This window comes from Lyngbya aestuarii BL J (assembly GCF_000478195.2).
In the GTDB taxonomy this organism is placed as follows: domain Bacteria; phylum Cyanobacteriota; class Cyanobacteriia; order Cyanobacteriales; family Microcoleaceae; genus Capilliphycus; species Capilliphycus aestuarii.
Genome location: NZ_AUZM01000039.1, coordinates 1 through 57,671 on the forward strand (window position 1 = coordinate 1; position 57,671 = coordinate 57,671).

Consider the following 57,671-nt stretch of genomic DNA (forward strand, 5'->3'; position numbering starts at 1 on the left):
TCCGTGTCGTTGGTTGTAAATGAAAGTTCTCCGTTAAAAGTATTTGCGGTATTTGTATCAAGTTGAACATCAAAAGTTCCTTGAGAACCCGCAGCAATAACGGTTGGGAAAGTTCCCGCTAAAGTTAACCCGGTGGGAAGCGTTAACTCCGAAAGAGTTAAGTCAGCAGTTCCGTTATTTTCGATAGTGAAGGTTTTGCTAACTACGCTTCCAACCGTCGAAGTTCCGAAGTCAAAAGAACTGTTATCTATTATATTAGTCGCATTTTGAATAACTTCTATTTCGGGAGTGGGAAACAGATATTCATAAGACCCAATATCAACGGTTGCTACACCGTTATTATCTCCATCTAACGGACGAGTTTGACCGAGTTGGTCTGTGGTTGGTGCATTTGTATTTGTTCCCCCGTCAATTGCTGAACTTCCAGCGAGTAAAGGATGAACCCATATTCCATTAATTTCTTGTAATGCACCTAATTGAGGGTCAGAAACTATAATATTTGGTGTGACAAATTCTGATTTTGGATGAGTTGTTAACCCTGGAAATTGTAAGTTATTTCCACCATCAATGAGTTGACGACTGCTATGATGAGTAAAGTCATTACCGTTAGCAAAATTATCCACAAAAATCGTATTACTAACGGTAATTGGAATAAGATTATCCGGGTCCCAACTAAAAATTCCGCCGCCTATTCCTTGTGATGTATTATTAACAATAGTGGTGTTAGTAATATTAGTAGGAGACTGAATAGTCATTGCACCTCCATAAGCCTCTCCCGTCGGATGTTCGGCTTTGTTTCCTGAAAATGTGCTATTAATAATGTTAGATTGAGTTGATCTAACATCAATCCAAACACCACCTCCACTAATGGCTAAATTGTTATCAAAGGTGGTATTTTTAATTGTGGCTAAAGCAACATTTCCTGTTCTGAGTCCACCACCATTACCTATTCCTCGACTATCGGCGATCACAGTATTTTGAGAGAAACGACTATTTTCAATCAAAATTTCGTCATTATCATAACCAAATAAAAATGCACCGCCACCACTTCCTGCGCCAATATTTCCCTGAAAATAACTATTTTGAATTAAAGCCGTACCCCCTGTTTGAGTTCCGTCTGGATAGGTAACTTTTAAACCATCAGTATAAATTGCTCCTCCATAACCCATTGTGTTGGGGCCAATCGGCCCTCCTGCTGTAGTATCATTATTAATAAATTGAGAATTTTTGACGGTTAACCAACTGGCTAAACTGTTAATTCCACCGCCATTAATGCCTTTATTGTTCTCAAAAATACTGTCTTCTACAATTAGTTCTACATCTCGAACATGAATAGCTCCTGCTCCCTGTTCACTTAAACTGAGAGTTCCGTCATTATTAATAAAGCGACTATTTATAACAACAGCTTTGCTAAAGTGATAAACGGTTAACGCACCGCCTTCTCCGGCTGTATTATTTTCAAATTCAACATTTTCAATGGTAATATTTGTCCGTTTTTCTGCAAAAATACCACCGCCTCTATCTCCTAAAAGTTCGTTCGGGTCATTTGCATAACCATCAGCGATTTTGATATTTTTCAGGGTAAATGTGGTGTCAGGCTGTTGATGAAAAACTCGGGAGGTATTATTTCCACTTAGAGTTAAACCTGTAGCATTTCCACCATCAATGATAAGATTTTTATTGATTTCTAATTCACCACTGGTTAAGGTAATTTTTTGGTTAGCTAAACTAGAGTCAAACTGAATAAAATCTCCAGGTTGAGCGAGAGAAATTGCTTCCCTTAATGAACCTACTCCACTATTATTCGTATTGCTAACAGTTAAAACTGCGGCTAATAAAATTCCCTCGTAAGCAATTAAATTCTGAGGATTAATTGGTAAATTTGCGTGAATTTCTCCGGTTTTATAGTCTAAATTCCAGCTTCCGCCCTGTAGATTATTTCCAACAATATCTGTTGATGCGGCAATATTAACGCCAGTCAGTTGGCTGATTTTTTGAACAAATACTGAACCTATACCTGCTGCAACTTGACATCCGTAAAGTAGAATATTGGCGGTTTTAGACAGATAAATTTGCCAATCTTTTAACTGATTTTGATACCGAGTAATAGTTTCAAGTTTGAGTTCGGTGTTACCGAGTAATAAGCAACCGGGATAACCGTGAGATAGAATATGTATAGCATCAATTTCTGTCTGATACTGAATTTGATGGGTTTTTAGTGTTTCAGTAATTTGCAGAATACCGTCTTCCTGAGAGTCGAGAATAATAACAGTTGCATTTTTATTGACTCCAGCTACTAAGTCGTGATAAGAATCTAAGCTAGCATCGATAAAAACCAGTGTTGCAGACTGAAAATTGTCACAGTTATCGGCAACTTTATCAACACAAAATGAAGGGAACATTGTTGATACTCCAAGAGGGTTTGTATTGGTAGATACGTCCCTGGAGTGATCAATTCAGGCTAAAAATTTAGCCATTGTTTATATTTATCGTCTTACAAAAAAATACAAATAAGCCTATTCCACTCTAGATAAAGAGCAGTAAATAGTAAGGTTAGATAAACCTCATTTCTAAACGTAAGTTTGTAGAGATAGACAGAATATCTACTTTGGTTTGCAATTTAATTTAGAGCAAATGATCATCATTCAAAAGTCTCCAAGAGTAAAATTGAAGGTAGATACACCCTTGGAAACCCTGAAAATTAAGTTCTAAAGTTTGATCACCCTGAGCAGTAATTAAGAAATAAGTAGGTTGACACTTTCAGCCAGCCACGATTAGAAAGTGTCAAGCCTACACGACTCAATGATCTACCGATTGAGTGCATCGTCAACACCTAAATTCAGTTTAGGTTGTCTTTTTGAGTCCTATCTCTATTAATAACCGATACCGGGGATAAATGTCCTCAGAAGATTTACGGATTTTGTATGTTTATTTAAAACGAATGTTTCCGCAAAAATCCGCATATCTCCCCGTAATTCACCTTTAAAACAATAAAAATTAGTCTATAGCCTTTGCCTTTCTGAGCAGTTTGGCGATCGCTTTATCACCTTGAAATTCTGCCAACATCAAAGCCGTACATCCACCTTGATTTTTCAGATTGACCTCAGCACCCGCCTCAATTAAAGCCTGTACAGCCTCTAAATGCCCTCGGTGAGCCGCCCACATCAACGCCGTTGCTCCCACCTCATCTTGCTGGTTAACCTGCGCTCCTGAAGCCACAAACTCCTGCAAAACTTGAGTATATCCGCGTTCTGCTGCTTTCATCAACGCTGTTTTTCCCCCCTCAGCCGGAACATTCACATCCGCACCCGCCTTTAATAACACCTTCACTGTATCGAGATCATTGTGCAGCGTCGCCAGGGTCAGAGCAGTTTCCCCTAAAATTTTAGTCGTCAGGAGAGGGGAGAGATTTTCAGGGGAAAGCCGCTGTAAAAGAGAACCACAAATGGAGCGATAACCCTGTAATAACGCCACCATCACAGGCGTATCCCCGAGTTTATTGGCAACCGTCATATCCGCTCCTCGACTCACGAGAAGCTCAACCATCGGGGCATATTCTTCGACTACTGCTAAATGTAAAGCCGTTTCTCCATCTTGATCGCAAGCTGCAACATCAGCACCCGCATCTAAAAGTTGAGAAGCGATCGCCACATTTCCCGAAGCAGCGGCAGCCATCAGCGCTGTAAATCCCTCGTCTGTACTGGTGTTGACCTCTGCACCCAACTGAATTAAAGTTTTGACAATTTCGAGATGATTCAAGTCTACGGCTTGCATCAGGGGAGTTTCACCGCGATCGTTCGGGAGGTTCAGATCAATCCCGACACTGGCGATTATTTGAATGAGTTGCAGATTTTGTTGCTGTATCGCTTCGGTTAACACAGCAGAAATAAATTCTGGACTCCCGAGTCTGCTTTCGAGTAAAGCTTTAATTCCCTGCCAATGTTGGCCTGATAACGCCAGAGAAAAAGCTGTTTGGTGTTGATGATCCCGCAGATGAACATCAGCACCGGCATTTAAGAGCAACTGGATCACGTTTACATTTCCCTTTAAGCAAGCCACCATCAACGCTGTACTTCCCGTCGGGTTCGTCCCATTGACATTCGCCCCACGAGCTAACAATAACTCCATAGTGTCGAGTTTGCCATGAGCAACAGCCAACATCAAAGCCGTTAAGCCATAGCGTTTGCTGGTGTAGTTAACAGATGCTCCTTTGTCTAATAAAATCTGTACGATATTGGTATAACCCTGACGAGCCGCAAGCATCAAAACCGTAACACCATCTTGATCTTTAGCATTGGCGTTGACCCCTTTGGCGAGTAAGGCGCGAGTATGAATCAGGTTTCCCGTCTTAACGGCTCGAATTAATGTACTGTCTTGTGTTGTAGAACCCATGAATGTCTCTCATCCCACTCGTCGTTAAAGACCGACTGCACAAATACTCCCCTAAAAGGAGAGTTACGCAATTTAATATACACCTTGCATATTCCCAGGAACCCTCAAAAACCGTCAATCCCCTTAACACTGGTGACTGGTCACGGCAAAGACTGTTATGCTAACTTTTATGAAGTTTCTTAACCCAACCAGATAACACTATGGAGTTACCCATTCCCGAGTCTGTCAAACCTTGGCTTAACTTTTTTCATCCCGTTTTAATGTTTATTTTGCTCGCCCTGACCGTTTATGCGCTGTATCTGGGGATTCAAATTCGCCGCACCCGCAGTGCCGAAGGTGAGGTCAAAAAAGAATTAATCAAAGGTAAATTTAATCTCAAACACCATCAGGCTGGCTCTCTGTTGCTAGCATTCATGGTGTCCGGTACGATTGGAGGAATGGCAGTTACCTATATCAACAATCAGAAATTATTCGTCGGCCCTCATCTACTCGCAGGGCTAGGAATGACAGGTATGATTGCCATTTCAGCCTCTCTCACGCCCTGGATGCAAAAAGGATTTGATTGGGCTAGATATACTCATATTGCTCTCAATGTCACCTTACTTGCTTTATTTAGCTGGCAGGCTCTAACTGGAATTGAAATTCTGCAACGGATTATCAGCAAAATGTAGACTTTGATTTTTGACTGAAACTGCGGCGAATCTTCAGTAAGAGGCAAAGAGGGAAAGGAACACCGAAGAACAATCTACGTTTCAAGAGCCTTTTACCTTTTGCCTTCTTCTGTGTGATTGTCACTTGCTCTCAACCTACGCCTTTTTTACGCTTTCCTTGAGTTAGAAAGGGAATATTCTCAGTTGTATGAAAATCCATCTGGGTTTTGTAACTTAAGCGTCGGGAAACCTGCTTAACAACTTGAGCAAGAACTCCATCGCCTGTTTTTTGAATAATCGACTCAGACATTGCTCGAACAAATTTGGGAAACTTCACCCCAACATACAAATCTAGCGTCCATTGCGCCCCAGTAATTGCGGATGGACGTTGATTCGGCTTAATTTTCTGTTCTCGACAAAATTCATCAATCGGCAATTCCACTAATTTCATTGTGGCTTGAAAATCAATTTCATATCCTGGAGGAGTATAGCCCGGAACGGGAACACTGCGAATCCGATAGATTCCCTGTTCATCAGGAGGAAGTAACTCTAAACCAATCCGAGCCTCAACCTGATAGCCAAAGGAGCCAAAACGACCAATGAGTAAATCATAAGCATTCTCTCCGATGGGCTGAGTTTGCATGGGTTCCGCACAGCGACAAAACCAACCCCGATGATTGCTGAGATATTCCGCAACCGTGTCTGGGTCGGCATACATTTCCATACAATCTTCAAAGCGGGTGTAAAACCATGTCGGTTCAACTTGCTCTAATCCTACTCTGTCAGAGTGTTCAGCTTGAGGAAAACTCAAAAATTCCTCAGAGATCGCGTGAGATTGTAGGTTAATCGAATTTTGGTGCATTGTGGGTTCTCCTGCCATTTAATCTGCCTAACTCTAGGATGCCTCTTGTTAACGTCTGATCGCTACTATGAATATACTGAACTTTTGAAATTGACCCTGATACAGTTTAACTTCTATACTCAGCATATTCATCTACCGAACAGGATAACGAATGATGAAAGCATTTGTAGCGGGTGCAACAGGTCAAACAGGTCGCCGAATTGTCAGACAACTGGTGGAACAAAATGTTCCCGTGCGAGCCTTAGTTCGTGACCTAGAAACGGCTCAAAAAATTCTTCCGAGTGAGGCTGAATTGGTTACAGGAGACGTTCTTCAGCCTCAAAGTTTAAAAGCGGCGATCGCAGACAGTACGGTGTTATTGTGTGCCACAGGAGCTAGCCCGAGCTTTGATCCGACCGGGCCGTATAAAATAGATTATGAAGGTACGAGAAATCTCGTAGACGTGGCCAAACAACAGGGCATAGAACATTTTGTTTTGGTTTCTTCGTTGTGTGTCTCGCAGTTGTTTCACCCGCTTAATCTATTCTGGTTGATTCTGGTTTGGAAAAAGCAAGCTGAAGACTACATCCGTCAAAGTGGTTTAACCTACACCATTGTTCGTCCGGGGGGTCTTAAGAACGAAGACAACGAAGATGCGATTGTGATGAAGTCCGCCGATACCCTGTTTGACGGGAGTATTCCCCGGACTAAGGTGGCTGAGGTTTGTGTTGAAGCGTTGTCTATCCCGACGGCTCGTAATAAAATTGTTGAGATTATTGCCAAGCCGGAAGGAACTCAACCTTCTTTTGAGCAGTTGTTCGCTAGTGTCGTTTAAAACTTCATGAGTCGAACAAGAAGAACAAAAAACCGAGTTCAACCGCAGAATCTTCCGTCGGGAACTCCTATGAACCCTCAAAATTTTTCGTCTGCTTCCCAAAAGAGGACAGCCCTAGCTTTGAGAGAACGTCGTCAAAGACGGACGGTCGGCCGAGGTCGTGTTTTCCAACGCTTGATTTTGATGAGTCTGGTCTTGGCGGGAATTGTCGTTTATTGGCCGGAAGCTCAGTTAGACGAATATGTAGGGGATCAGCTTGATATTGTTCTCGAAGAAATCAATCGAGATATTGATCGCAGGTGGCCGCCTTTGGTCATGGAAGGCGGTGATCCCTTTGTGCGTGCCTTGATGCGAACGATCTCCGCCAGTGAGTCCAATTCCTCTAAGCCCTATCATGTCCTCTACGGTGGGCGTCATATTTCTGATCTGAGTCATCATCCTGACCGTTGTGTAACCATTGTTGCCGGCCCGAACAAAGGACGCTGTACAACGGCCGCAGGTCGCTATCAACTCCTGACTAACACTTGGGAACGAATCGCCGGTCACTATCATCCTGAACCGAATCAGTCTTGGTTTCGTCAATCTTACAATTTTGACGCTCAATATCAAGATATTGTGATTTACCGTTGGTTAACCGATGTTGAATTTTGGGAGATGGATATTGCTCAAGATTTGCGAGAGGGTCAACTCAGTGAGGTCTTACGTTCTCTCTCCGATACTTGGACCAGTTTGGGTTATGGGATTGAAGATAATGTGATGACTCCCTATTTACCTAAAATTTATGAGGAAATTTTGCAGCGAGAATTGGATGCTGTTAATGCTCCGCCGGAGTCAAATCCCTATTCTTCTTCGTCTTCAAAATTAGATTGATTTGCAGTCAGTTCCCGTCAATCTCTCTCAATAACCGGAGGTTAATTGATAAACTGATTATCAATAAATTGACCTCCTCGAATGGATTGACGCAACCACTGAAGCTGAATTTCGGCTTGCTCTAATTCACTGAGTTTCCAATCTAGATTGGATGCTCTCAATTTTGTCGTGATTTCATACAAACACAGGGCTACACTCACGGAAATATTAAAACTTTCACTAAATCCAACCATCGGAATTCTGACTAAATAATCGGCTTGGGACACAGCATCATCGGATAAACCATTTAACTCGGTTCCAAACATTAACCCTAACTTTTCTTCGACTGATATCTGTTCGATAGTTATTTCTTCTTCGTGAGGTGTTGTCGCAACAATTTTATAGCCCTGACTTTTCAGTTTTTCTAAACAGATTTTGGTATTGTTAATCTTGGGTTCATTGTAGCGAGATATCGTTAACCATCGATGTGAACCTAAACTCACCTCGCGGTTGAGATCAAAATCATTCCGGTTTTCAATAATATGAACATCCTGAACTCCAAAACTATCACAGTTTCTCAAACACGCACTGGCATTGTGAGGCTGATAAATATCTTCTAAAATCACAGTCAATTGTCGGGTTCGCTGCTGTACAACAGTCTCAATTTTTTGGTGACGTGTCTCGGTGACAAACTGACTTAAATGGGTAATTAAATCTTGTTTTTCTTGAATTGACATCTGAGCAAAAAGAATAGTATTTGTCTTAATTATAAAAGCTGAGATTAGACTTTTCTAGTCTGATTTTGAAGCTAAATAATCCGCCCAACGAGTCGTTTCGGGTAAACGATATTTTGATGTACATTGTAAGACCAAATTAATCGCCGTTTCTAAGCTAATTCGATGACCAGGAGAGACATACAATGGCTTCACATGGGTTCGCGATCGCACTACAGCCCCGATCACTTCTCCGCCATCAATTAAAGGCTTCCAACTGCCCTTTTCTGCGGCTAATTCTTGATGGGTGCCGATAAATCTTGATTTGGCTGCGCCAATTGTGGGAAGATCAATTAATACTCCTAAATGACAAGCTAAACCAAAACGTTGAGGATGAGCAATTCCTTGACCATCACAGATGATTATATCAGGAATTATCGTGAGTTTTTCTAATGCCTCTAAAATCACTGGAACTTCCCGAAAGGATAAAAAACCGGGAATATAAGGAAAGGTCGTCTGACGTTGAGAAATCGCTTGTTCTTGCAGTTGTAAATCGGGAAAACTCAACACCGCTACAGCCGCCTGAGAAATGGTATAATTGTCTAAAAATCCGACATCAACTCCGGCGACATATTGAATCGATTCGAGTTGATCGGTTGTCACAACCAGAGATTTTAATTGTTCTTGAATAGGGATTGCTTCTTCTGCGGTTTCTGGCCAAGTTTGAGGATGTTGAATCTTCATTTTTTCATTCTCAAGTGTTTTTCAACTCATATTGTACTTTTTTTGATTACCTTGAGTAAAACGAAGGGTCTGATAGATTCTTCACTCCATTCAAAATGACAAATATTTTGGCAAACTGTCACCCTGGTTTATAATATTTTAAAGCATTGTGTTGAGAGTTAATGATGAATTTATTTTATCAAAACAAACTGAGGCTGTTAACCGGGGGAATATTGGCGTTGTGTATTCCTTTATTTAGGTTAGATGTCGCTTTTGCTAATCTGATAACAGAAACCGTTCAACGCTTAGAAACTCGTGGATTAACGATAGAAGAAATTCACGGAGAATCTGTTACCCTGAACGGAAAATCTGCCCAAGTTGGAGAGATTTTAAAAGTGGGTGATCAAATTAATACAGGTCAAAATACTGTTGTTAATTTACGAGTCGATAGTTATATAGGGTTGGTTGAAGTTGCCGAAAATACAACCGTTGAAGTTAAAACGCTTGCGGGAGAAGTGGGAATTAATCCCAATCAAATCACAGTTTTATCGGTAACAGCAGGACAAGTCAGATTATCTGTTTCTCGGTTTGTCAGTTCGCCTTTTTGGAGTGAAACAATTCCTGAAAATCAACGTCAAACTTCAGTGACTAATTCTCCCTTTAGAATCGAAACACCAACGACAATTATCGGAGTTCGAGGAACAACTTTTGGTGTCAATGTTTCCCCCGATGGAAAAACAGCAATTCACACCATTGAAGGAACAGTTGGAGTTGTCAACGCTGGGGAAGAAGTCAGACTAGAAAAGGGTCAGGTTGCTATCGTTAACTCCGCCGAAAAACCGACACCAATTGACAATATTCCCCCGATATCTCAACTGCGGGTGAGAAGTTTAACAAGATTGGGTTTAGAAACGGTACAATTACGAGGAACAGTCGATCCGATGGATTTAGTGTATATTAATAACCAACCAATTCAGACGGATGCTGAGGGCAATTTTGACTTTATCGGACGTTTACCCGTGAGTCAGCGTTTACAAGTGACAGTGCGAGGGCCATCGGTACGAGAACGATTTTATGTCATTGCCGTTCCTTAGTGCTAAATTATTATTTATGTGTTTTGTAAGGGAAGATAGAAACGATGGCAATTTTACAATTAGAAGACGGAACAACTTACACTGAACTTGAGGAAATTTCTCGCCGATTAGAACCGTTGAATGTGCGGTTAAATTATTGGAAAGTTGGAGAAGATCCAGAGTTGAAAGCTTTGTTAAATCAATCCGCTTTAGATAACGAAGAAAAAGAACAAGTGCTTCTGGAATTAGATCATTATTTTGAACATTTAAAACAAACGGATGGTTATCAATCTCGAGATTTAATTGCGTTACATCCTGATATTCCCAATCTTGATTCATTAATGGCAAAATTTGAAAGTTGTCACACTCACGCCGATGATGAAGTTCGTTATATTATTGAAGGGGAAGGGGTTTTTGGGTTTGTTTGTCCCGATGGTTCACAAATGGAGTTAACCATTCAACCTGAAGAATATATTAATGTTCCAGCCGGAAGCGAACATTGGTTTCATTTAACCGATAAAAAACGCATTAAAGCCGTGCGTTACTTTATCACTACAGAGGGTTGGGTTCCTGAATATACGGAAACAAAAATTCGCATAGATTCTCAAAAAAACTCGTTATTAATCGGTTAAAATAATATCCTCCTTTCTCTCCAAGATTGGAGGAGTATTTGTTGATTTTATGTTAAGATAAAGAATGACAATAGAAGTAGATTATCGCTTTCCTGCGGGTGTTGATGCTGAACGTCAAGCAAAAGTGATTGCTATCGGACAAACGGCCGGAACTTGGGATGCAAGGTTTAGTCACCGAGAGGAAATTATGCGATCGCATTTGGGGGAAGTGATCGCGATTAAAACCGAGGAAAATGGGGACAGTATTGCCACAGTTTCCTTTCCGGAAATTAACGTTGAAAATGATATTGCTAGCCTGCTGACGATGATTTTTGGGAAGTATTCAATGGCGGGTGTGGGTAAGGTTGTCGGCTTGCGTTTGGATGAAAATTATGGCAAGTTTCCTCAATTTGGAATCAAGGGAATTAGAAAACTATTGAATGTCTTTGATCGCCCCTTAATTATGGCAATTTATAAGCCAGCTTTGGGGTTATCAGCAACTGATCATGCTAATATTTTAGAACAGGTGGCTTTTGCCGGGTTGGATATCATTAAAGATGATGAAATTATGGCAGATTTGGATGTCGCCCCGACGTTGAAACGGTTAGAAGCTTGTTATCCGGTTTTAGAACGAGTCAAACAAGAAACCGGGCGAACCGTTTTGTATGCAGTGAATGTTACAGGTTCAGCCGAACAGTTAATCAAAAAAGCTAAAACTTTAGTTCAAAATGGGGCAAATGCTCTATTATTAAATGTGCTAACTTATGGGTTTTCAGTGTTGGAAGCTTTAGCCGCAGATCCAGATATTAATGTGCCGATTTTTGCTCATCCAGCTTTGGCGGGGGCGATGTGTGCTTCAGCAGATACGGGGTTAGCTTATTCGGTGGTTTTAGGAACATTAATGGCGCATGGTGGGGCGGATGCGGTGCTTTATCCGGCGCATTATGGAAGTTTACCATTTGATGCGGTAGAAGAAGGTAGAATTAGAGATATTTTGCGATCGCGAAATGTTTTTCCGGTGCCTTCTGCGGGAATTCATCCGGGTATTGTTCCCCAAGCATTAAGAGATTATGGGAATGATGTAATTTTAAATGCAGGAACCGGAATTATGGATCATCCAGAGAATCCTGCGGCGGGTGTAAAAGCGTTTTTTGAAGCGTTAGAACGGTGTGAAAATCAAGATTCTTTTGAATTAGAAAAAGTCCCAACCGGGGCGTTGCGTCAAGCGCTGGAAAAATGGGGAAATAAATAAGGGAAAAACAGAGATGAATAGCGATCCACGTCAAGATTTAATCACCGCTTCTCGCCAATTTTATCAACTGGGTTGGATGGCGGGAACTGCCGGAAATTTGTCCGCTAGAGTCGATGATGGCAGTTTTTGGATTACCGCAAGTGGCAAACAAAAAGGTAAGTTAACCGAAGAGGATTTTGTGCGCGTTTCTCTGCAAGGAGAAGTGATGGAAAATCCAAATTTAGGCAACCGTCCATCGGCGGAAACGAGTATTCATCAAGCGGTTTATTCGCTGTTTCCCGATACAAAAGCTTGTTATCATGTTCATTCTGTAGAAGCCAAACTTGTGACGAACTTTACCGAAGGCGATCACTTAAATTTACCTCCGATAGAAATGTTAAAAGGGTTGGGGGTTTGGGAGGAACATCCGAAAGTGGTGATGCCTGTATTTAAGAATCATTTAGATGTCTCTAAAATAGCAAAAGAAATTAGCACTCGCTTTCAACAATCAAAACCCAATGTTCCGGCGTTATTGATTAAAAATCATGGGGTTACGGTTTGGGCAAATTCGGCCTTTGATGCGGAAAATTATATCGAGTTGACTGAATATATCTTCCGTTATATTGTGGCAGCGCGTCAAGTTGGAGTTTCCCACTAATCTCAATTTGCTCCTAAAATAAACTGCTCTAGCCCTGAAACCTGACTAAAGCAGCGCAACTATCTCAATGGAATTCAATGCTACTCACCCTGTTGTCAAAGATTTAACAATAGATTGTGAGCCGTCTATATAGTAGCACCTAGTTTGAGATCTGGCTATCTCTTTAGACAAATCTAAGAAATGATGTTTGATTAGAGTTTATTCGGGTTTATTCCTGACTCTCGCAATTGAGCGTCTAATTCCTCAGTTTTTGAAATAATTACAACTATTAATTTAGTTAACTACCATTGTAAGGTATATCCCGCGAGCGCGATTCTTAAACAAGTTGGACAGCGTTTAGTTTCTTAAGAAGATACTTTTTGCTCTTTGAAAATGAATGCAAAAGTTACTTAGCAAAAAAAAGCAAAAAATCTTAAAAGATAGTTAATCAAACCCCAGTGATCAGTAATTTAGGATTTTATTTGCCATACCCAGTTTTTTAAAGTAATCTAAGCCTAAAAAGAGGGAATAAACGTCTTTAATTTTTTCGGGTTCCATTTGGGTTACCTGATCACTATCTAAGCTTGACATGACATCCAGCCAATGGTTGAGAGTGTTTAAATTAACACGTTCTCCAATTAACAAAATCTAAATTTCATTACGACAGGTAAATGATCAGAAGCGATAACATCTGTAATAACCTGCCATTTTATCGCTTGAATTCGATTTGAATTGTAGAAAATATAATCAATAGTTTGACGGGGTTTATCAGAAGGATAAGTCGCATTTTCGGGATAATTTAGCGTTTCTGGGGGAAAAGCAGACTCAATTCCCGGTGTATTGAGAAATAGATTAACAGTCGGTTCTAGATTCATTTCTGAAGGCGGTTCGCTGTTAAATTCACCAATTAAAAGAACTGGATATTTGTCAGCAAAACTGAGAAAGAGTTCTAAGACAAATCGAGATTGTTTTAGGCGAGTAGGTTGATCAAATGCTTCTAAATGAACATTAATTAAAATCAGAGTATGGTTCCCAATTTTAACCCGGCTAACCTGGGCGAGTCTATCCAAATAAAACGGCTTTTCATAAAACGGCTTATTAGCAACTCGTTCTAATACAATGCGTTCATTTAACTCAATCGGATATCGACTCAAAACTGCTTGTCCTGACAACATTTTACCAAAATGTGTAGAAATAGGAAAGAGGGGAAACGGAACATAATTATTATCCCAATTAATCGCCGTTGCTTGTACCGGAAACTGTAACGCAGTTGCTAAGGCTTGAACTTGATTAACATCATAGGAACGTTGAGAAGCAAAATCTACTTCTTGCAAGGCAATAAAATCAGCATTGAACGGTTTTAAAGCTGTAATTGCTAGTTCTAAGTTTTCATCGAATAACACTTTTTTTCGTTTGACTGCGTGATTATTCGTTAAACCGGAAAGATAACCAATATTATAAGTAATGACGGTGTAGGTTTCTTTTGGTTTGCGTTGCAGTGGGAGGTCAGACGTTAAAATTTTAGCATATTTTGCTTGGGAATAACTCGGTGAACTTGCCCATAAATAGAACGAAAAAAGACTAATATAAAAACCGGAAAAAATCAGCAACAACAGCGTCATTAAATCCACCAGTGTTGTGAAGGGCAATTCATGGAAATGGTTATAAAGTTGGAGTATCACTTGAGGTAAATTGAGTAAAAAATAATCGTAAAATCGATAATCCGAGAACAATTAAAAACAAAATTAACCCAATCGTACAAGCATAACCAATTTCTAAATTTTGAAATGCTTGTTCATAGAGATAATAGACAATTGTTTTAGAACTATTTAGCGGGCCACCCTGAGTCATAATATAGACTTCTTCAAATACTTTTGTGGCTGAAATCGCCGAAATAACCGCCACTAACACAATATAAGGACGCATCAAGGGAAGGGTAATATCCCAGTGTTTTCGCCAACCCTCAGACCCCTCTAAACTCGCTGCTTCATATAATTCTGCGGGAATAGATTGTAATCCAGCTAAATAAATAACCATATAATATCCTAACCCTTTCCAAATCGTGACCGCCATCACACTAAATAAGGCTAAATTGGGACTGGTTAACCAGGGAATTGTGGGTAATTTTGAATCCGGGAGAACAAAAGATAAACTATATTGGAGGAGTTGATTGAGTAAACCTGTTTCTGAATATAACCATTTCCATGCTAATCCCGCTACAACCATTGAAATCACAACGGGAACATAATAAGCAGTTCTAAACCAACGAATTCCCCAAATTTTTTGATTGACTAAAATCGCCAATCCTAACGGAAAAATCGCTAAAATTGGTACAACAAAAATAATATAAATAAATGTATTTTGTAACGTTTTCCAAAAAACTTCATCACTCCACAACCGTTGAAAGTTTTTAAACCCTATCCATTGCGGAGGTTGCAACAAATCATAACTAAATAAACTCAAATAAAACGCTTGTAATGCAGGCCAAAATACAGTTAAGCCCAAAACAAACAGGGCGGGAAATAAAAACAAATATGGCGTAAATCTTGGGTCTATTTTTAGCTTCATCGATTTCGATAAAAACAATCTTGAACTATAACATAAAAATGTACAAACGTAAATTCATATTCTTTAAAAAGAATCCAGAAAAAACACTAAAACACAAAAAACTAAATTTCTAAGTGTCTTAGTGTCCTATCCTCTCGTCTTCTCTCTACTGAAACTTAATGTTGATCATCAGGTTTAACACTCGAAAATAAACCCATCCAATCCCCCGGTTTCTGACCATTTTGTTCGGCTTTGACCTCAAACGTAACGTTACAAGCTTGAGATTCATTTAATGCTTGAATACAAAGTTCAGCAATATCCTCTCGACTGACCTGACCTTTGATTGTATCCCCTTGTTCAAAGGTTAATGCTTTACCTCCCGCTTCTTCTGTTAACGCACAAGGTCGAATAATTGTGTAAGGAATTCCACTGGAACGAATCACATCTTCTCCTTTGAGTTTCCAGGTTAAAATTCCCCCTAATTGATCATTCATACGCACTGCTGGCGGTTCTTCTTCTAGGTTTAATCCGGGTTTTCCGGGGCGAGTGACTCCGGCTGAACTAATCTGAATAAACCGAGGAGATTTTTCACCCCCATAGGCTTTAATCGTTTCAATTTGCAGTTGAAAATTTCCGGGGGAAAACTTAGGATTGAGTGCTTTATCATATTCAAATTTACTCAGCATTAATTGAATAGAATAAACCGTACTGGGATCAAAGGGATCACCGTCTTTAACGGTTTTTGCCCGAAATACCGGAATTAATTGATCAAACGGAATCCGAATCGTTACCGGAATATTATATACCGTATCAAACGAGTAACAGTAAGCAATACTATCCCATTTGGGATCATTCCGCAGAATAAATTTATAGCGCTTTCCATCTCCTTTAATCCGCATCTCAATTCCTTGATAACCCGACAAATTCAGGGGCGGATCAAAATTGCGAGTTCGTACCGAAGCAAATCCCCCAGAATTCGCCGTTGAAACATTTCCAGTAAATAAAGCCGTATTCTCAATTAAGCGAATCGAACTTTCACTCACACCCCCCATAACCACATCATCCAATGCACCCCAAGTTTCTTTTAAATCTTCGGTTGGTTTGCTAAAATCGAAGATGAGTTTTTCACCACTATTTTTGAGGTAAGGAAAGGCAGCATTGATTAAATTTTGCATTCCTTCATATTCAACCTTTTCCGGTACATCTACCACTTCCGGCATATAAAATTTAATGCCTTGGTAGTATTTTTCTCGGGTGGGAGTATCCCCTTCAACGGGTTGAACTTTGGTTCCCGTACAACAAATAATCGCCGTTACATCTTTCATTACTGCGGGAGTTAATGTTTCGGGAATGGTAATGTCAGCTTCGATCATTTCTACCGTATTTCCGAGAATTGTTTTCGCTTTTTTTGCATCTCGAACTAACGCCCGAACATTTATCCCCCGTTGCTGTAACCGCTTCACCACTCGTTTTCCCACGCCTCCAGTCGCGCCTGCAACTAATACAACTTCTGGCTTGGGTTTAGGTTTGTTTTTCTTGTTACCGAATAGCTCCTGAATCCAGCTTATACTTCCTATAAAGGGAACCACACCAAAGTAACCTAAGGTTTTTAAAAGCCGTCCTGCATCCCAATTTGCTTTTGTTTGTTCTGACATTTGGATTACCCTGCCTCTTGTGTTAATTCTACTGTCTTCCATATTAAGATACGTTACAAACTGACGGTTGAGAGATGGCCGGTGGTGATCCAGTCAAGATGGTCATTTCTGGGAACCTTCGCCCTTCTCATACCTGAGACTGAGTTACGCCAGGAGACTGTCACAGATTCCAAGTATTTGTGTTACGGTAAATCGGTGTAGATCTCACAGGAGTCCTATGGAAACAATAGATTGGGAAAATGTGATTGTCGGTGGACTAGCGATTGTCATTTTTATTGGCGGAATGTTGATGATGTTAACCAATATTTGGACAAGTGGTTTAAACAAAGACAAATAAGCCGAAGTGTTTACTTCATTTAGTCGGAACTCAATCTAAATATCTGTAAGTAACATCTGTAAACTCTTTCAGCGAGAACCACAAAATGCTAGATTTGAATACAATTGCAGAGTTTTCTCGTGCGAATTGTGGGACAATTTGTGCGTTTCTAGTTCCGGCTAATGTGCTGGCGACGTTGCAAACTCTCATTTTTACGGGCGCGAAATATTCTCCCGTTAGATTACGATTAATGGTGGGATTTGCGAGTTTTTATGCCGTGTTAATGATATTACACGTCTACACTTGGTTTAATGTTGGGATCGTAATGATGCCCACCTATATTTTGCTCTCTTTAGGTAGCCTTTGTTTGGCGATGAATGCTTGGGCAATCGTTCATCCAAGCAGTCTATTGAGTCTGATTGAGATTGTAATGGTTACTGTAACCAATTGGCGTAAACGGTGGTTTCAAAAATCATTTGATCCACAATCGCTGAAGGGTTAAAATCAAAGCAATTAACACAGCCACCGATAAATTTTTGCTCAAAATTTTAACAGAAAAGGTGGCTTAATTTTTAATCATTTTTCATCTAAATTGAGTCTGGATTTTCCAAAATACAGATTCTAAGCGCTACCGTCACCAACGGACACCTATCAAAGATGCAGAAAGTCTTATGATTTTAGATACAGTGATTCGTGTAAGATATAAAGTCGCCAAGCTACTTACCACGGTCTGAAATTGTGAAGCTGTTTGTTTATCACACTCCCGAACTTACCCCCACGGATATGCCTGAATGCGCCATTGTCGTCGATGTGCTGCGGGCAACAACCACTATCGCCACTGCACTCAACGCCGGGGCTGAAGCGGTGCAAGTTTTTAGCGATGTTCAAGAATTGATGGAAGTCAGCGAAAAATGGCCGGCTGACAAACGAGTAAGAATTGGGGAACGAGGCGGGAATAAGGTTGAAGGCTGCGACTTGGGCAATTCTCCCCTGAATGTCACCTCTGATATTGTCGAGGGAAAACGGTTATTTATGACGACTACCAACGGAACTCGGGCTTTACAACGGGTTCAAACTGCGCCTGTGGTGATTACTTCTGCTTTGGTGAATCGACGGGCTGTAGTCGAATATTTGATTACGAAAAAGCCGGAAACGGTTTGGATTGTGGGTTCAGGTTGGCAAGGAAGCTATTCTCTAGAGGATACCGTTTGTGCGGGGGCTATTGCCGAGAGTTTTGTCACGGAAATGGGTTATCCTTTAGCCGATGTTGCCGGGAATGATGAAGTTTATGGGGCGATTTCACTGTATTTGCAATGGCAATCTCAACTCTATCAACTGATGAACTGTGCGAGTCACGGTCAACGTTTAGTCGGATTAAAATGCTATGATGACTTGAAATATTGCGCTCAAACCGATACCCTAGATGTTCTACCGATTCAAAGTGAACCCGGGGTTTTGGTAAAGTCGGATCTCCAAACGAAAAAGTTGCAATATTGGATGAACGATTCAAAAACCCAAAGTTGATTATTCAAAGTTGATAGATGTGAACAGCCCCCTAAACGTAATCACAGATTCCATTTTTGCACTCCCCAAACCCAAAAACGATCAACTTGATCAATTTGCTACTCGCATTCATCAAGAACATCAACTTTGCATTCAATCTCCCAAAACTTCCCTCATTCATGCTTGCAATGCAGGAGCGCTGTTACTCAAAGCTCAACCTTTTGTTTCTACTCAAACCTGGGAAAATTGGTTAAAAACTCAGTGTAATCTCACGTTACAAACCGCTCAAATGTATATGCGGATGGCGGGGAAATATCCTCAAGTTCAAGACAATATTGAACGTTCAATTTTATCTCCTCAAAACCCGAGTCAAGCTGATTCACCTCGCTTTTTAACCGAGTCTAAGACTGAATCTCAAGTCGTTGTCAAACCAACTTCATCACCCACTCAACCTCAGTCTAAACCTTCTCCAGAGCAGCTAAAACAGCAACCTAGCCCTGTTTCTTCCCCCAAGGAATCGGTGATCGAATCTATTATTGATGTTGATTTTACCCCGATTTCTGGGAATTCTGAATCTAATTCTGAACCCAATTCTATAGGCGATTTAGTTCGATTTTGTCTTTCTGGAACAGTCGTTCCTAAAGCTCGTCCTCGCGTAACTTCCAATGGAACGTATATGCCCAATCGTTATCGAGAATGGCGAAATCGGGCAGAAATTGAACTCTATCGTCAAATGTCTCAGTTTCACTCAACTCATAAATTCCCCTTGCAAAAAGCCGCAGTCGCCCTTCGTTTCTTTGGCAATCATCGCACTAATTCTGACTTAGATAATATGGCGGGAGCCTGTTTAGATGCCCTAACCTTAAATGGGGCGGGAGTGTTAATGGATGATCGCTTAAGTTGTCTTCCTCGGTTAACCGTTGAATATGTTTCGGGAACCAAAGAAACAGGAGTTTGGATAGAAATTCAGCCCCTTTAATTGTATTTATTTTTATTTTTTGGGATAACATTCCTAGGGTGAACAAGATTGTCTAACCATTTAGAGATTTGTTCGGCTTTATTTAACACGATAAAATGTCCCCCGCCTTCACTCCAAAAGTCAGATTTGAGGAAACGAACCGGGAAAATGCGATCATTCAACCCATGAATATGATATAATTTATCTGGGATAGTCTCGTTTTTCCACATCACAACTTTGTCAATCGCCCACTTAATAAAACCCGCATCCGTATCTTGCAAAATTGCTCTGAGTAACCGACGTTCATCAATCGTTTCTAAACTAAATAACCAAAATAATATCCAATACACCGCCCAAAGTAAGCTTTTAAATGGAAAAATGCGATGAATGGGAAATTGTCTAAAAAATTTAAAATAAGGCGGAATTTCTGACTGATTTGTTGTACTCGAAATCAGGATAACTTTCTCGACTTCAATCTGTTTAGCAATTTCTACCGCAACAATTCCCCCAAAAGAAAGCCCAACCACAATCGGATGATCAGATTTAATTTGAGTGGTTAAACGTTTGGCATAATCTTCTAGAGATTCTCCTTTTTCTGGATCTAACCAATCAATATAAACAGGCTGATATCCTTCAATTTGTAATCGTTTGAACACTCGTCTATCCGCACCCAACCCGCTAATAAAATAGATATCTTTTAACGTTTTTTGAAATTGTTCGACGTTTTCTTTTGGTTTGATTTCGGGAGAGTTTACCATCCTTTTTTGCTCTAAAACAATAATCCACTTTTAATCTGAACTCAGTTCTTTTTAAACTCATCTATAAAAAGACAGAGATCAAAAACTTGGATTGACTTCGCTCTAGATTATAACAAATTTGCTCTGAACCTGTTATCATGCGTTGATTGTGTTCAGAGATTTGAGCATTTCAGATGATGCAACTTTCTATTTTAACAAACTTTCAAGGTGAATTTGCCGCTTTACTTGCCGCTTTTTTTTGGTCGCTGTCTTCAGTGGTTTACAGTCAAGTTGGACAGAAAATTCCGGCGATTGGATTAAACTTAATTAAAGGTATAATTGCGATCGCTTTATTACTGTTAACAGTTGTTTTGCGAGGGAGTCTATTTCCTGATATCGAATTAACGATTATTGGATTATTGCTACTCAGTGGTATCATTGGAATAGCAATCGGAGATAGTGCTTATTTTACCACCTTAAAATGTTTGGGGCCAAGACGAGCCTTATTAATAGAAACCCTAGCCCCGCCCCTGACGGCAATATTAGCGTTTATTTTTCTGCAAGAACGACTTTCGCTTTCGGCTTGGTTGGGGATTATTTTAACGGTTTTGGGAGTCGCTTGGGTGATCACAGAACGAGTTGGAGAAGGGGTCGTTGGTTCAACCCATTTACGACGGGGATTATTATTTGGGTTACTTGCAGAAATCTGTCAGGCAGTCGGAATTCTTTTATCTCACCTCGCCCTCACCCAAACCGAAATTAGCCCGTTATGGAGTACATTATTACGCTTATCGGGTGGAACTGTGGTATTATTATTGTGGCTGTTTGTTAAACGTGAAAATTTTAATTTCGTCTTTAAACCCTTGCAGTCTAAACGCACATTTGCACTGATCGGACTTGCAACATTTTTAGGCACATACTTGGGAATTTGGTTGCAACAAACGGCTTTGAAATTTACGGCTGCGGGTATTGCTCAGGCACTTAATTCCACCAGTCCTCTGTTTGTATTACCCATTGCAGCGAGTCTGGGAGATCGAGTCAGCCTTAGAGCAATTTTCGGGGCAATCATAGCGATCGCAGGGATAGTATTATTATTTCAAGGAGCGTCAAACTAGGAGTCACACAACTCAAACTGAGCCAACTCTCGCGGTAAACGAGACGCATAGGGAACAGCCGCACCTTTGGGGGCTAAAATACCCAAACCAAAGAAACATCCATCTTCGGTGGTACAGTCTGCCATTCGCAAGCTTAACTCATAGTCATCCGTGTAGGGCGGTTCAAAGGTTAGCACCGACAAGACATCTTCTTCGGCGCCGAGTTCCTCTCCAGACAGGTTAGAGATTTTGAGTTGAACATCACTGCAATTTTCATCGCAATACCCCACAAATAGATACTCCACCGACGGATCTAGTTTAACCGTTAGAGGCGCACTAATATTCGGAGGCCCTTTGCGAACAACCGGCCAGAAAATCAACTCATAACCGTCTCTCCCGGCTTCGGCTACCACCTCATTGAGTCTGCAAACGACGGTTTTCTCTTGTTCAGAAAGTTCTCGGGCAAAAGCCGTTCCGAAGAACATTGTCCCGAGTAATAATGTCATTCCCTGCCAAATCAAATGTTTGCGTTTCATCGAAGATCCTCTGGAAAAGGACGGTTATTAGCAAATTTACAATCTGAACTGGAGGATACCATATTCAGTGAACAGTCAACCAGTTACCCGTTATCTAACTCCCCTCGCCTTCTACTCCCCTCGCCTCGCAGGAGAGGGGTTGGGGGAGAGGTTCAATCACACAACCCCTTATCCTCCTCTTTAACAGTAGGATTCTGCAAATAACCTCTCACCCAATCGCAACTACGCTCCATTAACCAGTCCAAGTCTATATTCCAGACTTTGATGGTGCTGTCATAACTGCCAGAAACAATGGTTTTGTTATCGTTGCTGATGCTGACGCTATAGACCGGGTTATTGTGTCCGGTGAGAGTGCGGATTAATTCTCCGGTTTCTCTATTCCAGACTTTGATGGTGTTGTCATGACTGCTAGAAACTATGGTTTTGCTATCGTTGCTGATGCTGACGCTATAGACCAAGCCATTGTGTCCGGTGAGAGTGCGGATTAATTCTCCGGTTTGGAGATTCCAGACTTTGATGGTGCTGTCACCACCGCCAGAAACTATGGTTTTGTTATCGTTGCTGATGCTGACGCTATAGACCGGGCCATTGTGTCCGGTGAGGGCTTGGGATAGACGTTGCTGAGTATTGGTAATCTAACTCGATTTTTCCTCCAATATTAAGGGATGTCCAATGAGTTCAAGACGAATCTCATTAACTCTTTATGTTTTAATGAAACTGTCACCCGAAGTGCAATGTGCGTGTCTATTAGATGTTTCGTTTGGCTCAACATGACAGAGTTCTATTGATTAGTTGATTCGTTCATTTCTAAAATAGATGAAACAACATCCCCGAAGCAAGCGACTGTTTGAAACGCCTGCAAATACTTTGTACTATTCATTTGAGGCTTTGATGGGGTCGTTAAACTTAGGGGAATTCCCCGAACTTTATGATCAGAAAAAAACCTGCTCTCGATAAATCAATCAGGCTTTGGGAGTGTATTTCAAAGATTATTTAGAAGCATTCAACAGTAGATATATTAGAAATAATCTACCGATGTAGTGGTAAATTGATTAGATGAGTTTTTCTGGATGTGGAGTGAAGTGGACTAAGTTGGACAGGTGAAACGTTACCTTTTCGCAATTGTGAGCAGAAATTGAAATATAACATTACAAACACACACTCTCTTTGAGAAAGGATAGATTTACAGTCTTTTTTGATTACTTTCAGGAATTGAACTTTCCCGAGTTGTGGTTATAGAGAGGTCACCACTAATCGGGGACATTAATATGGACTTAAAATTCTATTCTCATAGCATCTTTGCGACTCTGGCGACAACTATCTTAAGTTTGATTGTTGTTCCTGAGATGTCTTTGGCTACTCCTGTAAAAACACCTCTCCTTCAACGAGAATCTTCTCAAGTGAATTTCCGGGGTCAAACCCCCTCGGCGACTGAAGCTGGAGCGGAATATATTGTTTATATGCAAGACAAAAATGACCAAGTTCGGGGTTTGGTTTATATCCAAAATTCTGATATTGGGGCTTGTTTTCAAGGGAATTATCAGTCAGCAACTCGTCAAATTGAAAACCTAACTTATGCTTACCCCGTGATGGGAGATGAAGAAGTAAAGGGTTGGGAAATGAATGTTTCTAATCAGAGTTTAGATGTGGAAGACTATTCTCATACTTTTACGGCGAATCAAATCAGTGAAGGCGCACAAGATTGGTTTAATCACTGTGTGGAATTGTTTAATTAAGGTGTATTTTCGGGTTCGGAAGGTTCTGGGCTTTGAAGCGGTTCAAGACTGGGTTCTGAAAAGGGATTTTCTGTTTCAGGTGAGTTTTGAGTATTAGGTTCAGAACTTTCAGTTTCGGGTACTGTTTCGGAGGGCTGAGAAGGAGTTTCTGTTTCGGCTTGTTCGGGTTCAGCTTGGGGAAGTTCCCACTCCTCTAACGGGCGGTTAATCGCGGAGAGAATCCCTTCTGGAATGACTAATATTGAGAGTTCTTCTTCGGTTTTGGGTGTATTTGTTTGACCATAAACTGAACGACCACTAAAGTCTTTTGTTCCTATCGTTAGCTTATATATTTCTTCGTTTTTGAGTTTAACTTCGACAATTTGTTGAGAATTCTCTAAACCATATTCAGATAATTTTTCTGGGGAAACAGTGAGGCGACGCAAACCTAAACTGGGTTCTTCAGGAATACTTTGATCCGTGACTAATTGATTTAATAAAAAGTCTACAGTTGCTTGATTTGCTAAGACTTGAACAGGTTGAGTGAGTTTCCAGGGAGATTCTTCAGAGTTATCTTCTGTAGAAGTTCGTTCAACGGTTATGGTTTCTTCGGGTGTTTGTACTGTGACTGACTGAACATCATCTCGGGAAAAGGAAAAAATTTGTTTGTCTACAGCTTGAATTTTTTGCTGTTGAGATGTTTGCTGAACCTCAAAAACATAAACATATCCGGCTAAACCGAGCGCAACAAGCATTAAAATCAGAGTAGAACGCTGAAACTTCATGGGATTTTTACAAGATTTAAAATCACTGGGTCATTCTTAAGAGTGACTTGAATGTTCTATTCTATCAAATATTGATGACAATTCAGATAACCATTTAACCGAATTGACAGTTGAGCTAGAATCATCTTGAGAAAATTACGACTGTTTCATTCAGAATTGAGCCACTAATTTAATCTATCTTTAAGAGGTTATAACAATTTGTCAACAAAGGGAAGAAAAATTCTCTAAATATTCCCTGATAGGTTTACACTCATTCCTTAAAGAGCAATATAGCGCTACTTGAATCGGGAACAGGGAACACCGGATCTGGGAACAGTAGACTGGGAAGGGGTTTTAGGATTTAGAAATGACAATCATGTATTCGCGTAGTGCAATACCATTTTTTTTGTGCAATGCTCAACTCTCAGATCAGGATTGATATTATCCGCATTATTGTTCTCTCCCTACTTTACACCAGTGCTGCTAAGTTTGGGCAGATTTTTTCAGTCGTTGGGGGAAGCGTTACTCTTGTTTGGCTTCCTGCGGGTATTGGGTTAGCGGCTTTATTAATTTATGGTTATCGTTTATGGCTGGGTATTTTTTGCGGCGTCGTTCTTGCTAATCTCTTTTTTTCCTTACCTGTTTTGACAATACTGGCGATGGCGACAGGTTCATCACTGGGAGGAGTTGCGGGGGCTTATTTGCTAAAAAAACAACACTTTCACCCCGAACTTAATCGCATCAAAGATGCTTTAAACCTGATTATATACGGAGCAGGTTTCAGCCCTATTATTAGTTCACTCATTGATGTTCCGAGTTTGTGGTTAGCAGGGGTAATGTCCAAGGAAGAACTAGCTTCATTTTGGTTACAGTTTATTATGGGAGATGCAATGGGAATATTAGTAATCACTCCGATTTGTATTACCTGGGCTTCCCTGCGTAACCGCAAGTTATCTTTACAACGCAAAACTGAAGCGATTCTTCTGTTTTCTTCTCTAACTTTGGTTTGTGGAATTGTTTTTAACGGTTGGTTTTTGTCTCAAAGTATCGTTTTACCTGCTTTTCTCGTCTATCCTTTCTTAGTTTGGGCGCCATTGCGGTTTGGGACTCGGGGTGCTTCTACGGCTATTTTTCTCATTTCTGGATTTGCTTTGTTTGGAGTTGCTCATCAGGTAGGCCCTTTCATCTCCCCTTCACTACTGAATACTTTGATTTTACTCTGGTTATTTATTAATGTTGCTGCGATTGTTAGTCTAGTCTTAGCCGCTTCTATTGGTGAACTAACAACAGCTAAACATTACCTCGAACAACTGGCTTTACATGACTCGCTGACTGGACTTGATAATCGTCTATTATTGATGGAAAAATTAGCGGAGAGTTTAGCAACAGTTCATCGTTATAATACTCAAAGTGCGATTATTTATCTAGATCTTGATGGCTTTAAACCTATTAACGATACATTCGGACATGAAGCCGGGGATTTGGTTTTGATCGAAGTTGCAAAACGTCTGATATCTTGTGTCAGGGAAGTCGATACTGTTGCGCGACTGGGGGGTGATGAATTTGTGGTTTTGTTGCACAATCTCAATGAGACTAATACAGTTCAACAAATTGCCGATAGAATTGTCGAGACGATAAATGCTTCTATAAACTTATTTGGCAAAACAGTTAACGTCGGAGTTAGTATGGGAATTGCTTTGATTCCTCAAGATGGAAAATATCCTCACCAACTGCTAAAAAACGCCGATAAAGCCATGTATTTAGCTAAACAACAGGGTAAAAATCAATATCAATTTTTCTCAGATGTGTCATAATTTTTGACCCTAAATTAGATGAAAATTAGATGAAGCGAACATATAATTCCTATCGCTTCAAGTCAGAGAAAGAATAGCGCCGAAAAAAGAATCGGGTATTATCTTCGCCTCCACCACAAAATTGCTGCGGTGATCAATCCAAATAAGGGTAAAATCACTAAAGCAGCCCAACTGATTGATCGTCCTAAAACCGGAGTCATGGCGATGCGACGGTTAGTTACAGGTTTAGGACGGATAGAAAGTGTGACTTGATCAGGTTTACTTAACCAACTCACTGTGTTGATGAACATATCTCCATTGAGTTGTTGTTCAAACCAACCGTTTGTCGCAAATTGAGAATTTCCCAATACCACTAACCTTGCTTCTGTGGTTTCTGTGGTTTCTTCGGTTGTTTCTGCGGTTGTTTCTTCTGGAGTTTCTGCGGTTGTTTCTGCGGTTGTTTCTTCTGAAGTTTCTGGAGTTTCTGCGGTTGTTTCTGCGGTTGTTTCTTCTGAAGTTTCTGGAGTTTCTGGGGTTTCTTCAGTTGTTTCTGCGGTTGCTTCTTCTGAAGTTTCTGGAGTTTCTGCGGTTGTTTCTTCTGAAGTTTCTGGAGTTTCTGCGGTTGTTTCTTCTGAAGTTTCTGCGGTGTTTTCTGCGGCTTCAGACGTTGGAGAAGAAGTTTGATAAACCTCTACCTCTACAGGTTTTGTTAACGCCACTCCTAATGATAACGGCCCTTTGCGATCGCTATCTGGATTAAATTCTAACTCCCGACTCGCTAAGTTTGTTTCCGCCCAACTCTCTGCTTCTGTCCAAATCAGAGGACTTTCTGTAATCCCCTCGACAGTGCGAGTTTCCACCGGACGAGCTAAAGGATAAAAAGAAATGCCATTATTAAACTCTTGAGTAATCGGATGTTCACCATATTCTCGTACAATGGGAACAGTCGGCCCAAGTCCGACTAACCGACCGCTTCCTGTCGCATCAATCGCCAGGCGATCATCAATTTTCACGCCCCATTTGTCTAATACCTCATTTAACCCCGGTTCAGTTTTGGGGTCAATCATCACCAACAAACTCCCCCCTTGTTCCAAATACTCGTCTAACGCTTCAACTTCTCCTTCAAATAACGGACGTTGTGGCCCAGCAACCACAATCACATCGGCATCTTCAGGAATCGTAGACTGTTGAGTGAGAGTCAGAGGTTCAATCACAAAGTTCTTCTCGTCTAAAGCATTAACCGCATTTTTTAAACCGCCTTGTCCATCAGTTAACGGACGTTCACCATGACCTTGTAGAAAGTATATTTTAGGAATACGGTTACTGAGAAGTTGTTCAATCCCGTTCGTGAGTTGGGCTTCGGTGAGTGCTTCTGAACTTTCCTTTCGCAGCGACTGGCGTCGATCTCCTGACTCTAAATAGACTACACCAAATTCACTCACCCCATACTCTTGAGCGACTCCCGGTTGTACTTGCGGATCGACAAATTCATAGTTAAACTGTTCGGGAGCAATACGACGATACTGATCTAAAAGTTCTTTAGCTTGGGGGTTTCCAGAACGATCAAAAACCAGAACTTTAATCGGTTGTTCTAAATTCGTTAAAAGCGTTTGAGTTTGAGGTGCCAGGGTAAATTGTTGGTTTTCAGTTAAGTCAAGACGAACTGCATGACGAACCGCCAAAAAGTTAATCAACCCTACAATTAAAAAGACAGAAACCGTCGCCGCAAAAGCATTTGTTCCGGCTTGAGTAGAACGACGACTCCAATAGGGATGTTTGAGACTATCGCCTTGACGAAAATAGACACGAAACAAAAACCACAACCCAATAATTACCGCCCCAGCGATGATTAACCCCAATGGAACTGGTTCCCAACTGCCGGAAACAAACCCGGCGGACAAGCCCATAATCATTAAAAATGGGCCTAGCCAAAAGGTATATTTAAAAAACTTCCAACTGGGTGCTGTTTTCTGTTTCATAAGATTTAATAACGCTGGAAGCGCAAGGCATCAATGGACTGGGCGGTGAGAAACACTCCTAAAATAATATAACTCCCAAATAGAATCAGACTACTGGTATCTAAAACCCCTCTAACTAAATTGGTATAGTTGGAAATCAACGATAGATGAGCTAAAGCATTTCCAAAGTTGCCACCGACGCTATTACCAATGATATCGATCACCCACAAAAATAAAACTAAGGCAAAGGTCAAAATTGCCGATAAAATTGTACTTTCGGTCAGAGATGAGATGAACATTCCCAATGAGAGTACCCCACCTGCAAGTAATATTAACCCGGCATGGGCAGTGAGGAAAATTGCGGGAGACATGGGGGGTTCAGCCGCACTCAGGGCAACTGCTTCTAATGCCATTAACGGTAAGATCATCGTGGCGTAAAACGTCAGAACGCCGAGTAATTTGCCCGTGGCGACGACCCAGTTGGTCACCGGAGATGTGGCGAGTAGTTCTAGGGTTCCCCGTTTACGTTCTTCAGCGTAGAGTCCCATCGACAGCATTGGCAGAACAAACAATGACATCGAACCCATCAGTCGCAAAAAGACTTGTAGAAATTCGTAGGGTAAGTCAATAGGGGGATCAGTAATTCCCGACTGATCGAGAAGGGCGACTTGTTGAATTAAACCATCTGGCCCTAACAAAACGGCAACGAAGAAATATCCAGTCAACACCCAAAAGACTCCGGCGATCGCATAGGCCAGCGGAGAGGCAAAGTAACTTTGGAGTTCTTTACGATAAATCGCAACAAGGCTGCTTAGGGTGACAAGCATAATGATTGGTTAAGGGGTTGGCGATCAGTCGGGTTCGTCGATGTCTTGTTGATTATTGTCTACGGGATCGAGTTTTTCGTCTAGAGGTTCGGGTACTTCGGGTTGAGTTTCTTCGACTTCGATCATATCTTCGGCAGTCGGAGTGACTTGTTGAGTGGTAAGTTCTAGGAAGACATCTTCTAGACTAGCGCGAGTGCGGCGCATTTCATAGAGGTTAAACCCGCAAGAGACACAGGCAGCGACGATTTCCGGCCCGGGTTCGCTGTTGGGTTCACAGAAGATTTGAATTTGTCGGCGATCTTCTAGACTCTCTGGAAGATATTGTAGCGATCGCACACCTGAAATTTGTTCTAATCTGGTTAATTTTTCGGGATCGATCGTGCTGTCGAGTTCGAGTTCATATCCTGATCCGGCGGTGAGTTCTTCCATGAGGGTTTCTGGGGTTCCCGTCGCCACCACTTGACCTCGGTTAATAATCGTCACCCGATTACAGGTCATGCTCACTTCTGGCAGAATATGGGTAGACAACACAATTGTATGGTCTCCAGCAAGGCTTTTAATCAGGTTACGGACTTCGATGATTTGACGAGGATCTAAACCGACGGTGGGTTCATCAAGGACAATCACGGGGGGATCATGAACCAACGCTTGAGCGATACCAACCCGTTGACGGTAGCCTTTGGAGAGTTTGCGAATTAGGGATTTTCGCCGTTCCCACAGTCCACATTTTTTCAGGGCGGCTTCGACGTTTGGTCTGCGATCGCCTGCGACGACTCGTTTGATCCGTGCGACAAAGTACAAAAAGCTCTCCACGCTCATTTCGGGGTACAATGGCGGGTTTTCGGGGAGATAACCAATGCGTTGACGGACGGCTATCGACTGTTCATGGACATCATAACCAGCGATTTTAGCGGTGCCACTGGTGGCGGGGAGGTAGCCGGAGAGGATTCGCAATGTGGTGGTTTTTCCGGCTCCGTTTGGCCCTAAGAATCCTAAGATTTCTCCGGCTTCCACTGAAAATGAGACATCCTGAAGGGCGGGGGTTGAACCATAGATCTTACACAGATTTTCGACTTCGATCATGGGGGGTGGGTTAAACTGCAATGATGCGATTAAGAATAAATAGTATCTCAGCTTGGAGACGTCACCAAAATTATAATTTTAACAGAATTATGAATGATAAATTATAAATTGATGACCTGAAAGTGAGGATGTCAATCCCCAGTTTTTGTTCAAATTATCAATGATCAATGATCAATTCTAAATTGGAAGTTCATTCTAGGAGTACAAAGAGTTGTGACATCCTTCAGTTCTTCCTTTTTCATCATCAAGTCCTGCCTGGTCTATTTGAGCGAATCAAGAGCGAACTGAGCAAAAGCTATTCAATTGGGCAATCAGGTTTCAAAATAATCCGAAATTTTTTGACTTTGTTCTAACAAGGGTTCTAAGCTACTAACCTGAAACCAAAACCAAAGTTCTCTTTGACTTGAAAATTCAACGCTACCGATCAGGGCAGAAGAATAGTTTTTCGACCAACTCGACAATAGAAGTTGTCCAATATTGCCCACTTTATATTTAGGAATCATGTAAGTAATACTATAGTTACTGAGCGTACTCATCACTCCCATAACACCATTAAAAAAAATATTACCCACCTCACTTAAAATTCCTTGATCAACTTGGTCTTGATCCAATTTTCGTCGTTCTTGGGTTTCAATGAGATTAATCAATAATTTTGCACTTTCAGTCGGAAAAACCAATTGCGCCATGCCCTCATAGTGTCCTGAAAAAATCAGTTCCATCGCACTAATTTCGGTCAAATTGAGGGAAGACTTGAGTTGAGAAAGTAATTGTTCACGAGGAATAATCTCTAAAGTTTTTAGTTTTAACTCAATCGGAGACTTGGCAATCGTTTCTAACATCATCTGGGATCTTTCCAAGCCTACTTTAAAAACTTGCTGGAGATGAGCAAGTGACTCGGCATTTTGGTTCATAAGTTCTGAAGTAACAGCTCTAGCTTGAACAAATCGACAGATTTTTCTTACCGTTAATTTTAGAGCAATGAGCAGTTAGCGAATACAGTCTGTCAACCTGATCCCGATTGCTAACTGCTACCCAAACAACGGAACAGAGGAATTTTGAGCCTCAGTCAAAGAATAGTCAGGGTTGACGGACAATTCCAAAAACAGAAGTATAACCGTGTAGAAACGTCCCTTCTCCTACCGGGCCGATTTCCCCATTGCAGAATAAACCACTGACCGGAATATTGAGATAACGTTGAAATTGGCTAGAGTCGAAGTTAGGTTCGCCGTAGAGACCTTCTCCCCGTCCTAAACAGGAAAACATCAAAGCCCCTGCATTTGCCCTCAGTTGAGATGAATTTGGATGTTGCTGTTGATAACGAGTCAGTAATGCTTGCAAGTCTTCTTTTGAGGTTTCAGCATCTCGGAGGTGAAATTGAATTCGTTGTCCTGGGCGAACCCGATCCCCAATCGCAATCGCCCCAATCCGTGGATCTACCCCCAATAAGTTGCGAATCAAAAAATCTCCGGGTTCTAATTGTTGTTTAAATTCATCTCGAACAACGCCCACAAAGAGGGAATTTTGAGCAAGTTGTCGATCAGGTTCGCTCAAATCTTGTACCAATTCTTGCAAAGCCTCTAAGGGTGAGAGCGATTCTCCCGAGCCACCGTAGGATAACTCACCAGAACCGTACTCTTGCTCCAGTTGGAGAATAATATTACGCTCTCCTTTGGTGACTCGATAAGGCAGACCAACCGGACGACAACCTTGAGCCACGATAGTTTCTAAGACAATGTTACCGCACAGAGCCACACCCACGACTTCTCCTTGATAATGTTGGGAATCGTGAAAAACGGCTGTGATATTGTTCAAACCCCCACTGGCCAAACCTCCAACCTTGACTGAACCGGGATAAGCATAATCAAGCCCTTGGAGTAAATCATTAATCCGATTGTACATGGGGTCAACGAGCAGAATAAACTGGGGCTGTTCGCTTGGATCGACTCCGATCAAATCAACCCAGGCTTCGGGAGGACTATCGAGATCGGGTAGGCTAACATCCGACAAATGAAAGGGGTGAACTTGAACACCTGGTAAATGAGCCAAACTCAGACTGAGGGCGGGTTCTCCTTCGATTTCTTCGGCTTGACTGTTAGAATTGACGCCGACAATACCCGCGCCACCACAGCCGATGATTGCTGAAAGGTTGAGTCGCTCTTGCAAAAGAGGCATCAGTCGAGAATATTCGCTGGCAAAGGCAGAGGAGATAAAGACTAAGCCAAAATTGGGCGAGGCGGGGAGTGCTTGTTGAATTTGTTCGACGACTTCATCTATTGCAGCTTCTAGGGAAGGGCGTTTTGAGAGGGCGTTAACCCACTGAATTTGCTCTGTTGTTGGTTCTAGCATCTTAAACTCTCCGATATTGAATTGATTCAGTTGCTCACAATTGCCTCATCTTATCTAGAAATTCATACTTGTCCCGCAGAAGTTAGAAGGCACAAAGCAAGATCTCCCAATTTCCCACCTCTCCATCTCTCGGTACTGACAAATCACGCTTATGGTGGGGGACATGAGTGCTTTGTTTAGATAAAATATATACGATTGGTAGCTTAAGCTGTATTTGTAGCAGATGTGAAGAAGCAAACCTTAAAAAATCAAGAGGAATACCTCGCTCAAGCTGGGGATTGAGTTATCACTGATCAGTAGTGGTTAGAGTATTAAGCAAAGCCGTCTAGCGAAATAGCCGAACTTGATGACTCATTAGTTTTCAGTTAGGCTGATTCTTTGTAAGGAAATATGTAGTTGAGGCGAATCCACAATGACCAATAATAATAATATTGATGAAATGATTGAGCAGGAGCGTCAACAGGCTCGCTCTGCTTGCGATACTCAAGGTTCTAGTTCTGCCGAATGTGCAGCCGCTTGGGATGCTGTCGAGGAGTTACAAGCTGAAGCTGCTCATCAAAAACAGAAGAAACCTAAGTCTTCTTTTGAAGTCTATTGTGATGATAATCCTGATGCGGCTGAGTGTCGCGTTTATGAAGACTAAAAGCTGTTCAGGCGGAAACGTCTTCGAGTGAACTAAAGGCTGTAGCATATGTGAGCAACTGAGTCTTGACAAATGTCGAGCCAGTTGCTTCCCTTTTGATTGATGTTGAATTTGTTGCTCTAAATATTAGGAGATGTTAAATATTTTACCATTCGCTAACATTCCGGTATTGGAATCTTTTATTTGGATGGACTATAGACTAGCTGTTTTATTTACAGTTATTGCTCCGTTAATTTTGCTTTTTTGGGCTTTTCTGCAAAAAATTGATGCGATCCAACGTTTACTCGTGATTTATTGGCGGGTGTCTAGTTTACTGGTCATTACGCTGTACTTGATGATTGCTGCTTTTCCGATTAGCTTTATCACTTCGATCCTCGCCCGAATTTTGATTGTGGTCAGTTTATGGTTTTGGGTTGATCTCAATGAAGAACTTGAAGATCTACAACCTTCTCTATTGAAGTTGAGCTTTACATCCTGGCGATGGGCTGTATCGGTTTATAATGGGTTGGGCGCTTTGCTGTTTATTCCCTTTTTACGGTGTGCATTTTTGGATACGAATGGGTTGATTTCTGATCAAACTTGTCGCATTTGGTTAGATACGCCTTGGATGTATAAGGAGATGTTTCATCCCAATTTGACACCACAATTCTTAGGTTTTTTTGGATTATCGGGTTTAGTGGTTTATCTGATTTGTTTTGGCTATTTTGTCGTGGTCAAACTCGGAAGACAAGGACGTTCAGCGACTGGACATTAAATCGTTTACAATTTACAGTGATCAGTGACCCGTTTTTTTAGCTGTTCACAGGTTACTGTAATTAGTAATCGGGTAGTAAAATAAACAAAGATTTAACGGCTTCCATTGCTAAAATAGCCACTAAACCACCTGCTGCTAAAAGACTCAACGGAATTAAAATGGCTTGCAATAAATACATCGTTTGCTCAAACTGTTTATTATAATAATTCGCGAGTTTATGTAGAGCGATATTGAGATGACCTGTTTCTTCTCCAGTCCGCAGAATTTGAATAGCAATAGAGGGTAGACGACCTTCCACACTTTGGCTGAAAGTATACCCGGCTGGAATTTGACCTAAAGCAATTGTCAGCGTTCCAGACATTTTGGAAGACTTAGGAATGCGATCGCGAACCAGTTCAATCGCAGTTAAAACCGGAATACCACAATTGAGAGGAAGTTCAAGTTCTGCGAGGTCAAGCATCGAACGGGCGGTAAAAATTCGCCGAACTAAAGGTAAACGAGGTGCAATTTTAGGGGCGATAAAACCCAAAGCAATAAGAAAAATTCCCACCAACACCCAAACCCAAATCGGACTTTTAGATATATAAAGCAGAGTAATAATTAATCCCGAAATACTCACTATCGTTGTAATCGCAGCCACTTTAACAGAACGGTAAAGACTCTGACAATCATGTTCTTGTTGAGCAATTTGTGACAAACGATAGCACATTTCTGGCAATGCACCGCTATAGTCAGCAATTTGAATTAAACTAATTGTCCAGCGATCAAAGTACCGAGGCGCATGAGCAAGTGCTGAGGCGAGATCGTCTCCCAAAGCAACGGCTGTACTGACTTTATTGAGATAACGAGCCAATCGATCATCACTTTGTTGAACCAATAAGTCAATGATCTCTTGGATACTAAAGCCAGAGTTGAGCAAAGTCGCGAACTTTGAGAAGAATCGAGCCTTCTGTTGCGGAGTCATGCGTTCCAAATACTAACCCCATATTGTTGCACAAAGGGGCATCAGAAGATGGCGAATCTCCTAAGCACCATTACCTGCTTGCAACTTAACTAAGAGTTGATTTCGCTTTGCGATCGCTTCGGAATGATTCGGTTTGAGTTCTAGAGCGACTCCATAGGAAGCAAACGCCTCTGGATAGCGCTGCAACTGTTCAAAAGTTTGTCCTCGTCTGATCCAGGCTTCACAACAATCGGGTTGACGTTGGATAATCCGATCATAGGTATTAATCGCTTGCTGATATTGGTGAGTTGCTTCTAACACTCTCCCCAACATCAACCGAACCGTATAATTATCCGGCCAAATTTGAATGGCTTGGCTGTAGGCTTCAAAGGCACTAGAATACTGCTGCACCTGTTCACAAGCTTGTCCGAGTTTGATCCAAGCTTCAAAATTATCGGGTCGGAGTCGAACAACTTTTTTATACGCAATGATCGCTTCAGAGTATCGCTCTAACTTTTCTAACGCTTCGCCTCGTTGTAATCCGGCTTGTGTTGCTAGGGTTTGATTTTCTGAAGTCAGGAGTAATACTTTATCATAAGCAATTACCGCTTCTTCATAGCGATCCAACTGTTCTAAAGCTTCACCTCGACAGTTCCAGACTTCGAGAAAATCGGGTTCAATTTGTAAGGCATTATCATAGGCGATGATTGCTTCTTGATATTGTCCCAACTCACACAAGGCAATCCCTCGACCCAACCAGGCTTCGGGAAAGTTTGTGTTAATTTGGGTGGCTTTATCAAACGCGGCGATCGCAGAATGATATTGTCCGAGATCGAGGAGAATTTGACCGCGACTGATCCAAACTGCCGGGGAGTCGGGATTCATTTGTAGGGTTTGATCAATACTGCTTAAAGCGGCTTCCGGCCATTGAGATTTTAACGCCATACCCTTATAAAACCAGGCTTCATAGTCTTGGGGTTGAAGCTGAATGACCTGTTCGTAGGAAGCAACGGCTTCAGCATATTTGTGTTGTTTTTGCAGGGCGATCCCGCGATTAAACCAACCTTGGTAACTTTTGGGTTGGAGTTGCAAGGCGCGATCATAGGAGGCTACCGCTTCGGAATATTTATACTGATTCATCAGCATTTCACCCCGATTAAACCAGGCTTCAAAGTTATCGGGTTGCAACTGTACGGCGCGATCATAAGATTCTACAGCCGACTCGTAGCGTTCTTCATTCATCAGCGCATTGCCCTGATGGTACCAAATGGCTGACATATCGGGTTTAATTTCGATGGCTCTTTTATAAGAAGCGGCGGCGGCGGAAAATTGAAAAGTTGATTCTAAAGCGAGTCCTCTTTCGTACCAAGCTTCAAAATTTTGCGGTTCGATTTTAATGGCCTTGTCAAAGGAGGCGATCGCTTCTGGGTATCGTTCCAGTTTGGATAGGGTAATTCCCCGAAATGTCCATCCCCAATAGTCTTTGGGTTTGATTTTGATGGCGCGATCGTAGGAGGCTAGGGCTTCTTTGTAGCGTTGTAATTTTCTGAGGGAATTTCCCCGTCGCAACCAGCCTGCATACCAGTCTGACTTGTATTGAATGGCTTGGTCATAGTGATAAAATGCGGCTTCAAAGCGCTCGAGTGCGTATAACCGATTTCCGCGCCTAAACTCGGGATAGGCTTTAAAGATACCAAATAGTCTGGACTGGGATGTTGCAGTTGGTTTTGCAGGAGATGAAGATTTTAAAGGGAGAGCTAGGGAGGTCAATTCTTCTGGCATTTGCCACCTCTGACTTCTGAGTGCTGACTTTTTATTTTTCTATTTTAATTGCCGACTGAACAAGGTTTTGTTCTTTTTTGAATCGAGTTTCCTCTGTGGGTTCTGCTGGGTTCACACACCCGAGTTTGACTTTCCCGCAGCTTTTGATTTCTGAAATAGTCTGTTTAAATTGGTTAACCTATCACACTTAAAATACTCTGTCAACCACTTAAAGATATAAATAAATTATAGAATATATATATTTTATTTATAGTTTTGATTCAAATTTCGACATAAATATTCCCAAATAGGGCAAGATGGTTCATGGGAGTTGTCATGCTGTTGTTTCACCCCCTCAGTTTTTCGGTCGGGAACTTCAGCAGACTCAAGAATTGGATGGTTCACTCCTGAGTTGATTTTGCCTAGCTATTCGGATCTGATCGACAAAGTGCTGTAGACCCTAATAGTAGGATGCTTTTGCATTTTGTCGGCATAGAATGAGTTAACTAATGAATATTGCATATTATACAATGCCCCATCTAGCCCTTGCGAGTTGGGTCAAGTCTCACGGACAAAATGCCTCTGAAGGCATCTCTAAAAGCTTAAAGCAATTCTTAGGTTCAAAACCTCAGTTTGCTCCTCTAAAACCCTTGCGACAGTCGCTTGAGGGGATTGAAGTCAAAGACCCTAAACTTGCTAAACTTTTATGTCAACTGATTCCCGCCCAATGTCCTTTTGAGCGGACAATTCAGTTTAGAGGTCGAGTAATTGTCCATATTCCCCCCTTATGCAAACTCAATCCGGTTTACGAAGAAGTCGTTAGCCTACGGTTTCGAGCATTGTGTTATCTAGCTGATGTCTGTGGGGAAGATATTACGCCCTATTGTACAAACTGAAAACGACTGATCGCTTGGGAGGGCTGAAAAGCACCCGTCATTCAAAACTCAGTCCTCTTGACCTCTCATTTTTATTTTCCAGTGTCAAGACCATTGACCCGAAAAAATACTCCCAACCGCCAGACGAACTCGCTTGATATCTTCTTTTAACAATGGTGGCCATTCAACGCCCCGACTCCGACCTTCTTCAAACAGCAGGTGACTTTCTATTGATAATTTATACAAAGCAGAAACTAATTCTCGTTCTAGGGCTGAACTGTCTTTCGCCGCATCAAAGACTATTTTCAACGCTAACAAAATTGACGTGAGTTGACCGGGTATAGGAGGCTGACCTTGCTTGAGGCGGATCAGAAAAGCATCGGGATTTTTTTGTGTTTCTAGGGCTTTTCCTTGAGTGATCAGGAAGTTGCGGGCTGTTTTATAATCCATAGAACTCTCAACACTTGGTCACGAATAAGACAATCATTGACTCATTTGTTCTCCTAACTAGGATTAAGTTTTCCACAAAACTTTTCCACTTTTCCACAAACTTTTTGAGCTTTTCCACAAAATATAACCTGTTCTTAAGCTATTAGTGAATTTTTCTTAACATTTTCCGGGAAGTTGAAATCTGTGTAGAAATTAGAAAGCATTTTCATTTGTACTGAAAACAGGAGTGCAAGCAAGACGCTGGCGGGCTAACTAATTTACAGTCACCAGTAACCAGCTTTTACAGTTATCAATATTCTCTATTTACTGTTAACTGTTAACTGGTCACTGATCACTAATCACTGGTCACTGAGATCTATTCCCATTCAATCGTTCCAGGTGGCTTGGAGGTAATGTCATAAACCACACGATTAACCCCTTTGACCTCATTGACCATCCGATTTGAGATGATTTCCAATAAATCATAGGGAACCCGTGACCAATCGGCTGTCATCCCATCTTCACTGGAGACAAACCGCAGAACCACCGGATGAGCATAAGTACGTTGATCTCCCATGACCCCCACACTACGAACCGGAAGCAACACCGCAAAAGCTTGCCAAAAATCGTGGTAAATTCCCTGTTTACTAATTTCATCGCGAACCACAAAATCTGCATCCCGCAAAATTCTTAGACGTTCAGGTGTCACTTCCCCGATAATCCGAATGGCAAGTCCTGGCCCCGGGAATGGATGGCGGCGAACAATTTCTTCGGGTAAACCAATCGAACGTCCGACTTTACGAACTTCATCTTTAAACAATTTCCGCAGAGGTTCAACCAGTTTAAAGCGTAAATCTTTGGGTAAACCACCGACATTATGATGACTTTTAATTTTGACGGCGACTCGTTCTCCGGTTTGCGGATCAACGTTGGTATCGGCTGACTCGATCACATCTGGATAAAGGGTACCTTGAGCGAGATAATCAAATGGCCCGAGTCGGCTGGATTCTTCTTCAAATACTCCGATAAATTCGTGACCAATAATTTTACGTTTTTTTTCTGGATCAGTGACTCCCTCGAGTTTGGTGAGAAAACGTTCGCGGGCGTTAACGTATTGTACGGGAATGTGAAACTGTTCCTCAAACAGCTTGACCAGGCGTTCGGGTTCATATTTCCGCATGAAGCCTTGATCGATAAACATACAAGTGAGATTATCACCAATGGCTCGGTGCATTAAAAACGCCAGGGTTGAGGAGTCTACACCACCGGAAAGCGCTAGTAAAACCCGTTTGTCACCCACTTTAGCCCGAACTTCTCGAATCGCTTCTTCGACAAAGGCTTCGGTTGTCCAGGTGGGTTGACAGTTGCAAATGTGATAAACGAAATTTCTAATTAGGGCTAAACCGCCGACTGAGTGAACGACTTCGGGGTGAAATTGAACGCCGTAGAGTTTCCGTTCGTGTTCTGCGATCGCCGCACAAGGAGTATTCTCAGTATGGGCGAGAATTTCAAAGCCAGTTGGTAACTCAGTACAAGAGTCGGCGTGACTCATCCACATGGTTGAACCATTTTCGACGTTGGTGAGTAAGTCAGTCGGATCATCAATCAGTAAAGAGGCTTTTCCGTATTCAGCCCGTTGAGCGCGTTCGACTTGACCGCCAAGCTGTTGTACCATCAATTGCATCCCATAACAGACGCCTAAAATGGGAATACCTAAGTTCCAAATATTGGGATCGCAATGGGGCGCACCTTGATCGTAGACTGAATTCGGGCCGCCAGAGAGTATAATGCCTTGGGGGTTTAAGGTGGCGAGTTGTTCAGCCGTGGTGCGATAGGAAATAACTTCTGAATAGACTTCTGTTTCTCGAATCCGGCGAGCAATTAGCTCTGAGTATTGTGAGCCGAAATCCATAATGACGATCATTTGTCGGTTGACTTCCCCAACAATAGGGGTGTCTGATTGGGGTTGAGTTACTGTCTCGGTCTGGGGAGCCATATCGAGGTTGGGATTAATGAATAAATAAGAACTTGGATAACTATAACCAGACCCTCTCTATCTTCGCCGAATTCAGCCAATAGAGAGGGTTTTTTCTGTTACTGACTAGGTGAGGAACAGATTCGCGCACCGTTGTCTGGGAATATCCCAGAAGACCAGTTGTGAGTTGCTCTTTCATCGGGGCTTGGGGCTGGGAAATCAAATACTTTTTTCCGACTGATTTGAGCTGGGGTAACAACTCGATTTTTCGACTGATTAGAGCAAGTGATTATTTTGACTAGAATAGCAAATTTTCGTTAAAAGTGTATCGCCTGCTGCACTTTTTATAATGATTTTGCGCTGACGATCAAACAATACTGAACCCACCATAACCTGTTGCTGTACGCGATCGCGGATATATGCTTCTGATCTTTGGTCAATTGTAGATGCGATCGATTCATAAATTTGCTTGACCCAACTCAAGTTTTGTGATCCGGAATTTTGATCGAGGCTTCGCAGGTGGTTTAATGCAGCTTCGGTGGTTTCGCACTGAAAAATTGTCTGTAAATTCTCGGTGGATAGACCTAAGTTAGCGCAATGAGCGGTTAATATTTCTAGACGTCCATCAGCGAGATGATGATGAGTATGAAAAATTCCCCCGGCTAACTTGATTAATTTTCCATGATAACCAAAGAGTACAATAGATTCTATTCCTGCGAGTCCGGCTGCGGCTAACATTGGCCCTAACCAATTGGCGGTTTTGACGGTTTGTTCGGGGGAGATTCCTAATTTTTGGGCGAGATCTAAGCCATTTTCTCCCACACAAAAAACTAAGGATTTATATTGAGTGGCTTTTTGGTTGAGTTCCTCGCAATAGGCTTCGAGTTGTCCGGGTGCGCTGAGGGGTTGGGAGATGCCTGTTGTACCGAGTAGGGATAATCCTTCTACGACTCCAAAGGCTTCGTTTGAGGTTCTTTTTGCCAGTTGACGACCTTCTGGTAAGATAATTGTAATCTGTATTCTGTCTGTTGGTTTGAGTAATCGTTCTAAGTTTTCTTTAAATAATTGTTTCGCATAACGATAAATTGCTGAATTTCCACTATTTTTATCGTAACCAATTCCCTCGCCGCCAATTAAGGTAATTTGTTCGTTTTGTTCTGGGATAATATTTGTTTGATTCTCACAAGTTTTAACCGTATTTTCAATTAATTCTACCATCGCCCAAATGGGAGTATTGCGGGTTAAATCTAAATTCTCTCCCGGATCGGAACGGGTAACGGCTAAGGCGGTGTTAGGTTGAATTTTAGCAATTTGTTCAATGGGAATTTCGACAGTTTGAGCGGGTTCAATTAAATCAAGTTCAACAGTATTTATAGGTTGATTATTTTCAGATAAATACTTGAATGCTGCTATAGCTGCTGCACAAGCAAACACGGGTAAAGTATATCCTGATCGCGGTTGAGAATGGTTCATTAATTGAATTTGAGCATGAAGGAATATTGTTTATTTTAACAGTTAAAATCCTATACTAATTTTCCTTTATATTTGTGTTGTTTACTTATTTAATTTCAAATTAGCCTGAAAATCTTGAAAATACAATACGGAAATTTACGGATAATCTCAAATTTAGTAGCGTAAAAAAATAAAATTTTAATCCGTTAAATTACTTAAAATCAACGATATAAATGATCTTTAGATAAAATAAATTTGGACTTGATTTTTGTAATTAAGTCCATTATAAAATTGTTTAACCTATAACATTTTTTTTGAGTTCATTAAAATTGCTAATTAGTTTATGGCGTTTTTCAGCGGTGATTATATACCTAAAAGAAAACCAAATTGTATATAATATCCCTACGGATTGAAAAAACGTCGCTATAAGAGGTAAACCATCTAGAGCTTTTATTATAGTTGTTATAATAACAAAAATTAGCAAGGCTAACAAAGCATAGACAAAAACAAAAATAACTCGCTTGTATGCACTCCAAAAGTATTTTATGTAATCTGGTACGTTATCAATAAAATTTGACGCTTGATAGCCAAACAATAAAAACTTTTCTTTATAACTCTCATTTTCTTGAAACAAATTTTCGTTTAACCCGTGATCAAAAGGCTTTTCTACCTCTACATTTATTTCTTCAAATTTAGACTCTTTATTAACATTTTTAGGCTTTTTAATTTCAAGCTCTGGATTATTATTCAATCTAGTAATTTCTGGTTCCATGTTAAACTCCTAAATAAACTCTTGAACAAACAACCAAAAATGCTATTAGCCAATTCTACATTTATTCAATTTTGATAAAAAGTCCGAAAAATATAATTTTCTAGAACGTATTCCTCGAATAATTTTAACGAATAATAATAAAGGTAAATGTCCGCTAGGAGCGTCGGAACTATAATAAATGGAAGATTCATAAAACCATCTATTATTTACCAACCACCCTACATTTTTACCAAAATTACAGTAATCGTTATAATTATCAACTCCTATTTTCCCGCCTGACGACTCAAAAATTTGTTTTTGTACACTAAATCCAAATTTACCAGAACTATATTTAAGCCAAAGTTCATCTATAGCTTGTAAAGTTGTACAGGGCAGAATTTCTATATCCTTTTTATCTAAAAGCAGATCATCAGCTAACTTGTTACAAGCTTGATTGATTAAAATCAATGTTTGTCTATCAGCAGATTGCCATTGTTTATCTTTGAGTAAGTTCTCTAACGTTTTATACTTGAAGTCTTGAGTTGGTTCTTCTATTTTTCTGGAAAACTTTTTAGTTTGTAATATATTCTCATCTTTGGATTCAGAATTTTGGGTTTTTTGTACAGAATCAGAAACTTGTTTTAAAAATTCGTTAACTTGATTAGCCTGTGAATTAAAAAATTGAGTTTGATTCCTTTCTAAATTTTCTTGGATGGATGATAATTTTTCAACAATTACCTGTGATTGACGTTTTTCTATATCTTCTAATTCTGCTGTGAGATTGGCTTGAATAGATGAAATTAGTTGTTCTTGGATATTTTGTAGTTTTGGCTGAACTTGCCGCGAAATTTCTTGAACAATGTTTTCTGTTAAGCCACTATTATTTTTTTCTATATATGATGGAATATTAGCGATTTGAGAGTTCAGTTCAGTCCTTTCTTTCTGTGCTTCTTTGAGTTGTGATTCAAGATTTAAGAGCTTAAGTTGAATCTCGGAGGGATCAAAAGGCTGAAATTGTTTGAGTATAGATAAAATTTCAGCCTCTCGTTGTTCAATTGCTGAAATTTTTTCACTGACTTGGTTCAACAGAGTATAGATCTGTTGCAATTGAAGGAATACATCAGACTGATTAGAGGTCAAGCTTCAAATTACCAACGCTTCTGTACTAAAAATACATCGGCGATAGAGAAGTGTCAATGATTAAGAACCCACTCAAATATTTGTTGGGTTTCGTAGCCTCAACCCAACCTACCAATCTACTAATCTAGAATATCTGTTGGGTTTCGTAGCCTCAACCCAATTTACAGATACGAATGTAATCGTGATGATCGCCTCTAAATTCGACATAATAAGAGAATAGATGAAGCCAGGGTAATAAATTCTCTATGAATACAGTCGATTATCTCCGAATTAGCTTAATAGACCGTTGTAACTTCCGATGTCAATACTGTATGCCGGAAGGGGCGGAGATGGACTATATTTTGCAGCAGAACCTCCTCACCAATGATGAACTGTTGACGTTGCTGCGAGAGGTGTTTATTCCGGTGGGGTTTACTCGCTTTCGGCTAACCGGGGGTGAACCGTTGCTGCGTCCGGGAGTGGTAAACTTAGTTGAAGAAATTTCGGCTTTTCCCGAAACCCAAGATTTGGCGATGACCACGAACGCTTTTTTACTTGCAAATATGGCGCAACCGTTGTATGATGCAGGATTAAGGCGGATTAATATTAGTTTGGATTCTCTCGATCCTGATACGTTTAATCAGATTATTGGTAATCGAGGACGCGATCGCTGGCAACAGGTTTGGGACGGTATTCAAGCCGCTTATCGAGTTGGGTTCGATCCCCTGAAGTTGAATGTGGTGGTAATTCCAGGGGTGAACGATCAAGAAGTGTTAGACCTAGCTGCTTTAACGATAGATCGACATTGGCACGTGCGGTTTATTGAGTTTATGCCAATTGGGAATGGTCAATTATTTGATGATTGCGGCTGGATCGCTTCAGTTGACCTCAGACAACAAATTCGCGATCGTTGGGGGTTAACGGAGTCTCATGTACGCGGAAACGGCCCTGCTGATGTGTTTCAAATTCCCGGCGCCAAAGGAACACTGGGCTTTATTAGTCAGATGTCGGAATGTTTTTGCGATCGCTGTAACCGAATGCGGTTTTCGGCCGATGGTTGGTTGCGTCCCTGTCTCCTCAATGAAACGGGTCAGATAGACCTTAAAACCCCGCTTCGTCAAGGCGTTTCCTTTGAGGAGTTGCGAGAACGGGTAGAATACCGACTTCGGATCAAACCCGATATTAACTTCAAACAACGAGAAGCAGGGACAACCGACGGTTATAGTCGCACCATGTCACAAATTGGTGGTTAGTTGTTGAGAGGGGAGAGGAGAAGAAAGCAGCGTTATTGTTTTGATTCCCTTCTCAAATTCTTCCTTCCTCTACGAACAACCAACCCACAGACCATAATTAAGCTTGACGTGAGTAATACTCAACCACCAATAGTTCGTTAACTTGGAGTGCGACCCATTCGCGATCAATAACACTATTCACCTTAGCGAGCAGTTTTTCTTTGTCTAACTCCAGGTGAGAGGGAACATTCGCCAGACCCGGATACTGGAGGTTGGCTTTGACCATTTCGCGGGATTTTTCTTTGTTTCTGATCCCAACAATATCTCCAGGACGACACTGATAGCTGGCAACATCGACGACCCGATCATTAACGGTAACATGACCATGATTGACGAGTTGACGAGCGCCGGGAATTGTCGGAGCCATCCCTAACCGGAAGATGGTGTTATCCAGACGCATCTCTAACATTTGTAGCAAAACTTGACCCGTTGAACCTGTGGCTCGACGTGCTTTTTTCACATAACGCAGCAATTGCTTTTCAGAAAGACCGTAGTTGAACCGGAGTTTCTGCTTTTCTTCCAAACGAATCGCATATTCAGAGCGTTTGCGACGGGCTTGACCGTGTTGACCAGGGGGATAAGCGCGTCTAGCGACTTTTCGGGTTAATCCGGGTAAGTCTCCTAAACGACGAACAATCCTTAAACGGGGGCCTCTATATCGAGACATTTAACTTCCTCTCTCCATAATATTTATTACCAAACCTCTATTTTAGCATGAGCGACGAGAAGCCCCAGATCTGAAAACGCAGTGTCAGTGTGGGATAAATCGCCTCCGCGAGTTGATCAATTCCAGGCTTGTGTGATGGTAAAGTGCATTCACTCTAAATCAATCGTGGGCATTGCATTACTGCGGGATGATTTGGATTTTTTATTAAACTTAACTGTTTTTTATTCAGTAGCACTCGCCCCCAAATACTGCCCTGATTTTGAACCTAAATTATTTGAGCAATGCTCTTATCCTTGAGATAGTAAATTAGTAGTTTTATTGATAAAAATCACATCTCTTTTGACTTAGAGTAGCAGAATATTTTGCGATGAAGTTGGGCTAGATAATGACGTAAACAGCTATTTTATCCTCCGACTCTTGTCCTCGATATTTTACTAATAATCTGGTCTCCATCTGAAATAAATTTCGGATAAACTTTAGATCCATCTGTAATCCAAAAATAGCAATTCCAATGCTTTATTTTTTGCCACAATCTTTTAAATGTTTCTGCACTTCGATCTCCGATTACATATTATAAAATCCCGGAGTAGTCTTTGTCTAAATCAGTCCAGATCCAGACTTTATTTTTTTTTGCCTATAAATTTTGGAGTTCATCTAGTTGAACCACTTCTGGTTTTTCGTAATCCTCCTTGCTATCTGCTAGCTGATTACCTATCTGCTTCACCCAGCGAATTACTGTGTTATGATTGACTTTAGTAATTCTTTCAATAGCCCGAAATCCATTACCATTTAGGTACATAGTTAAACAGTCTTCTTTGACTTTTCGGGAATAACCTACTTCTGAATAAGACTCAATAAATTGGCGACCGCAGCTTTTACATTGATAGTTCTGTTTGCCCCTTCTGTGACCATTTTTTATAATGCTACGAGATTGACATTTTGGACAGTTTATACTCATTTTTTGAGCAGGTGATCGCCAAAGCTTAACTTTTTCCTCAATTGTAAATCATCCCGCGATTATGCAACGCCCGTTCTGGAGAGCAGTGGCTCTCGCTTCGGGAGTCGCTGACTTTAATTATTCGCGTGGGAAGGATTAAGAATTATCGCCTCTGGAACAGGGGCGACTGCCAGTGGAGCAAGTGTAAGACCAACCAGGGGGCGGAAATCCTCTGTGCGGCAACTTCCGATCAATGATCGATCTGTTGATGCGGTCTTGTCAGATTGATCAAGAAGCTGGAAGCCTACGCCAGAAAGCAAAGCGTCTGCGTAGATAGTTCACTGAACGGTGAACAGTAGAGGGTCACGGGTCATACTGTTCACTGAGAGGTGCTGAGGACTCAAGAGAAGCCGTTCCAAGCTAGGACAACTAATTCACTTAACCACAAGCGTTGTTCTAAACTGAGAAGACAGTCATCGGCGAGAACTTCGGCTTTAAGATCTTCGAGAGATAGATGCTGAGAACGAGCAATTTGAATGACACCTGCGATCGCAGAGGCAACCAGTTCTTCACTGACAGGCTGTTGACTCAGAGTGATCATTTCTGTCAAACTTTTTGGAATGGGATAATTCATAGTGTGAGGGCAATTTCAATCAGGTCATTACTTGCCTTGTACTCAAAGTCACAGGTTCCCCAGATTTAAAATCCGGCTCGGTACAAATCAAAGGTTGCCTCCGATTTTGCACAGCCTTTGCGCGTGCTGCGGGCTTGCCTGTGACCGCCTGCTGCGGTCAATAAAATGAGATAAGTTTAATCTACGAGTTTACATCAACATGATAGATTGAGATTCAGAGGTTGACTGTTCTCTTTAAGCCGACAGAACGGTTCAGTACAGAGCAATCACCTCAACTCAATTGACCGGACTTATTTCAGTCTTTGGGATCAAGTAACAATGCTTGAATCTAATTTAGATCAAAATTCGATCAATTCACAACTGCAACATCGTGAAAAAATTAGAAGATGAAGTCTCGATGATCAATTGAGGTCGTCCAACGACTCTAAAACCACAGGTAGAGATTTTGGATCTCTGGCTGATGTTTCCGAAAAACGAAGATTGTAATCATTCAGTGAAAAAGGTTTGATGTATGCAGCCATTTATCTTAGCAGGTCGAGCAATTTTATTTAGATTATTACGTCTTTTAATGACCATTACCATTGAGTCTTTTGTTTATCAAAAATCTTTTAAAATATCTCCTAAACAAGGAGTAAAATATGCAATAATTATTGATTTATTTGCCGAAGTTTTTGGTGCAATTGTCTTTACTTCTTTACAAACTTTTTTCCCGTTTAACACCGCTCGACACCTCATTATTTATTTAACCTTAGATGACTTTCAAAAATTTGCTCCTGATGTTATAGTTCTGACTTTATTTTATTTCTTGCTATTTTTGCTTGTGAAGTGGATTGGCTTGCTTTTCTTAGATATGTTTGTTTTTGACAACGACAACAGCGTTTCAGACCAAGCGACATCAACTTCAAATCTAGAAAGAAGCACACAATGGGGAAATCAATTTAAAATCGTTACTAAAGCTCATACTATTAGTTATACTGTAACGTTACTCTTTGTCCTCTTGAAAATTCGTGTCTTTTACTTCTAAAAATCATGGACTTTAAAAAAAATATGGATCGGGCAAAAATGATGATTAGTCCGGCAGTTCCGCCCCGATTCGTTCATTGGAAAACCCTGCTTTTATTCAGCATCGTTATTTGGATTTTATCTTTCTTCGCCCTCGATGGAGGTGAAGATTTCATTGCTGGTGTTGGCTGGATTTTAATCACCATTAGTATAGGTTGGGCAACGAGTCTACCGCCTTTTATTATCGGCAAATTACCCTTAAGTCCCTGGGTAATTGCCACCTTTATCTCCTTACTTATTTATCAACTCACAGAAGACACTGATCCAACTCTCGCCCTCAAAGCATGGCCTTTAATTGCTGCGGTTTTCATTGCCGTGATGGAAGGGTTTAAAAGTCGCTCTCCGGAAAACTCACCACCGCTTTTGAGTCGGACAAGCTTAGTGACAATTATCTTAATTCATGTGTTGTTAAGTTGCTGGATCGAACTTTATATTTTACTGGTTCAGCAGATGGAAAACAATCCCGAACTCAATCCGAGCATCACTCGCCCCCGTTCAGCATTTCTTCAACCCGCCTCTAGCTTGCTCCACGCTAAAAATCATAACTTTCTCAAATTAGATGAACAATTTTAACAAATCTTTTAAACTATAAACCAGGACAATCCACGTAATATCTAAAGCAGGCAATGGTTATCCAAAAGTTAGAACAACTCCAATCTTTGTTTCAGGAGATGAAACAGGCATTAATCGCCTACTCGGGAGGAATAGACAGCACCTTAGTCGCCAAAATCGCCTATGATGTACTCGGAGATCGCGCCCTCGCCGTAACCGCAGTTTCCCCGTCATTACTCCCCGAAGACTTAGAAGACGCCCGAACTCAAGCTGTAGAAATTGGAATTCGTCATCAAGAAATCTCTACCCATGAGATGGAAAATCCCAACTATACGTCTAATCCTGTCAATCGATGCTACTTTTGTAAAAGTGAACTCCATGATACATTGAAGCCTCTGGCGGTACAATGGAAATATCCTTACATCGTTGATGGTGTCAATGCTGATGATTTAAGAGATTATCGTCCGGGAATACAAGCAGCGATTGAACGCGGAGTGCGATCGCCTTTAGCTGAAGTCGGAGTCAGTAAAGCCGAAGTGCGAGAACTCTCAAAATTACTCGGTTTATCAAGATGGAATAAACCCGCTCAACCCTGTCTCAGTTCTCGCTTTCCCTACGGAGAAGAAATCACTGTGATCAAACTCCAACGAGTCGGACGAGCAGAAGTCTATTTACGCCGACTGGGATGGCAAAATTTACGAGTGCGTTCAGAAAAAGATACCGCTCGTATCGAACTCCCCCCCGATCAAATCAAGGAATTTGTATTAACCATAGATTTGTCGCAACTCGTCAAAATCTTTCAGGAATTTGGCTTTGTTTATGTCACCTTAGACCTGGAAGGATATCGTAGTGGTAAACTTAACCAAGTCTTAACCCCTGAAGCCTTGGGACAATCCTAAAACTGCCCTCTCACCCAACGAGGACGTTCCCCGACATGAACTCATAAAATGACCCCACCATCAAGATATGGCAGGGAGCAGGCGACAGTTAAACGCTAATCTCATTGTCAGGGGAATCGCAGAGCAGACTCCAGTTTAATGTGACAATTTGATGACCGTCCATATTCCCTGCGGAGAAAGTCTGCCTTCGTTGCTAGCCCCTGACCCTCATCAGCCTTTGGATTCCAACACTTCTCAAAGAAAAGCTTAAAATTGATTATAAAGACCTTATTGCCTGAACTGACTCAGGTTAAGAAGGATAACTCAGTCCTTTGATTGTTTCAATATTATCCTAGTGTCCTACTCTACCCCAAATTCTCAACCGCTCGAACTCGACAAACTTTTTCCCTTTCAACTCGATCCATTTCAGCAAGATGCGATCGACGCTTTGAATGCAGGTAAATCTGTGGTGGTTTGCGCCCCAACAGGTTCGGGAAAAACACTGATCGGGGAATATGCCATCTACCACGCTTTGAGTCGGGGACGACGAGTGTTTTACACAACTCCCCTCAAAGCCCTATCCAATCAAAAATTACGAGACTTTCAAGAACGGTTTGGGGTCGAGAACGTGGGCTTGCTTACGGGTGATCTCTCCATGAACCGAGAAGCTGCTGTCGTGGTGATGACAACCGAGATCTTTCGGAATATGCTTTATGGGACACCGATTGGTGAAGTGGGGACTTCCCTCGAAGGCGTGGAAGCGGTTGTCCTCGATGAATGTCACTACATGAACGATCGCACTCGCGGTACCGTTTGGGAAGAATCAATTATTTACTGTCCTCCCGAAATTCAACTCCTAGCCCTCTCCGCCACCATCGCCAACAGCGATCAACTCACCGACTGGTTGTGTAAAGTTCACGGGCCAACAGAACTGATCCATTCTAACTTCCGACCCGTTCCCCTACAATTTCACTTTTGCAACACTCAAGGACTGTATCCTCTATTAAATGACTCGGGTACTGAGATCAACCGCCACTTAGAACCCAAAAAACGACGCAATAATCGATTTGATAACCGTCGTTCTCGTTTCCACAATAAACACAAACAACAAGGTCAAAGCTTGGCTAGCGCCCTCAAGCAACTACAAAAGCAAGGAACTCTCCCAACCATTTACTTCATCTCCAGTCGTAAAGGTTGCGATCGCGCCGTCACCGATCCCAAAATAGAACGTATTTCTTTTGTTAACTCCAGTGAAGCTGATCGTTTAAATACTGCCATTAACGCCTTTTTAAATGCTAACCCCAAACTTAAACAATTTAAGTCTCTAGACTCTCTCTCGCGGGGTATAGCCACTTATCATCTAGAACTCCCTCCGGCTTGGAGAATATTCGTTGCTGAATTATTTCGACAGGGTTTAGTCAAAGTTCTGTTTGTTCCTGAAACCTTGTACGTTCTCTATGAACTTCAAGAAGAAGAAATGCTTCCGGCGATTTATTTTATCTTCAGTCGTCGAGGTTGCGATCTAGCAGTGGAAGAATGTTTTTATGCCGTCCATGAACTGGGCTTTATTTCCCTGGTGAATGAAGCAGAAGCCACACTTTTAAGAGAAAAAATCGATATCTTTTGCGCCCACAATACCGATGTTTCTCCCTCTCGTAGTATCGAACCCTTGTATTTGGGTATCGCCGCCCACCACGCCGGAATATTACCCACCTGGAAAGTCTTAGTTGAAGAACTTTTTACTCTGGGTTTAATTAAAGTTGTTTATGCCACCGAAACCCTGGCGGCTGGAATTAATATGCCCGCCCGAACAACAGTGATTTCTAGCCTCTCCAAACGTACCGATGAGGGTATCCGTCTACTCAAACCGTCAGAATTTTTGCAAATGTCAGGTCGGGCTGGACGCCGAGGCATGGACTTGTTGGGTCATGTGGTCACAGTTCAAACTCCCTTTGAAGGGGCAACAGAAGCCGCTTATCTAGCCACAACTGAACCTGATCCCTTAGTGAGTCAGTTTACACCGAGTTATGGCATGGTGTTGAACTTGTTGCAAACCCACAGCCTAGAACAAGCAAAAGCATTAATTGAACGCAGTTTTGGTCAATATTTGTCTACCGCATCACTCCAACCTCAATCCGAGGAGATGCAGCAACTCCAAGCCGAACTTGCTGATATTGAAGCGAATTTGGGCTTAGAGGGAGATCAAACCATAGAAGATCTCGAAACCGTGATCGCGAACTACGAGAAGCTACAAGCCCGTCTACGGGAAGAAAGACGCTTGTTAAAGGTTTTGCAAGATCAAGCCGAAGAAACTCGAACGGCGGGAATGTCTCAGGCGTTGGTTTCTGCGGGGTTAGGAACCCTTGTTAGTCTCAGAGGTAAACACGTTTCTCCGAATGCGAGGAACCCAGAAGACCAACCATTAGGGGCGGTATTGGTCGCCCAAACGCCGAGTCCGGGTCAAGCGCCTTATTTTCTCTGTTTAGGTCAAGATAACCGTTGGTATGTGGTAGGGGCGTCTGATGTGGTGGGGCTGCATGGGGACTTACCTCGGTTAACCGCAGTAGACTATATGGATATTCCCGATATTCCCTATAAGTTGGGTCAGAAGCGGAAAGGAGATCATCTCAGTGAAGCAGTCGCCCAACAAATTTCTGAGGTGCCGATGCCAGAAGTTCCCCCAGAAGTGCAACATCAAATGCAGCAAGTTAGGGAGATTGAAGAACAGTTAGAAACGCATCCATTGTATGAATGGGGTAAACCGCAGAAGTTGTTAAAACGTCGAGAAAGGTGGACGGATCTCAATTATGAAGTTCGGTTATTACAAGCAGAAATTGAGGCAAATCAAGGTCATTATTGGCAGAAATTTTTAGATTTGATTTTGATTTTACAGCAGTTTGAAGCCTTAGATGAATTACAACCGACTGTTTTAGGTCAGGCGACGGCAGCTTTGCGGGGCGATAATGAATTATGGTTGGGAATTGCCTTGATGTCTGGGGAATTTTATGAGTTAGAACCCTCCCAATTAGCGGCAGCTTGTGCGGCGTTAGTCACAGAAATTTCGCGATCAGATACCTGGACAGATTATCAGCTCTCAGAACCTGTACAGTCTGCTTTAGAACGACTCTGGGGTTTACGGAAAATGTTGATCAAAGTTCAAAGTCATTATCAAGTGGAGTTTTTGGTGTTACCTGAACGCTGGGAACATCAAAATATGAGTGCAATTATCGAACAATGGGGTCAAGGAGTTGATTGGTTACAGTTAGTTGAACATACGAGTTTGGATGAGGGGGATTTAGTGAGAATGATTAGAAGAACGTTGGATTTTCTCTCCCAAATTCCTCATGTTCCTCATTTGAATTCTAGCTTTAAACAAAAAGCAATAGATGCGAAAAAGTTACTGGATCGTTATCCGATTAATGAAGATGTGGAATAACAGATGGAGAATTTTGTAGGGGATTTCTGCTTTTTTAGTCAACCGTTAACTGGACTTTTAAGGGCAATTATCCCGCTTACCGATGCGCTTACCTCGACCTTAAACCGAAATATTGGCTGATTGTACGCAGGAAATTCCAAGTCGAAATCCAACATTGATTTAGCCAGTTTATTAAGGAATAAATAATCTGATTTTTTTTCTTCTTGTTTTTGGTTTTCTGTTTTTTCTGAGTTTTTGTCTGGGATGTTTCTTGATAATTACTGGTTGTTTTTGCTTGTTCTTGCTTGATTTCTCTAATACATTTTAAAATGACTTGACAATTTTGAGGGCGATTTCCGGGAAAAGTAGCCATTAAGTAATCAAGTAGATCAGCAAAATGTTGAGAAATATGGGGAGCATATTTCCGCCAGAGTAACTTACCTGTTCTGGGGTTTTCGGGAAAAGCTTTTGCGTGTTTTCCTGTTAATAGAAATACCCATATCCGACCCAAGCAGAAAAAGTCAAATTCATTTGTTATTTCCTGGGACGGGACACCTATTGTGTACTGGGACGGGCTACAAAAATTACAGCAATTAATACCCGTAAAATTTCCCTTATTATCAAAGAATTTATCAGGTAACATTTGATAATCAGTTAATGCTAAATTTCCATCGGGTTTCACTGTAATAGCTTTGGAATTAATGTCGCGAAAATAATAATGTTTACGATGAAATTTATCCAAAATTTTTACCATTTGTCTTAACCATTTTATCGCCAGTTTTTCACTAATGGGTTTTTTGTTCCGTCGGATCATCCAATCTTTTAAAGTTAAACCTTCAATATATTCCATCACTAAATAGTGAGTATCATCGTTTTTCGTATAGTATCCATCTTGATCCATTTTAGGAATTCCGGGATGATTAATTTCCCTAAAAACTTTCACTTTGTGTTGCATAATCAAAACAATTTTTAGATTATCTAATAGAGGGTTTATCGTTATAACTTTATATTGACCGCTCTCTTGAGCGTAAACTTTAAAAGAGTCTTCTCCACAAAGTTTTTGTACTGCACGATATCGGTTTTGTAACAGTAGATCAAAACCACAGTTACAGCAAATCAATTGATTTTTATTCGCTGGATCTGCTGGATTAGGACATTGAAGATTGAAGCAATAACTCATAACGCGAAAAACCCATAGCGATATTACTATAGCAATTCTACTCTATCAAAACGAGGTCTATTCGTGCAGTCCTGAAGTGATACCCTGCAACAAGTTAATGATACGCATCGGGGGCTGAAAATAGTTAAACTGATTGAGTCTAGTGGAGAGCTTTTTTGTCACCCATCAGTTCCTATTGTCTAATTCTTGTTCTTGTTTTTTCCTGAATCTTGAAATCTAGGTTAAACTGTAGTCTTGAATACCAGTTTCCTCTCTTAAATCGGATTATTCTCTCAATTTCTCGAAAACTATCTGATTTAACATTTTGAGTAAAAAGAGCAAGCTAGAATACGGTGTCTTCCCCAGTGATTCAAATTCTTGTAGAGTAGAATAGTGAAGATTCATCTAAGATTTCTGTGATTGGGGTGTTTTTTATGATGTAGTTAGCCGAACCCGGTTAATTCTCATCAAATTTGAACTGTCATCCCTGAAAATTGGGCATGACAAACGTGCAACTGTGAGGCAGGGAACGTCGTTAACGCATTAAATTAACAGATATGATTCAGAAGCACTCGCTATCTTTTTTCACACAAGCTTTAGTCGGAACTCTGGCGGGTACATTAATCGGTTGCTGGGTGTTACGTTCATCAACCGCAATGGCAGGTGCAGTGTTGGGAGTAGTTCGCTCTGACAGTGCAACCAATTGGAGCCAGATTGAAGGACGGCTGAAATCAAGCCAAGTTAATTATACAACTGTTGATCTCGATAATATTCGGAGTATTACCGATTTAGCAGGTATTCAAGTTCTGTTTTTGCCGAATGTAGAAAACTTAAAAACAGATCAGATTAAGATTATACAACAATGGGTTAATCAAGGGGGAAAACTAATCGCCAGCGGGCCGATTGGTCAGAAATCCACTCCTTTAGCCCGTCAACTTTTGAGGACGTTACTGGGTTCCTATTGGGCTTTTCCATTAAGTAGTGCTGCTCAACCGGAAGCCAAAAGAAATCGTTGTCGAGAACAAATTTGTCGGGACTTAACCGAATGGTCGCCCTCTTTTGAAAGTCAAGGAAGTGTGAATGGGGGTGTGTTAATTCCGTCTAGCTTAGAAAGCTACACCGCAGGCGTTTGGCAAGGAAGCGGCGGATCTCCATCTGTAATTACCACTCGGAGTGCAACTTATATCGGTTGGCGCTGGGGAAGTAGTGAAGGAGCAGATATTGATGCGGCTTGGTTGCAAGCGGCAGTAAATCGCTATGATGGCAGTGTTAATCCGGGTTTAGCCGTCAATAATACTCCGACTCCGGTACAACCCTCATTGACAACTCCAAGCCGTTCTGTTGAATCGAATAATACAGTCAGAGAGCCTGGGGTTCAACCCACTGTGAGAAATCGCGATCGCCGCACAGAAGCAAATAATACGACAAGAGAGACTGCGGTTCAACCGACAACTCGGAATCGGGGACGGAATACAGAAGCTAATCGGAACTCAGACTCTAAGAATACCGCCTCTGATCGTTCTACAGAGCAAACTTCTCAAAATCGAGCCGCTAGTCAAGGGAGTTCAAACAGAGACAACACCCGTTCTAATCGACTAACCCCAAGAAACCAATCGGTTGAAGCAACACCTGCAACGTCGGGGAGCAATTCATCTTTGATGTCTACTCTATCATCCGGTTCAACCTCTCGATCTCCAGCCCCGACAACTCCCAATTCTAATATAGCTAGAACCCGCACCCCCAATAATCAAAGCGTACTCGATGATTTTGCTGATCCGTCCGATCAAGTCGCACCTGCGGGGTTAAGCGTCACTCAGGGAAATGAACCTATCGATGAATACATGGCAAACACCATGCGTCAAGAGTTGATGAACCTGTTAGGACGGTTTGAAAATGCCTTAGTTGCAGCCAATTCTAGCGGTACCCCGGTGAGTTTGACAGTGGCATCAACTCAACTCAACGAAGTCGCTCAAGTCAATCCAATTGATAATCGAGCCGCAACAGAAGTGATCGCCTATGTCCAACAAGTTCTCAAAGACTTTCCCCAATTAGTCAATCAACAAAATTGGGCAGCCGCCCGCCAACAGTGGTTAGAGGCTCGACAAAAACTTTGGGAAAATTATCCCATTGATGGGGAACGAGCAGGGGCAGAAATTCGCGCAGTTTGGCTTGATCGCGGTACGATTGTGCAAGCTCGGGGAGAAGCGGGACTCGCTAAAATCTTTGATCAACTCGCCCAAGCCGGAATTAATACGGTTTTCTTTGAAACCGTTAACGCAGGCTATCCCATTTATCCGACTAGAGTTGCACCGCAGCAAAACCCCCTCACTCAAGGTTGGGACCCCTTAGCCAGTGGGGTTAAACTTGCTCACGAACGGGGGATGGAACTACACGCTTGGTTGTGGACATTTGCCACCGCCAATCAGCGCCATAATACTTTAGTCAATCAGCCGACTAGCTATTTAGGGCCTGTTCTGACCGCTCATCCCGACTGGGCGAATCGTGATAGTCGAGGTCGAGTTTGGCATGAACGCGATGGTAAAGCTTATCTTGATCCAGCCAATCGCGAAGTTCGCAGTTATATTCTCCGGCTTGTCGGAGAGATTGTCTACAACTACGATGTTGATGGGATACAGCTTGACTATATTCGCTATCCGTTCCAAGATCCCAATCGCAATTTTAACTTTGGTTATGGTACCGCCGGACGAGAACAGTTTCGTCAGTTAACCGGAGTTGATCCGATCTCGGTGAGTCCGAGAGATAGTCAGTTGTGGCAACAGTGGGTGAACTTCCGAGTTGAACAGGTCAATACGATGGTTCGGGAAGTGTCTCAGTTGCTACGAAAGCAATATCCAGATGTGATTTTCTCAGTGGCAGTCTTTCCTCATCCTGAACAGGATCGTATTCGCAAAATTCAACAACATTGGGAAACTTGGGCGCAACAGAATTATGTCGATTTGGTTGTACCCATGACTTATTCTCTCGATACTAATCGTTTACAGCGAATTACTCAGCCGCTGACCCATTCTGATCGTCTCGGTGCTACTTTAATTGTGCCTTCGGTGAAGCTTCTGGATATTCCGGAAATTGTGGCAATTGATCAAATTCAGGCGTTACGAGACTTACCAACGGGTGGATATTCTATCTTTGCGGTTGAAAGCATTGGTAATCATTTACAAGCCTTTTTTAACCGCACTCAGGGATGTATTGATCAAAGTTGTCGTTCGATAGCGATTCCCTACCGTCAACCGTTTGTCGCCGCCGCTGATCGGTATACGGCTTTGAAACGGGAATGGAGTTTTCTATTAGCCAATGACCGTTTATGGATTCGAGATAATGAGTTGCAAGCGCTGAGTCAGCAAGCTGAGGAGTTAGCTGAAGCGTTGAACCAATTAGCGAGTAATCCGACGACCGCAAATCTGAAGACTGCTCAAAGTCTCTTGAGTGCGTTTGAAAGTCAGTTTCAACGGTCTATGCGCCTACAAGCCTTAGAACGAGGCTATCAAGTCGAAAGTTGGGAAAATCGGTTAGCAACTCTAAAAATGTTGCTTCGTTACGGTGAACGAGTGGTGTTAAAACAGTAAACAGTTATCGGGAGATCGGGAGATCAGGAGATTTTAACTCTCCTGACATCGGTCTATCAAGGTTATCGTATAGCTCAATTAAATAAAATAAATAGGATAGGTATTACCTATCCCATTCTTTGCCACGAATTTTTCTAGATTGCTATCTGATCTGATCTTCATTTCATACGCTGATCACCAAGATTTCTATTGATGGAAGACTCAATATTCCCGATTTATCTTTGATAACAATCAAGTCGATACATATATTTTTTCTTATCTATTCTGCTCATCCTACCAAACGTAAGTCTGGACAAGCTTCACCTCAACTCAACAATTGTCAATTGTTATTGTCGTTCTGGTTAGCCTTAAGCTGAGTTTGCCAGTTCGCAATCGCTTTTTGAGCAGCATCATAGGAAGATG

At 41.5% G+C, this 57,671-nt stretch carries 50 protein-coding genes and 1 pseudogene (1 of these 51 running past the window's edge); 22 read left to right on the plus strand and 29 right to left on the minus strand.

Going from position 1 to position 57,671, the window contains the following annotated elements; translation table 11 throughout:
- Together M595_RS16460 and M595_RS16465 are read right to left on the minus strand one after the other, a co-directional pair.
- The coding region (locus M595_RS16460) for a DUF4347 domain-containing protein (protein WP_023067520.1) at nt 1–2,402 on the minus strand (2,402 nt) is incomplete at its 3' end.
- A gap of 595 nt (nt 2,403–2,997) precedes the next feature.
- Nucleotides 2,998–4,392 (minus strand): ankyrin repeat domain-containing protein, encoded by a 1,395-nt coding sequence (locus tag M595_RS16465; RefSeq protein WP_023067504.1) that lies wholly within the window; start codon nt 4,390–4,392, stop codon nt 2,998–3,000.
- A 200-nt stretch (nt 4,393–4,592) separates the two neighbouring features.
- On the opposite strand from M595_RS16465, the gene M595_RS16470 reads away from it, so the two are divergent.
- Nucleotides 4,593–5,063, plus strand: a complete 471-nt coding sequence (locus tag M595_RS16470; protein WP_023067489.1) for a DUF4079 domain-containing protein — start codon at nt 4,593–4,595, stop codon at nt 5,061–5,063.
- 130 nt (nt 5,064–5,193) lie between these two features.
- Here M595_RS16470 and M595_RS16475 read toward each other — a convergent pair whose 3' ends face one another.
- The gene (locus M595_RS16475; protein ID WP_238987087.1) at nt 5,194–5,922 is read right to left on the minus strand and encodes a DUF1997 domain-containing protein; all 729 of its coding nucleotides are present in this window, start codon (nt 5,920–5,922) and stop codon (nt 5,194–5,196) included.
- 136 nt (nt 5,923–6,058) lie between these two features.
- Between M595_RS16475 and M595_RS16480 the strand changes: the two genes are divergently transcribed.
- Both M595_RS16480 and M595_RS16485 read left to right on the plus strand, forming a co-directional pair.
- On the plus strand, nt 6,059–6,718 hold the full coding sequence (locus M595_RS16480) for an SDR family oxidoreductase (RefSeq protein ID WP_023067479.1): 660 nt from the start codon (nt 6,059–6,061) through the stop codon (nt 6,716–6,718).
- A gap of 69 nt (nt 6,719–6,787) precedes the next feature.
- A complete protein-coding gene (locus M595_RS16485) occupies nt 6,788–7,588 on the plus strand; it encodes a glycoside hydrolase family 24 protein (RefSeq protein WP_238987088.1) in 801 nt (266 codons plus the stop codon).
- A 41-nt stretch (nt 7,589–7,629) separates the two neighbouring features.
- On the opposite strand, the gene M595_RS16490 is transcribed toward M595_RS16485, so the two are convergent.
- Both M595_RS16490 and nfi read right to left on the minus strand, forming a co-directional pair.
- Nucleotides 7,630–8,304 carry a TrmH family RNA methyltransferase gene (locus M595_RS16490; protein WP_023067485.1) on the minus strand — a complete coding sequence of 225 codons (675 nt, stop codon included), beginning with the start codon at nt 8,302–8,304 and terminating at the stop codon, nt 7,630–7,632.
- A gap of 54 nt (nt 8,305–8,358) precedes the next feature.
- Nucleotides 8,359–9,024: a deoxyribonuclease V gene (nfi, locus tag M595_RS16495; RefSeq protein ID WP_023067523.1), complete on the minus strand. Its 666-nt coding sequence runs from the start codon at nt 9,022–9,024 to the stop codon at nt 8,359–8,361.
- 161 nt (nt 9,025–9,185) lie between these two features.
- Here nfi and M595_RS16500 point away from each other — a divergent pair, with 161 nt between their 5' ends.
- From M595_RS16500 to mtnB, 4 genes are all read left to right on the plus strand, one after another.
- On the plus strand, nt 9,186–10,097 hold the full coding sequence (locus tag M595_RS16500; RefSeq protein WP_152983588.1) for a FecR family protein: 912 nt from the start codon (nt 9,186–9,188) through the stop codon (nt 10,095–10,097).
- A gap of 44 nt (nt 10,098–10,141) precedes the next feature.
- Nucleotides 10,142–10,708, plus strand: coding sequence for a 1,2-dihydroxy-3-keto-5-methylthiopentene dioxygenase (locus M595_RS16505; protein ID WP_023067488.1), 567 nt, complete (start codon nt 10,142–10,144; stop codon nt 10,706–10,708).
- A 64-nt stretch (nt 10,709–10,772) separates the two neighbouring features.
- Entirely contained in the window at nt 10,773–11,939 is a 1,167-nt protein-coding gene (locus M595_RS16510; protein ID WP_023067494.1) for a RuBisCO large subunit C-terminal-like domain-containing protein, read from the plus strand.
- Between the two features lie 13 nt (nt 11,940–11,952).
- On the plus strand, nt 11,953–12,576 hold the full coding sequence (gene mtnB / locus M595_RS16515) for a methylthioribulose 1-phosphate dehydratase (RefSeq protein WP_023067508.1): 624 nt from the start codon (nt 11,953–11,955) through the stop codon (nt 12,574–12,576).
- A 617-nt stretch (nt 12,577–13,193) separates the two neighbouring features.
- Here the strand turns inward: mtnB and M595_RS16525 are convergent.
- The 3 genes from M595_RS16525 to M595_RS16535 all read right to left on the minus strand — a co-directional run bounded on the left by M595_RS16525 (nt 13,194) and on the right by M595_RS16535 (nt 16,757).
- Complete coding sequence (locus M595_RS16525) at nt 13,194–14,237, minus strand: endonuclease/exonuclease/phosphatase family protein (RefSeq protein WP_238987089.1); 1,044 nt, start codon at nt 14,235–14,237, stop codon at nt 13,194–13,196.
- Nucleotides 14,218–15,123 (minus strand): carbohydrate ABC transporter permease, encoded by a 906-nt coding sequence (locus M595_RS16530; protein WP_040484226.1) that lies wholly within the window; start codon nt 15,121–15,123, stop codon nt 14,218–14,220. The genes M595_RS16525 and M595_RS16530 overlap by 20 nt, the downstream gene beginning before the upstream one ends.
- Before the next feature lie 155 nt (nt 15,124–15,278).
- Nucleotides 15,279–16,757: a CIA30 family protein gene (locus M595_RS16535; protein WP_023067525.1), complete on the minus strand. Its 1,479-nt coding sequence runs from the start codon at nt 16,755–16,757 to the stop codon at nt 15,279–15,281.
- 422 nt (nt 16,758–17,179) lie between these two features.
- Here M595_RS16535 and M595_RS16540 point away from each other — a divergent pair, with 422 nt between their 5' ends.
- The 3 genes from M595_RS16540 (at nt 17,180) to M595_RS16550 (ending at nt 19,555) form a co-directional block, all read left to right on the plus strand.
- Entirely contained in the window at nt 17,180–17,575 is a 396-nt protein-coding gene (locus M595_RS16540; RefSeq protein ID WP_023067500.1) for a hypothetical protein, read from the plus strand.
- Between the two features lie 236 nt (nt 17,576–17,811).
- Nucleotides 17,812–18,597: a 2-phosphosulfolactate phosphatase family protein gene (locus M595_RS16545; RefSeq protein WP_023067502.1), complete on the plus strand. Its 786-nt coding sequence runs from the start codon at nt 17,812–17,814 to the stop codon at nt 18,595–18,597.
- Between the two features lie 19 nt (nt 18,598–18,616).
- Nucleotides 18,617–19,555, plus strand: a complete 939-nt coding sequence (locus M595_RS16550) for a RusA family crossover junction endodeoxyribonuclease (RefSeq protein WP_023067499.1) — start codon at nt 18,617–18,619, stop codon at nt 19,553–19,555.
- Here M595_RS16550 and M595_RS16555 read toward each other — a convergent pair.
- Entirely contained in the window at nt 19,552–20,292 is a 741-nt protein-coding gene (locus tag M595_RS16555; protein WP_023067506.1) for an alpha/beta hydrolase, read from the minus strand. The genes M595_RS16550 and M595_RS16555 overlap by 4 nt on opposite strands.
- A gap of 176 nt (nt 20,293–20,468) precedes the next feature.
- Here M595_RS16555 and M595_RS16560 point away from each other — a divergent pair, with 176 nt between their 5' ends.
- The gene (locus tag M595_RS16560; protein WP_040484227.1) at nt 20,469–21,386 is read left to right on the plus strand and encodes a DMT family transporter; all 918 of its coding nucleotides are present in this window, start codon (nt 20,469–20,471) and stop codon (nt 21,384–21,386) included.
- Here M595_RS16560 and M595_RS16565 read toward each other — a convergent pair.
- Nucleotides 21,383–21,901: a hypothetical protein gene (locus M595_RS16565; protein ID WP_023067484.1), complete on the minus strand. Its 519-nt coding sequence runs from the start codon at nt 21,899–21,901 to the stop codon at nt 21,383–21,385. The genes M595_RS16560 and M595_RS16565 overlap by 4 nt on opposite strands.
- 152 nt (nt 21,902–22,053) lie before the next feature.
- Complete coding sequence (locus tag M595_RS32755; protein WP_083492834.1) at nt 22,054–22,536, minus strand: WD40 repeat domain-containing protein; 483 nt, start codon at nt 22,534–22,536, stop codon at nt 22,054–22,056.
- Between the two features lie 633 nt (nt 22,537–23,169).
- Between M595_RS32755 and M595_RS16570 the strand changes: the two genes are divergently transcribed.
- Nucleotides 23,170–23,637 (plus strand): hypothetical protein, encoded by a 468-nt coding sequence (locus tag M595_RS16570; RefSeq protein ID WP_023067514.1) that lies wholly within the window; start codon nt 23,170–23,172, stop codon nt 23,635–23,637.
- Here the strand turns inward: M595_RS16570 and M595_RS16575 are convergent.
- Nucleotides 23,634–24,401, minus strand: coding sequence for a DUF4340 domain-containing protein (locus M595_RS16575; protein WP_023067503.1), 768 nt, complete (start codon nt 24,399–24,401; stop codon nt 23,634–23,636). The two genes, M595_RS16570 and M595_RS16575, sit on opposite strands and share 4 nt — an antisense overlap.
- 392 nt (nt 24,402–24,793) lie before the next feature.
- Here M595_RS16575 and M595_RS16580 point away from each other — a divergent pair, with 392 nt between their 5' ends.
- The gene (locus M595_RS16580; RefSeq protein WP_023067470.1) at nt 24,794–26,194 is read left to right on the plus strand and encodes a diguanylate cyclase domain-containing protein; all 1,401 of its coding nucleotides are present in this window, start codon (nt 24,794–24,796) and stop codon (nt 26,192–26,194) included.
- Nucleotides 26,195–26,292: 98 nt separating this feature from the next.
- Here M595_RS16580 and M595_RS16585 read toward each other — a convergent pair whose 3' ends face one another.
- The 5 genes from M595_RS16585 to M595_RS16605 form a co-directional block, all read right to left on the minus strand.
- Nucleotides 26,293–28,152 (minus strand): GldG family protein, encoded by a 1,860-nt coding sequence (locus M595_RS16585; RefSeq protein ID WP_023067510.1) that lies wholly within the window; start codon nt 28,150–28,152, stop codon nt 26,293–26,295.
- Nucleotides 28,153–28,157: 5 nt separating this feature from the next.
- Nucleotides 28,158–28,958, minus strand: coding sequence for an ABC transporter permease (locus M595_RS16590; RefSeq protein WP_023067522.1), 801 nt, complete (start codon nt 28,956–28,958; stop codon nt 28,158–28,160).
- A 24-nt stretch (nt 28,959–28,982) separates the two neighbouring features.
- Nucleotides 28,983–30,041 carry an ABC transporter ATP-binding protein gene (locus M595_RS16595; RefSeq protein ID WP_023067471.1) on the minus strand — a complete coding sequence of 353 codons (1,059 nt, stop codon included), beginning with the start codon at nt 30,039–30,041 and terminating at the stop codon, nt 28,983–28,985.
- Nucleotides 30,042–30,352: 311 nt separating this feature from the next.
- A complete protein-coding gene (locus M595_RS16600; protein ID WP_023067475.1) occupies nt 30,353–30,952 on the minus strand; it encodes a hypothetical protein in 600 nt (199 codons plus the stop codon).
- A gap of 166 nt (nt 30,953–31,118) precedes the next feature.
- Complete coding sequence (locus M595_RS16605) at nt 31,119–32,387, minus strand: FIST signal transduction protein (protein WP_023067501.1); 1,269 nt, start codon at nt 32,385–32,387, stop codon at nt 31,119–31,121.
- Nucleotides 32,388–32,799: 412 nt separating this feature from the next.
- On the opposite strand from M595_RS16605, the gene M595_RS16610 reads away from it, so the two are divergent.
- Both M595_RS16610 and M595_RS16615 read left to right on the plus strand, forming a co-directional pair.
- The gene (locus M595_RS16610; RefSeq protein WP_023067491.1) at nt 32,800–33,030 is read left to right on the plus strand and encodes a Calvin cycle protein CP12; all 231 of its coding nucleotides are present in this window, start codon (nt 32,800–32,802) and stop codon (nt 33,028–33,030) included.
- Between the two features lie 187 nt (nt 33,031–33,217).
- Entirely contained in the window at nt 33,218–33,784 is a 567-nt protein-coding gene (locus M595_RS16615) for a DUF3177 family protein (protein ID WP_023067480.1), read from the plus strand.
- A 61-nt stretch (nt 33,785–33,845) separates the two neighbouring features.
- Here the strand turns inward: M595_RS16615 and M595_RS16620 are convergent, their stop codons facing one another.
- Nucleotides 33,846–34,748 carry a type II secretion system F family protein gene (locus M595_RS16620; RefSeq protein WP_040484229.1) on the minus strand — a complete coding sequence of 301 codons (903 nt, stop codon included), beginning with the start codon at nt 34,746–34,748 and terminating at the stop codon, nt 33,846–33,848.
- Between the two features lie 60 nt (nt 34,749–34,808).
- Nucleotides 34,809–36,509 (minus strand): tetratricopeptide repeat protein, encoded by a 1,701-nt coding sequence (locus M595_RS16625; protein ID WP_023067512.1) that lies wholly within the window; start codon nt 36,507–36,509, stop codon nt 34,809–34,811.
- A gap of 488 nt (nt 36,510–36,997) precedes the next feature.
- On the opposite strand from M595_RS16625, the gene M595_RS16630 reads away from it, so the two are divergent.
- Complete coding sequence (locus M595_RS16630) at nt 36,998–37,384, plus strand: Mo-dependent nitrogenase C-terminal domain-containing protein (RefSeq protein WP_023067487.1); 387 nt, start codon at nt 36,998–37,000, stop codon at nt 37,382–37,384.
- A gap of 84 nt (nt 37,385–37,468) precedes the next feature.
- Here M595_RS16630 and M595_RS16635 read toward each other — a convergent pair whose 3' ends face one another.
- The 5 genes from M595_RS16635 to M595_RS16660 all read right to left on the minus strand — a co-directional run bounded on the left by M595_RS16635 (nt 37,469) and on the right by M595_RS16660 (nt 43,056).
- The gene (locus M595_RS16635; protein ID WP_023067493.1) at nt 37,469–37,813 is read right to left on the minus strand and encodes a hypothetical protein; all 345 of its coding nucleotides are present in this window, start codon (nt 37,811–37,813) and stop codon (nt 37,469–37,471) included.
- Nucleotides 37,814–38,168: 355 nt separating this feature from the next.
- Nucleotides 38,169–39,788, minus strand: a complete 1,620-nt coding sequence (guaA, locus tag M595_RS16640) for a glutamine-hydrolyzing GMP synthase (protein ID WP_023067511.1) — start codon at nt 39,786–39,788, stop codon at nt 38,169–38,171.
- A gap of 255 nt (nt 39,789–40,043) precedes the next feature.
- The gene (gene cbiD / locus M595_RS16650) at nt 40,044–41,240 is read right to left on the minus strand and encodes a cobalt-precorrin-5B (C(1))-methyltransferase CbiD (protein ID WP_023067476.1); all 1,197 of its coding nucleotides are present in this window, start codon (nt 41,238–41,240) and stop codon (nt 40,044–40,046) included.
- Nucleotides 41,241–41,514: 274 nt separating this feature from the next.
- A complete protein-coding gene (locus M595_RS16655; protein ID WP_023067524.1) occupies nt 41,515–41,991 on the minus strand; it encodes a CAAD domain-containing protein in 477 nt (158 codons plus the stop codon).
- Between the two features lie 45 nt (nt 41,992–42,036).
- Entirely contained in the window at nt 42,037–43,056 is a 1,020-nt protein-coding gene (locus tag M595_RS16660; protein WP_023067482.1) for a GUN4 domain-containing protein, read from the minus strand.
- Between the two features lie 299 nt (nt 43,057–43,355).
- On the opposite strand from M595_RS16660, the gene moaA reads away from it, so the two are divergent.
- Nucleotides 43,356–44,342, plus strand: a complete 987-nt coding sequence (moaA, locus tag M595_RS16665; protein ID WP_040484231.1) for a GTP 3',8-cyclase MoaA — start codon at nt 43,356–43,358, stop codon at nt 44,340–44,342.
- A gap of 97 nt (nt 44,343–44,439) precedes the next feature.
- On the opposite strand, the gene rpsD is transcribed toward moaA, so the two are convergent.
- The 3 genes and pseudogenes from rpsD to M595_RS16680 form a co-directional block, all read right to left on the minus strand.
- On the minus strand, nt 44,440–45,048 hold the full coding sequence (rpsD, locus tag M595_RS16670; RefSeq protein ID WP_023067478.1) for a 30S ribosomal protein S4: 609 nt from the start codon (nt 45,046–45,048) through the stop codon (nt 44,440–44,442).
- 328 nt (nt 45,049–45,376) lie between these two features.
- Nucleotides 45,377–46,000: pseudogene (locus M595_RS30190) on the minus strand (IS1 family transposase).
- A 385-nt stretch (nt 46,001–46,385) separates the two neighbouring features.
- Nucleotides 46,386–46,619: a hypothetical protein gene (locus tag M595_RS16680; protein WP_023067509.1), complete on the minus strand. Its 234-nt coding sequence runs from the start codon at nt 46,617–46,619 to the stop codon at nt 46,386–46,388.
- Between the two features lie 511 nt (nt 46,620–47,130).
- Between M595_RS16680 and fraC the strand changes: the two genes are divergently transcribed.
- The 4 genes from fraC to M595_RS16700 all read left to right on the plus strand — a co-directional run bounded on the left by fraC (nt 47,131) and on the right by M595_RS16700 (nt 52,547).
- A complete protein-coding gene (fraC, locus tag M595_RS16685) occupies nt 47,131–47,643 on the plus strand; it encodes a filament integrity protein FraC (protein ID WP_023067474.1) in 513 nt (170 codons plus the stop codon).
- Nucleotides 47,644–47,648: 5 nt separating this feature from the next.
- Nucleotides 47,649–48,254 (plus strand): DUF5357 family protein, encoded by a 606-nt coding sequence (locus tag M595_RS16690; RefSeq protein ID WP_040484233.1) that lies wholly within the window; start codon nt 47,649–47,651, stop codon nt 48,252–48,254.
- A 53-nt stretch (nt 48,255–48,307) separates the two neighbouring features.
- The gene (gene larE / locus M595_RS16695) at nt 48,308–49,132 is read left to right on the plus strand and encodes an ATP-dependent sacrificial sulfur transferase LarE (RefSeq protein ID WP_023067495.1); all 825 of its coding nucleotides are present in this window, start codon (nt 48,308–48,310) and stop codon (nt 49,130–49,132) included.
- Nucleotides 49,133–49,466: 334 nt separating this feature from the next.
- Nucleotides 49,467–52,547 (plus strand): DEAD/DEAH box helicase, encoded by a 3,081-nt coding sequence (locus M595_RS16700; RefSeq protein WP_023067492.1) that lies wholly within the window; start codon nt 49,467–49,469, stop codon nt 52,545–52,547.
- Nucleotides 52,548–52,635: 88 nt separating this feature from the next.
- On the opposite strand, the gene M595_RS16705 is transcribed toward M595_RS16700, so the two are convergent.
- Nucleotides 52,636–53,706: a protein kinase domain-containing protein gene (locus M595_RS16705; RefSeq protein ID WP_023067518.1), complete on the minus strand. Its 1,071-nt coding sequence runs from the start codon at nt 53,704–53,706 to the stop codon at nt 52,636–52,638.
- 536 nt (nt 53,707–54,242) lie between these two features.
- Between M595_RS16705 and M595_RS16710 the strand changes: the two genes are divergently transcribed.
- Complete coding sequence (locus tag M595_RS16710) at nt 54,243–57,269, plus strand: glycoside hydrolase family 10-like protein (protein WP_023067497.1); 3,027 nt, start codon at nt 54,243–54,245, stop codon at nt 57,267–57,269.
- A 319-nt stretch (nt 57,270–57,588) separates the two neighbouring features.
- On the opposite strand, the gene M595_RS16715 is transcribed toward M595_RS16710, so the two are convergent.
- A protein-coding gene (locus M595_RS16715) for a caspase family protein (RefSeq protein ID WP_023067507.1) crosses the window boundary here: on the minus strand, nt 57,589–57,671 show its 3' end. The gene runs 1,777 nt beyond the window's last position; the window shows 83 of its 1,860 coding nt (coding positions 1,778–1,860); its start codon lies off the right edge, out of view — the gene reads right to left on this strand; its stop codon occupies nt 57,589–57,591.

Excerpts from the sequence above, each read along its gene's own strand:
- M595_RS16635 (WP_023067493.1), bottom strand. The coding sequence starts at position 37,813 with ATGGATTATAAAACAGCCCGCAACTTCCTGATCACTCAAGGAAAAGCC.
- moaA (WP_040484231.1), top strand. The coding sequence starts at position 43,356 with ATGAATACAGTCGATTATCTCCGAATTAGCTTAATAGACCGTTGTAAC.
- M595_RS16555 (WP_023067506.1), bottom strand. The coding sequence starts at position 20,292 with ATGGTAAACTCTCCCGAAATCAAACCAAAAGAAAACGTCGAACAATTT.
- M595_RS16620 (WP_040484229.1), bottom strand. The coding sequence starts at position 34,748 with ATGACTCCGCAACAGAAGGCTCGATTCTTCTCAAAGTTCGCGACTTTG.
- guaA (WP_023067511.1), bottom strand. The coding sequence starts at position 39,788 with ATGGCTCCCCAGACCGAGACAGTAACTCAACCCCAATCAGACACCCCT.
- M595_RS16575 (WP_023067503.1), bottom strand. The coding sequence starts at position 24,401 with ATGAAGTTTCAGCGTTCTACTCTGATTTTAATGCTTGTTGCGCTCGGT.
- M595_RS16600 (WP_023067475.1), bottom strand. The coding sequence starts at position 30,952 with ATGAACCAAAATGCCGAGTCACTTGCTCATCTCCAGCAAGTTTTTAAA.
- M595_RS16510 (WP_023067494.1), top strand. The coding sequence starts at position 10,773 with ATGACAATAGAAGTAGATTATCGCTTTCCTGCGGGTGTTGATGCTGAA.
- rpsD (WP_023067478.1), bottom strand. The coding sequence starts at position 45,048 with ATGTCTCGATATAGAGGCCCCCGTTTAAGGATTGTTCGTCGTTTAGGA.
- M595_RS16610 (WP_023067491.1), top strand. The coding sequence starts at position 32,800 with ATGACCAATAATAATAATATTGATGAAATGATTGAGCAGGAGCGTCAA.
- M595_RS16505 (WP_023067488.1), top strand. The coding sequence starts at position 10,142 with ATGGCAATTTTACAATTAGAAGACGGAACAACTTACACTGAACTTGAG.
- mtnB (WP_023067508.1), top strand. The coding sequence starts at position 11,953 with ATGAATAGCGATCCACGTCAAGATTTAATCACCGCTTCTCGCCAATTT.
- fraC (WP_023067474.1), top strand. The coding sequence starts at position 47,131 with ATGCAGCCATTTATCTTAGCAGGTCGAGCAATTTTATTTAGATTATTA.
- M595_RS16565 (WP_023067484.1), bottom strand. The coding sequence starts at position 21,901 with ATGAAACGCAAACATTTGATTTGGCAGGGAATGACATTATTACTCGGG.
- nfi (WP_023067523.1), bottom strand. The coding sequence starts at position 9,024 with ATGAAGATTCAACATCCTCAAACTTGGCCAGAAACCGCAGAAGAAGCA.
- larE (WP_023067495.1), top strand. The coding sequence starts at position 48,308 with ATGGTTATCCAAAAGTTAGAACAACTCCAATCTTTGTTTCAGGAGATG.
- M595_RS16570 (WP_023067514.1), top strand. The coding sequence starts at position 23,170 with ATGGACTTAAAATTCTATTCTCATAGCATCTTTGCGACTCTGGCGACA.
- M595_RS16590 (WP_023067522.1), bottom strand. The coding sequence starts at position 28,958 with ATGCTTGTCACCCTAAGCAGCCTTGTTGCGATTTATCGTAAAGAACTC.
- M595_RS16475 (WP_238987087.1), bottom strand. The coding sequence starts at position 5,922 with ATGGCAGGAGAACCCACAATGCACCAAAATTCGATTAACCTACAATCT.
- M595_RS16480 (WP_023067479.1), top strand. The coding sequence starts at position 6,059 with ATGAAAGCATTTGTAGCGGGTGCAACAGGTCAAACAGGTCGCCGAATT.
- M595_RS16530 (WP_040484226.1), bottom strand. The coding sequence starts at position 15,123 with ATGAAGCTAAAAATAGACCCAAGATTTACGCCATATTTGTTTTTATTT.
- M595_RS16490 (WP_023067485.1), bottom strand. The coding sequence starts at position 8,304 with ATGTCAATTCAAGAAAAACAAGATTTAATTACCCATTTAAGTCAGTTT.
- M595_RS16500 (WP_152983588.1), top strand. The coding sequence starts at position 9,186 with ATGATGAATTTATTTTATCAAAACAAACTGAGGCTGTTAACCGGGGGA.
- M595_RS16540 (WP_023067500.1), top strand. The coding sequence starts at position 17,180 with ATGCTAGATTTGAATACAATTGCAGAGTTTTCTCGTGCGAATTGTGGG.
- M595_RS16705 (WP_023067518.1), bottom strand. The coding sequence starts at position 53,706 with ATGAGTTATTGCTTCAATCTTCAATGTCCTAATCCAGCAGATCCAGCG.
- M595_RS16560 (WP_040484227.1), top strand. The coding sequence starts at position 20,469 with ATGCAACTTTCTATTTTAACAAACTTTCAAGGTGAATTTGCCGCTTTA.
- M595_RS16485 (WP_238987088.1), top strand. The coding sequence starts at position 6,788 with ATGAACCCTCAAAATTTTTCGTCTGCTTCCCAAAAGAGGACAGCCCTA.
- M595_RS16690 (WP_040484233.1), top strand. The coding sequence starts at position 47,649 with ATGGACTTTAAAAAAAATATGGATCGGGCAAAAATGATGATTAGTCCG.
- M595_RS16680 (WP_023067509.1), bottom strand. The coding sequence starts at position 46,619 with ATGAATTATCCCATTCCAAAAAGTTTGACAGAAATGATCACTCTGAGT.
- M595_RS16470 (WP_023067489.1), top strand. The coding sequence starts at position 4,593 with ATGGAGTTACCCATTCCCGAGTCTGTCAAACCTTGGCTTAACTTTTTT.
- M595_RS16465 (WP_023067504.1), bottom strand. The coding sequence starts at position 4,392 with ATGGGTTCTACAACACAAGACAGTACATTAATTCGAGCCGTTAAGACG.
- M595_RS16625 (WP_023067512.1), bottom strand. The coding sequence starts at position 36,509 with ATGCCAGAAGAATTGACCTCCCTAGCTCTCCCTTTAAAATCTTCATCT.
- M595_RS16710 (WP_023067497.1), top strand. The coding sequence starts at position 54,243 with ATGATTCAGAAGCACTCGCTATCTTTTTTCACACAAGCTTTAGTCGGA.
- M595_RS16615 (WP_023067480.1), top strand. The coding sequence starts at position 33,218 with ATGGACTATAGACTAGCTGTTTTATTTACAGTTATTGCTCCGTTAATT.
- M595_RS16595 (WP_023067471.1), bottom strand. The coding sequence starts at position 30,041 with ATGATCGAAGTCGAAAATCTGTGTAAGATCTATGGTTCAACCCCCGCC.
- M595_RS16655 (WP_023067524.1), bottom strand. The coding sequence starts at position 41,991 with ATGGAACCAGAAATTACTAGATTGAATAATAATCCAGAGCTTGAAATT.
- cbiD (WP_023067476.1), bottom strand. The coding sequence starts at position 41,240 with ATGAACCATTCTCAACCGCGATCAGGATATACTTTACCCGTGTTTGCT.
- M595_RS16585 (WP_023067510.1), bottom strand. The coding sequence starts at position 28,152 with ATGAAACAGAAAACAGCACCCAGTTGGAAGTTTTTTAAATATACCTTT.
- M595_RS16580 (WP_023067470.1), top strand. The coding sequence starts at position 24,794 with ATGCTCAACTCTCAGATCAGGATTGATATTATCCGCATTATTGTTCTC.
- M595_RS16605 (WP_023067501.1), bottom strand. The coding sequence starts at position 32,387 with ATGCTAGAACCAACAACAGAGCAAATTCAGTGGGTTAACGCCCTCTCA.
- M595_RS16630 (WP_023067487.1), top strand. The coding sequence starts at position 36,998 with ATGAATATTGCATATTATACAATGCCCCATCTAGCCCTTGCGAGTTGG.
- M595_RS16535 (WP_023067525.1), bottom strand. The coding sequence starts at position 16,757 with ATGTCAGAACAAACAAAAGCAAATTGGGATGCAGGACGGCTTTTAAAA.